The sequence below is a fragment of the Pseudomonas sp. genome, from assembly GCF_028293835.1.
In the GTDB taxonomy this organism is placed as follows: Bacteria; Pseudomonadota; Gammaproteobacteria; order Pseudomonadales; family Pseudomonadaceae; genus Aquipseudomonas.
Window position 1 is genome coordinate 1 of sequence record NZ_JAQGNX010000016.1, and the last position, 56,390, is coordinate 56,390.

The following is a 56,390-nucleotide window of genomic DNA, read 5'->3' on the forward strand; positions in this document are numbered from 1 at the left end:
CGCTGGGAAGGTCAAACCGACGCTGTATAAAACCTTTGCCCTGGACCAGGCTAAAGAAGCGCAACAGTTTCTGGAAAATGAGCACGTCGAAGGCAAGATAGTGCTGACAGTCGGTGCCGAATAATCAGTTGCAACGCTTATTGCATTTAAATTTTGCCGGGAGTTTTCCATGAAGCCGTATGTAATCTGCCACATGATGTCGTCTATTGACGGCCATGCCCTGACCGATGGCTGGGATCGGTCGTTCAAAAAGAACGCCGGCGACCTGTATGAAAAGCTCGCCAAGCAATTCGAATTCGACGCCTGGGTCTGCGGGCGGGTAACCATGCAGGAAATTGCCCACGGCGAGGGTTACCCCAAGGGACTGGCCACCTCGCCAATTCCTCGTACCCATTATTTCGCCGTGCGCGACGCCGCCCAATACGCCATCTCCATCGACCCGCACGGCAAGGTGGAGTGGAAGAACAATCAGGCACTGGATTCGCACATCGTTGAAGTGGTCACAGAAGGTGTGACCGACGACTATTTGGCCTACCTGCAATCCATTAAGGTGTCTTACGTTTTTGGCGGCAACAGCGAAATCGACCTGGCGCGAGTGACTGAGATTCTTGCCAGTGAGTTGGGCATCAAGCGCTTGGTCATCGAAGGCGGACCACATGTCAGCGGTTCGTTCGTCAATGCCGGGTTGGTGGATGAAGTCAGCGTGCTGATCTTGCCGCTGGTCGATGGAAGAGGAGAGCACCCCGCATCATTCGAAGTAACCCCCGAGGCATGGGCGCAGCCAACCTACCTGATACTGGTGTCCGCAGACGTTCAAGAAGGCGGCGGAGTGTGGTTGCGCTACAAAAAGCCAGCGTGAAGCTGCTGATTCCGTACGAGCCAACGTGTTGGCGAGGCGATCTGTCTGTGACCGCTTCGCCAACAGGTTGGCTCCTACAGGTCGCTTACGCGATGTGGTAACCGTCGAACGCTTTTCGCTGCTGGATGGCGGTGATTATGTTTTTCCGAGTGGCTGGCAGCTCGTTGCCTTCATTATCGACAAAGTTCTCCGATTGCAGTTCAGCGAGATCGCCATCGCCGACAAATTCAAAACCCAGGAACTCAAACACTTCGCGGTCGACGTTAGGCTTAATGCGCGGCGAACGCAGTGGCAGCGTGAAGCTCACGCCTTCTTTGCTGAGGGTGAACGTTTCGATTTCTTTCCTGGCTTTTACAGCCTTGCTTTTGCTGGTGGTCGGGTTGCTGACCGCTTGGTGCGTCTGGTTTAGCACCTTCAACGCCAGGCTATAGACCAATTCCTGAAACCCAGGGTCGTCTTTGAAACTGGACAAAATTCGGCTGATGGAAAACCGAGTACTCAGGTCGGCCAGTGCCGCGCTGTCAGCAGCTTCTTCGTCTTTAAGCTGCTTGAGTTCACCCATCAGCTCATAGGCTTTATCGTCGTCAAGGCTGTCTTGTGCCTGGCGAATTGCCGCCCGCAGCTGGCGGATCTGATCGCTTTCTTTAGCGGTGTGAAAAGCATCCAGAACCATCTCGCTGACGGTTTTAGCCTGAGATACATGCTGAGAAAGGTTGATGGCGTTTTCGTACTCTTGTTTAGAGGACAAGGAGATCGCGGCTTCTTCGGTATGAGAGTCAGACATTAATTTCACTATTTCATTGACTTGATGTGAGGCGCGAAAAGCATCATGCGTTTCGGGGGGGCCTAATTTAGTGGACGGATGAGGTGTTGTCACGGGCCATCGACCCTCAGGCTCGACTTCATGCTCCAGATGGCAATTGCGGAACGGAAAATTGATGGGCGCTATGGAGTTTTGACGATTAAAAGCGTAGAAAATACAAGTGTCTAGTCAGTTCAGGAAGTCTTCAAAATGGTTATCACGGTTGTAGAACGCGACGAAGAACATAAATCCCATGACGCCAGGGACGCCATGCTGAGGATGTGGGATGTGTACCAGGGTGATGTCCTTGTGGGCGTTTATCACAGCGAGCATGAAGCATTAAAGTACAAGGAACTGCTGGAAAGTGGCCGGCTTGACAGTCTAAAACCTGCGCCAAGAGCGTAAGTACTGATACCTATATCAACCCGGCCGAATGCCGGGTTTTCAGTGTGCGCCGATCGTCTGTTGAGGTCGAACCAGCATGTCGCAAGCCTCTCAAAAGCTCAGAGCCCACATTCTATGGCTCAGTGAGAGGCGCTTATGGACAATAAACCAACCTATCAAGACAGTGCAAAATCCCAGATGGATCCAGACATGGATGATCTCGATCCGGATGCATCCGAGACCCATCCGGGCGCAAACGATATCGACCCCGACGCCGAAGACTTGGCGCCGGACAATTATCCGGAAAAAGATCCATCCGCAGACGAATGGGAAGCGGCCTCAGCGTCCGGCGAAACAGATGATCCGGGTTTCGATCCTGAGTCTCCTGATCTGTCTGACCCACAGGTCGATCCAATTGGCGCGGCTATTGTCCCAGGCGATATTCAAGACCCTGAGCGCAAAAAGAATGACGGTCATGCTTACGACCCGCTCGGAGATTTACGTTCGTGAAATTAAATCCCGCTAACGGCGGGATTTTTGTCGCTTACGTTCTGGCACTAAAGGCGTTTTTGCCCGTAGAAAGGCCCTGTGCTGTCGACAGTTCAGCGATAGTCGTGGTCAAGCGCCGTACTGCATTCTGATCTTCTGGCTGCAACGACCTGAAGTTGGCCAGTACAATTTGCTCTGTCAGGCTAAGGTTGTCGAACCGGATGGGGGCTTTTGTGCCCGTCAGTATAAACAGCACGTCCACGCCGATAACCGCAAGTGCCGCAAAGTAGCTGGCCTTCGGCACGCGATCTCCCGCTTCGTATTTCCCCTGTGCGTTAGTTGCCACCCCACCGCTTTTACCAAACGTTCTCTGAGACAGCCCCAGGCGTTCTCTTTCCTTCCTTAATCGGAAACCAATTCCATTCACTTGAATGTTCAATGCAGATCGCTCTATTCTTTCGGGTTGGCCGACAGCTACCTAATAAACCATACTGAACGAATTTGGATGGATTTGCCTATGTCTGGCATTCGAACGGCGGCACAAGCCAAGGCTTGGCTGGAGCAACAAGGGAAGACGGTGCAGGATTTCGCCCGGGATCACGGGGTCGATCCCTCCACGACCTATCAAATTCTTTCAGGGCACAAAAAAGGCCGGCGAGGAGAATCGCATAAGGTCGCGGTGCTGCTGGGAATGAAGGTTGGGGTGATTTCTTCGAGTGCAGCCATGCCTGCGATCACGAGCCCCTGTGATCAATAGTGAGGGCGCGGTCCAAACGGAATAGACAGTCGCCGGCAACTCGTTGTCCAGGCGTTGGATGTCTTATTCCGTGTTGCTCTGCGTTAATTTTTCGTGTTCGCCGACGTAACCTTGTCGGTTGCTCTGCGGCCCCCCGCTGCGGACTTCAAGGTCGCCGCGTGTTCACGCAACACCACTTCATCGTCTTGAAGCCCCACAATCACGCTGGCAATGGTTTCCAGCGCTCCCCCGTTTCCGGCCCGAATCAAATCGCCCGTAACATCCAGAAGTTGGCGCACCGCCTCGTGCAGGTTGTCAGCCGCATCGCAAAGGTCGTGCTCAACACTTCTAGGCCTGCTTCGTTTCCACATGAGGCACCACCTCGAATCAAGTAAAGTCAGTGATATGTGACTACTGGCAATTTGCCAAATTCCATCCAAATTTTAGATTGGTCCCGACGATTTTCAGGGGAGTTTTGTGCAATATTTTGCCATCAGAGCGAGTAGTTAAGCAGTTCCCGGGCAATGAGCAACTGCTGGATATTCGCTGGTGGTCTTCATGGGAGGAGGGCGCAAGGTATCCGCGCAAAGACGGGTTATGATGACGTCGCCAGCGCGGACCTGAAACTGCGGGCAAGTCTTTACCCACGGAGTCAGATTTTAGATGTCCACGATCACCTTGTTTCAAACTCCACCCCCGGAACTTATAAAAAGCCAGGTTCTGCAGATGGTCGTGGACTATCTGACCGACATCAGTATGGTCAACATTGCACCGAGCAATCCGCTCTACAACCTGTATCAGTACGGCATTGGCTTCGAAGTTCATCTTTATCTCGATGCGCTGGACGGTTCAAAAGACATTCCCGTGGAGTTAATCGTGGCGCTGGACGAGGTAGACGCCTCCACCGTCGTCGGCTTTGTGCTGTGTCTGCCGATAAAAGGTGATGCCGACGCCTGCGCAGTTCCCTATATGGCCGTGCGGGCGAGCAACCGACGTCAGGGGGTCGCCCGCGCCATGCTCCAGCAAATGCTCGACCGTTATCCCCATGCCGAGCTGGCATGCACGGTGGCCAAAGTCCCTTATTTTGAATCTTTAGGCTTTCAGGTGCTGGGCGCCCGCGGTCCGCAGGTGGTCATGAATACCCTTGACCACGGCGCGGACGGTTTGCTTGCAGTAGTGGATGTTGCGCCCATCTATAACTCGTTAGAGGTGCGGCAAATCCATATGTACTTGCTGCAGCAGCACGGCAAAAGGGCAATGGCAGACGCCGAGAAAAAACGCGACCGCCAACTCGACCAAATGACGCGCCACGCCAAGGCGTTTGTCCAGGAGCGGTTAGGCGAGGGTGCGGAGCAAAACATCGGAGGCGGGTTGCGGTTGGTTTAGGCGCAGCTTCTGCTAGTCTGCCAGGCCGAACCGTTAACAGCGCAAGGCCCAATCAATGATCACTCTTCGTGTCATGACGCTCGACGATTATGACGGAGTCATCGACCTCATGAAGCGTACGCCGGGCGTTACTTTTCGTGATGCTGATTCTCGCGAATCAACCTCGAGATACCTGCAACGCAACCCCGGGATGAGCTTCGTTGCCGAAGCAGCAGGCGTTCTCTGCGGGTGTGTCATGTGTGGCCACGACGGGCGCAGAGGGTATTTGCAGCACTTGGTCGTTCTCCCCCGGTATCGGCGTCAAGGCATAGCCAATGCGCTGGTCGAGCGCTGCCTTTCAAGTCTTGAACAACTCGGAATACTCAAATGTCACCTCGATGTGATCAAGACCAATGCCTCCGCTGCGGAATATTGGCACAGCCAAGGCTGGCAGTTAAGGACGGATATCGATCGGTATTCGTTTACCCGATCGGATAATGAAAACGTGTGAGCGAGAGTGGAAATGGCTATCCCTTGCGCAGATAAGCGTCTGCCAACTCAAGCATCCGGCCTCGACCGAAGCTCGGATCATGACCGCCATGCACCACCTCAACCGGCAGGTTTTTCAGACGCTGCATCGTACGTCGATAGTCCGTCACGTCAGCGCCGCCTATCTTGTCCAGAAGCGGACCGTCGTAAATGGCATCGCCGGAAAACAAGGTGCCCGTACTCTTTTCCCAAAGTCCGATACTGCCGGGAGAATGGCCGGGCAGGTGCAACACCTCGAACGCCGTATCGCCTAAGTCAACCACATCGCCCTCATCAATCAGGCGCGTTGCATGCGTCCCGATCGGACGAAAGGCGAGGGGGTCAAAACCTTCATGGGGGTAGGCGTCGATCATGATGTCCGGCACGTCGTAACCCTGGGCTTCAATGTCGGCGCGGGACGTGCCAGGCCAATGACAACTGCACAGCACGGGATAGGTCGCCGGCCTGGGCAGGTTATTCGCTTCCAGCGGGTGCACCAGTCGTTGTTCAAACTCATGCAGGCTGCCGACATGATCCGTATGACTATGGGTCGCCACCACGACCAGCGGTTTATCCAACAGCGCGGCCATGGCCGATTTCAAGCTGCCGATGCCCATGCCTGCATCGACTAGCAGATCGCTGTCGCGCCCGCGCACATGCCACATGTTGCATTGATCAAGCCGTGCGACATGGGGTTCCCATAGCAAGGTAATCCGCTCGTCGATACGTTTTGTCTCAAACCAGCGATCAGCAATTCGCATCATAAAAACTCCAGCGAGGTCATTGGGTTGGGCGGCTAACCGTACGTTGTATGCCAGAAAAACGACGGAGGTGGTTAGGGCTACCGGCAACGTTCGGACAATTAAAAGTCTATAACTATCGTGACCCAAGGCTTTGCCTATTAGATATCTACCGTGAGGGGTCCTAGTCTTGATGGAGCGCTGGCGCAAGTCAGTCCGTTTTAGCCTGATTAGAAAGATAAGAATGAGCTACTCACCGCTACCGGGCGCTCCAACGGGCCAGGTAGCCGGATGAAAACGACCAGAGGTACATCAAAACATGTCAACCGACTCGAAATGCCCGTTCAATCATGCCGCTGGTGGTGGCACAACCAACCGCGACTGGTGGCCGAACCAACTGAACCTCAAGATTCTGCACCAACATTCGTCCTTGTCCGATCCGATGGGCGAGGGTTTCGATTACGCCAAAGAATTCAAGACCCTTGACCTGGAGGCCGTAAAACAGGATTTGCGCGCGCTAATGACCGATTCCCAGGACTGGTGGCCTGCCGACTTTGGTCATTACGGTCCGCTGTTCATTCGCATGGCCTGGCACAGTTCCGGCACGTACCGTACTGCTGATGGCCGTGGGGGTGCTGGCGCCGGCCAGCAGCGATTTGCTCCCCTCAACAGTTGGCCAGATAACGTCAGCCTCGACAAAGCGCGGCGGCTCATTTGGCCCATCAAACAGAAATATGGCCGCAAGCTTTCCTGGGCTGACCTGATCATCCTCACGGGCAACGTTGCGCTGGAAACCATGGGCTTTAAAACCTTTGGTTATTCTGGCGGGCGCGCCGATGTCTGGGAGCCGGAGGAAGATGTCTACTGGGGTTCCGAAACCACTTGGCTGGGCGGCGACAACCGCTATGGCAAGAACAATAAAGAAATGCAAGAGCCCGGCGAAGGCGTGCTGGTTGCTGAACCGGAAATGCATGACCTTGAAGAGAGTCGTACCGAAAACGGCGGGCGTAATCTGGAGAAGCCCCTTGCCGCCGTGCAGATGGGTCTGATCTATGTGAACCCGGAAGGTCCCGAGGGCAACCCGGACCCTGTTGCGTCGGCGAAGGATATCCGCGAGACGTTCGGACGCATGGCGATGAATGATGAAGAAACCGTGGCCTTGATCGCTGGCGGCCACGCCTTCGGTAAAACCCACGGCGCCGGGCCAGCGACCAATGTGGGCGCGGAGCCCGAAGCTGCTGACATCGAAGCTCAGGGCTTCGGCTGGAAGAACAGCTTTGGCACCGGCAAAGGCGGTGACACCATCACCAGTGGCCTGGAAGTGACCTGGACCTCGACACCGACCCGGTGGAGTAATCAATACCTGGAGAACCTGTTCGGCTTCGAATGGGAACTGACCAAGAGTCCCGCCGGCGCGAATCAGTGGACACCCAAAGACGGCGCTGGTGCGAACACCGTGCCGGACGCCCATGATCCGTTCAAGCGTCGTGCACCCTCCATGCTGACCTCCGACCTCGCCCTGCGATTCGACCCGATCTATGAAAAAATCTCACGGCGCTTTCTTGAAAACCCGGAGCAACTGGACGACGCATTTGCCCGCGCCTGGTTCAAACTGACGCACCGCGACATGGGTCCACTGGCGCGCTACCTTGGTCCGGAAATGCCCGCCGAAGAGCTGCTTTGGCAAGACCCGATTCCGGCAGTCGATCATGCCCTGGTGAACGAAAGCGACATCGAAGCACTCAAGAGCAAAATACTCGTCTCGGGATTGTCTGTTTCGCAGTTGGTGTCAACAGCCTGGGCGGCCGCTTCCACTTTCCGCGGGTCCGATAAACGTGGCGGTGCCAACGGTGCGCGGCTGCGCCTGGTCCCGCAGAAGTTTTGGCAAGCCAATCAGCCTGAGCAATTGGCGACCGTGCTGGATACCCTTGAAGGTATTCAGGGTGAGTTCAACAGAGGGCAGTCAGGCGGTAAGAAAATCTCCTTGGCCGACTTGATTGTTTTGGCTGGTGGCGCAGGCGTCGAACAAGCGGCGAAAAATGCGGGCCACGCTGTGACGGTTCCTTTCAGCCCGGGGCGCATGGACGCCTCACAAGAGCAGACGGACGTGGCGTCTTCCGCCTTTCTTGAACCCGTAGCAGATGGCTTTCGCAACTACCTGAAGGGCAATTACACCGCTTCGGCGGAGGCGTTGCTGGTCGATAAGGCGCAACTGCTGACACTGACTGCGCCGGAGATGACGGTATTGGTAGGTGGCCTGCGCGTCTTGAACACCAACGTCGGGCAGACTCAACAGGGTGTGTTTACCAAACGGCCGGAAGCGCTAAGTAATGATTTCTTCAAAAACCTGCTCGATATGGGCGTGGCTTGGAACGCGGTCGCAGGGGGTACGGACAGCTTTGAAGGACGCGACCGCAAGACCGGCGAAGTCAAATGGACCGGTACCCGCGTCGACCTGATCTTCGGCTCCCACGCGCAGCTTCGGGCCTTGGCGGAAGTCTATGGCAGCGCAGACGCAGAGGAGAAATTCGTTGAAGACTTCGTGGCGGCCTGGACTAAGGTAATGAACCTCGATCGCTTCGATCTTTAGCGAGGATTGCGGCGCAGTAACGGTGCGATTGTTGCTGTGTTATGTCTGAAAAGGTAAACAAAAATATCCAACGCCTCCCTTCGTGGGGGCGTTGTGCTGTGTGCGTCCCGCAGCTTTTATAGGTCGCTGATCTGAATGCCCCGACGCGGTATGTCTGACCCACCGCGCCGCCCGCTTCCCGAAAAAGTTCGGCCCCACCGATGTCGGTGATGCAAAACTGCGTGGCAATCACGCCCGTTTAGGTAATTTCCAGTTCGGCCGAATGAAGTGGCACGTATAGCCGTTGGGGAGTCGCTCCAGATAGTCCTGGTGTTCCGGTTCAGCCTCCCAGAATTCCCGCGCAGGTTCAATTTCAGTCACGACTTTGCCCGGCCAAAGGTCAGATGCATCAACATCGGCCACGGTGTCCTGAGCGACTTTGTGCTGCTCATCACTGAGGTAGTAAAGTGCTGACCGGTAGCTCAAACCCAAGTCGTTACCCTGGCGATTCTTGGTGGTCGGATCGTGGATCTGGAAGAAAAATTCGAGGATTTGCCGGTAGCTGATTTGGCTTGGATCGAACACGATCTCGATCGCCTCGGCATGGGTGCCGTGGTTGCGGTACGTCGCGTTTGGCACATCTCCACCCGTATAACCCACCCGTGTGGACAGCACGCCGGGGTAGCGTCGCAGCAAATCCTGCATGCCCCAGAAGCAACCGCCGGCGAGGATGGCGGTTTCGGTTTGCGTTGTCATATCAAAGTCCTTCCTGTCAGTGTTCCACCCTTTGCAGTAGATCACTCGCAGATTAATTGGCATGTCCGGCTATCGGTTTAGCGATGGCCTGACGACGATCGGCATCCAGTTTGCTATAAGCGGACGTTGAGCGGAGGTAATTATAAGGTCGTTCAGCGGTAATCATTACGCCGGCACTGCGCCTCGTCAAACCGCACCGTCCGGTAGAGAATCAGACTGCTCTTGCAGGAATTCAAAAACGATAAAGGTTTACGTCCCCCAACCCTCGACCACTGCCCTTCGAATTCCTTCGAGCAACATCGCAAATGCCGGGTTGTCATTGTTCTCGTGCCAGATCAGATGCAGCTCGCTCTGCACGCCTTCGCCCAGATCGATATCGCGAAACACCACGTTCCGGAATACCACACTGCTGGCGCACCGCGGGACCAGGGCCAGGCCCATGCCGGCGTTGACCAGGGCCAGGATGGTCAATGATGACCCGAGCCATTGCACGTATTCCGGCGCCACCCGAGCCGAGCGGAGCATGCCGGTCAGCAGTTCGTTGAACGGCGGGTACGCGGCGTGGGAATACATGAGGAACGGCTGCGCGTCGAGGTCTCTGACAGACACGGTGGCGGCGCTGGCCAGCCGGTGGTGACGATGAACGGCCAGTACGAATGGCTCGCGCACCAGGCACTCGTTGGCGTAGCCCGGCTCGACTAACGGCGCACGGACGATGCCCAGGTCAATGCGTCGAGCGCGAAGGGCTTCGTGTTGCTGGTAGGTGTTCATCTCCGACAGATCAATTTTCACATGGGGTTGTCTGAGCCGTGCCTCGGCGATGACCTTGGGCAGGAATTCATACACCGCACTGCCAACAAAGCTGATGTTGACCGAGCCAATGTCGCCTTCGGCAAAGCGTCGGGCGGTGACCGCTGCCTGTTGGGCGCGTTCGAGGAGGTTTTGCGCTTCGACGAAAAACGCCCGGCCAGCTGCGGTCAGCGCGACGCTGCGCGTGGTGCGTGTAAAAAGCTCCACACCCAGATGGTGCTCCAACAATTGGATCTGTCGGCTGAGGGGCGGTTGAGTCATATTCAGCCGCTCGGCAGCACGGCGAAAATTGAGTTCTGTCGCCACTGTGGTGAAGCAGCGCAGTTGGGTAAGTTCAAACATTGATCTAATCCAGGTATCAATCGAATACCAAGTTAGATTAGACGGGATCAATAGGCGCGTCCATGATCGGTTCGTCCCTAAAAAAACAAAGATCGGGAGTCGCGTTTTGAATACCTTACACAGTGCATCAGATCCATCCGTACTTGCCCGCGCTGCGGCCAAGGTAAAGCGCCACGTATTGCCACTGTTCGTCATCATGTTCATCGTCAATTACATCGACCGGGTAAACATTGGCTTCGTACGCAGCCACATGGAAACCGATCTGGGTATTGGCGCTGCTGCTTACGGCTTGGGTGCAGGGCTGTTTTTCGTGGGTTACGCGATATTCGAAGTGCCCTCCAACATGCTGTTGCAACGCTACGGTGCCCGCGCTTGGCTGACGCGGATCATGTTCACCTGGGGGCTGGCAGCAATGGCCATGGCTTTTGTCCGCGGTGAAACAAGTTTCTACGTGCTGCGTTTTATTCTGGGTGCGGCCGAAGCGGGCTTCTTCCCGGGCATCATTTATTACTTTACCCAATGGCTGCCCTCGTCAGAGCGCGGCAAGGCCATGGCGATTTTTCTCAGCGGTTCAGCGATTGCTTCGGTGATTTCAGGTCCTGTGTCGGGCGCGCTGCTTAACGTCAGTGGCCTCAGCCTGCATGGCTGGCAATGGATGTTTCTGATTGAAGGCTTTGCTTCCATTGTCCTGTGCGGGTTTGTCTGGTTCTGGCTGCAATCCCATCCGCGTCAAGCAAAGTGGTTGAGTGAAGAAGAAAAGGACGCACTGGTAGGCGCCATTGAGCAGGAACAGCAGGCTCGCGAATCCTCGCAGACGGTCAAGCCGTCAATGTTCAAGCTGCTGGCGGACAGGCAAATCGCGCTGTTCTGCTTCATCTACTTTGCCATCGCGTTGACTATCTATGGCGCCACGTTCTGGCTGCCGAGCATGATCAAGAAGATGGGTAACCTCGGCGACTTCCAGGTCGGTTTGTTCAACTCGATTCCCTGGATCATCTCCATCATCGCGATGTATGGGTTCGCCGCCATGGCCAGCAAGTGGAAGCATCAGCAAGCCTGGGTGGCCGTGACGCTGGTAATCGCTGCGATTGGCATGTTCATGTCCACCGTCGGCGGGCCGATCTTCGCTTTTGTCGCCATCTGTTTTGCGGCGATTGGTTTCAAGGCGGCCTCGGCCTTGTTCTGGCCAATTCCCCAAGGTTATCTGGACGTACGTATCGCTGCGGCGGTGATTGCCTTGATCAACTCCATCGGTAATCTCGGCGGCTTCGTTGCCCCGACTGCGTTCGGTTTTCTGGAGCAGGAAACCGGTTCCATCGAAGGCGGAATGTACGGCCTGGCGATCACTTCGCTGGTGGCGGCGGTGGTGATCTTTTTCGCCCGCACGGCACCTCGTGGCGACACGCCAGGCAACCTGACCAGCAAACCCGCCCAAGCCCCGGCGAATGCCCCCGAGACAACACCGTCCGTAAACCATAAAACCTTGAATTCTGACCCATCGGGAGCAGCCGCTTGAAAATCGTACGAGTCACCGTCACCCCAATCGCCTTCCGTGATCCGCCGTTGCTTAATGCGAGTGGCATCCACGAACCCTTCGCGCTGCGCTCGATCATCGAAATTGAAAGCGACAACGGCTACATCGGTTTGGGCGAAAGCTACGGCGATGCTCCGGCACTGCTTATCCAGCAGCAGCTGCAACCTCTGCTGATTGGCCTGGACCCTTTCAATCTCAATCACCTGCGATCCATCGTCCAGGCCACAGTCGCGGCGAACAAGCCGGCCAGTATTCCTGGCGCGGAGCTGGCCCCCGGCTCCCACGCCAGCAAAGCGGTGAGTAACGCCTACTCGGCATTCGAAGTGGCATTCCTGGACCTGCAAGCGCATTCGCTGAATGTGCCATTGGTGGATTTGCTCGGTGGTGCTATCCGTGACGAAGTTCCGTTCAGCGCCTATCTGTTCTTCAAGTATGCCCAGCATGTTGATTCACCCTATAAACCGGACAGTTGGGGTGAAGCCCTGAGCGAAGCGCAAATCGTTGCTCAGGCTCGGCGCATGATCGAGGCTTACGGCTTTAAGAGCATCAAGCTCAAGGCCGGTACGCTGCCTCCCGAACATGAGGTGTCGTGTATCAAAGCGCTGAAGAAAGCGTTTCCCGGTTATCCGCTGCGTATTGATCCGAACGGCAACTGGTCGCTGGAAACGTCGATTCGCATGGCTGAACTGCTGGGCGATGACCTGCAGTATTACGAAGACCCGACGCCTGGCCTGGAGGGTATGTCTGAACTGCACAAGCGCACCGGCCTGCCGCTGGCGACCAATATGGTGGTCACTGACTTCGATGAGTTTCGTCGAAGCGTGGCGTTGAATAGCGTACAGATCGTGCTTGCCGATCACCATTATTGGGGGGGGCTGCGGGACACGCAGGTGCTGTCCAAAATGTGCGACACCTTTGGTCTTGGGGTATCCATGCACTCCAACTCGCACCTGGGCATCAGCCTGATGGCGATGGCTCATCTGGCTGCCTCGGTGCCCAACCTCGACTACGCCTGTGACACCCATTACCCGTGGCAGGAGCCGGACGAAGAGGTAATCAAAGGCGGCAAGATTCCCATCGTCGACGGTTGCGTGAAGATCACCCGCGCACCGGGGTTAGGCCTTGAACTGGATCAGGATCAATTGGCCAAACTGCACGACCAATTCTTGAGCTGTGGCATACGCCAACGCGATGATGTGAAACAGATGCAGCGTTACAAGCCGGAGTGGAAAGCGGTTAAGCCTCGGTTCTGATATGACGGGGGAGGGCTTGCTTTTGTGTGCGGGGTGGGGATAACTCAGCGTTGCACCCCACTTCCAGGAGCGAGAAGAAATGTTTGATTTCACCACCCTTGCAACCTACGTTGCCATTGTACTTGGGCTGTTTTTGATCCCCGGCCCCGCCGTGCTAGTGGTGGTGACGCGAACCCTTCAGAGCGGCCGCAAGATCGGAGTCGTAACCGGCCTTGGTATCGCGGCAGGGGATTTGATCCACACGTTCAGTGCGGCGCTGGGTTTATCGGCTCTCTTGATGACCTCGTCCCTGGCATTCAGCGTGGTAAAGCTTGCGGGTGCCTGTTATCTCATCTACCTGGGTGCGCAGGCCTTTTTTGCGAAACCCAATGCAGACCGCCAACTGACTCACGCCAGCGTCTCACCTGCCCGTGCGTTCTTGTTGGCCATCGCGACTGAGGTGCTTAATCCGAAAACGGCTATGTTCTTCCTGGCGTTTCTACCGCAATTCGTTCATCCGGAATCAGGTTCTTCCCTCGTACAGTTCGCCGTATTGGGCCTTGTTTTTTCCGCGCTCAGCATTGCTTACACCACCTTGCTCGCGTGCATGATTCATCCTTTGACCCGTGCCTTGAAATGGCTGTCGGGGCTGCGCCGCTGGGAAGGGAAAATAATCGGCGTGGTGTTTGTGTCGCTCGGGTTGAAGGTGGCTATGCAGCAGCGGTAGAGGGACCTGAAAAACCCACAACCTACTGAAATAGTTAACTATGCAGGAGCGTGTTTGCTGCGCCACAGCGCGACACTGAGGACCGGGCGCACTCTCCAAGATAAGCAGTGCGCCACGCCTCAATGCTCTTCGGGGCCGTCGTGCAGCAGATGAAAGATATTCCTCTTCATGCTGATGAATGCGGGGTCCATGACCATGTCCAGGTTTCGCGGGCGCTCTATGGGAACGTCCAGCACTTCCTTGATACGCCCTGGACGTGCCCCCATGACGAAGATGCGATCACCCAGCAAGATAGCCTCATCGATGTCGTGGGTGACGAACAGGACGGTCTTCTTGCTGTGCTCCCAGACCTTGAGCAGCAGTTGCTGCATCTGCAGGCGGGTCTGACTGTCAAGTGCCCCGAACGGCTCATCCATCAGCAATATCTGGGGGTCGTTGGCCAGTGCCCGGGCAATGGCGACCCGCTGCATCATACCGCCTGACAGTTGTTTGGAATAACTGTCGGCAAAACGTACCAGACCGACCTCGTTAAGATAGAACTCAACTATTTCCTTGCGCTCCCGGGAGGGCATGCCTCGACGCTTGAGTCCAAACTCAATGTTCTGCCTTACCGTCAGCCATGGAAATAGCGTGTAGCCCTGGAACACCATACCCCGGTCGGCTCCCGGCCCGTCCACCTGTTTGCCGCCGACATAAATTTCCCCCGACGTGGGTTCGGCAAGGCCTGCGGTCAGGTACAGCAAGCTGGATTTGCCACAGCCCGACGGCCCGACCAGCACGGCGAATTGCTGGTCGGGAACCTCGAACGACACCTGCTCCAGCGCCGTGAAGGTGCTGCCCCCAGGGGTTTGGTAACGCAAGCTGACGTTGGCGACTTTCAGTTGCGGGGGAGCGTTTGGCGCCACGCTGACGGGTGCTATGAGCCTTTGGGAGGTTGCGGTTACTGAGCCCATGCGGCCACCTTTAAGCGAAGAAATCTAAACAGTTGATCGGTGATCAGGCCCAACAGGCCAATGACCGCGATTGCCAGGAAAATTACATCCACCTGAAAGCCACGCATGGCCTTGAGGCTGAGATAACCCAGGCCGCTTGAAGCGGCCACCAGTTCGGCGACCACCAGGTACGTCCAGGCCCAACCCATGGTGACCCGCAAGGTATCCAGCACGCCGGGTAACGACGCCGGCGCAATGACGTGGATCACCGCATCCCGACGGCTGGAACCCAAGGTGTACGACGCGTTGATAAGGTCTTTGGAAATCCCTTTCGACACGTCGGCGATCATCACCAACTGCTGGAAAAACACCCCGAAAATGATGATCGATACCCGTTGCTCCAGGCCGATGCCGATCCACAGAATGAACAGGGGCACGAACGAGGTGACGGGCAGATAACGGATGAAATTGACCAGCGGCTCGAGAAACGCTTGCACCACGCGAAAGCTGCCCATCAACATGCCCAACGGAACCGCGACTACAGAAGAAATCACGAACCCGACCATCACCACTTCCAGACTGGCCCAGACATGCACACCCAAGGTGCCGTCATGGCTGAGACGCAGTGCGGCGTCAAGCACTTGGCCGGGCGTAGGCAGGAACATCGCAGGCACCACGGCGCCATAGGACAGCCCGGCCCACAGCCCGATCAGGAGAATCCAGGCCAAGGCGCTGGCGCTCCAGATTACCTGCATCGGCAAGCTGGTTTTCGGGGTGAAGCAACGGTTCAGCCATGAGTTGCGCTTGGACATACCTTGCTCCTATTTCGGGCTGATGAAACGGTTGTCGATCAGATCGACATAGCTGACGTTATACGGCTTGCCTTGCAGTTCCGAGGCCGCTTCATTCGCCAGTTTGATCACCTTGGCGGCGTCACCGATGCTGCCGTTGCTACCCAGCAGTTTCTCGCTCATCGCCTGATCGTAGAAGCGTACGCCCTTGGCTGCGGCGGCCAGTTCGGCTGGATCTGCCAGGTAGCCGCCGACACCTTTGGCCATGATGGCGTAGGCTTCGTTTGGGTGATCCTTAGTGTACTGAACGGCCTTGTACAGACCGGCTACCAGTGCCTTGACGTCATCCGGTTGTTTTTCAATGACATCGCAGCTGAGTGCCACGACGTCGACGATCACGCCGGGCGTGGTGCTGCTGTCGACCAGCACTTTGCCTTGTTTCTTGTTACGTACAGCCGACAAATGGGGCTCCCAGGTGACTGCTGCTGGAACGCGCCCGGCGATGAACGCAGTGGCTGCGTCGTCAGCGGTCATGTTCTGAATGGTCAAATCGCTCATTTTCATGCCGGCGTTCTTCAGCAGGTAGCTGAGCCAGAACTGCGAAACCGAGCCCTCGTTGACGGCCACCGACTTGCCTTTGAGGTCTTGCAGGCTGTTGATGTCCTTGTTCACCAGGACCCCATCGCCGCCATAGCTTTCATCCAGGGCTGCAACAGCCTTGAAGCAGAACTGCGGACGATATTTGAGGATCTCATCCAGGGTTGAGGCTGAACCCGTCAACTTGCCCGAGGCTTGGGCCGCCATGTACATGGAGGCTTCTTCGATGGTGGGAAGTTCGACCGTCAGGCCGCTGTCTTTGAAGTAGCCAAGGTCCTTGGCCAGGTACAACGTGCCGTAACCGACCCACGTGGTATGGCCGATGGAGAGGGTGCCCGCCTGAGCGCCGCTCGCCATGCCGGCAGCGATTGCAGTCAGGGCCAAGGGGCGCATGCAACGCGATACGAAAGACTTGATCATTTAACACTCCCGGAATGATGGTTTTTATTTCGACTATTTCGGGGCAGTGGGGCGTAGCGCCAAAAACTGACTACATGCGGTCTCTGACGGACCTTTTGCCTCTGTGCGGCGGCCTTGATCTTGGCTGATGTCGGGGGGCAGGAAAATGAGTAAATTTGTCGTCGCTAACGAGGAAAAAAATGGGCTGCGATCAGGCCCGGGCACAGAAAAACGCCGCCGCTCCAGCAAGGGCGACAGCGTTTCGGCAGCTACAGAAAATCCGTGAATCACCCGGAACCCGGTGGGACCGAATGTATTCGGCAAGCCGGCGGCGCGGTTTATCCGGAAGACGTGTTATTACCCTTGGCCAATGGATTCACTCCCACAGAGGGTGCGGGTTTCAAAGGGGAAGGTGCGGTTGCCATGCAGTATTAAATCAGCGGCCTTTTCTCCGATCATGATGCAGGGCGCGTTGGTGTTGCCGCTGATCAGCGTCGGCATAATGGACGCGTCAACCACGCGCAGATTTTCCATGCCGTACACCTTCAGGTTCAGGTCGACCACGCTCATGGCGTCGACGCCCATCTTGCAGGTGCCCACCGGATGAAACACCGTCGCAGCGTATTCACGCAGGTACGTCATCCACTGCTCATCGGTCTGTACGGCTTTGCCTGGCAGCATTTCTTCTCCACGAATGGCGTCGAACTGCGTGTCGGCGAGAATTCGGCGGGTCAGTTTCAGACCTTCGATCAGTACGGCGGCGTCTGCCGGGTTCGACATGAAGTTGAAGTCGATAAGCAACTGGCCGCCGCGTTCAAGGCGAAGTTCGCCGATGCTTTTCGGACGTAATACACAGGTGTGTACCGCATAGCCATGACCCCATTCGAACAGGCGCCCGCGGTGGCTGCGATAGCCGGGTACGAAGTGCATTTGCACATCGGGAAGGGTGCCCGCCAGTGGTGTTCGGGCAAAACCCCCTGCTTCGACATAGTTAGTGGTTAGCCAGCCCTTTTTGTTAAACACATAGCGCAGCGGCGACATCAGGATGCTGGGCAACGAACCCAGGGAAAACCCTAGGGTGAGCGGGCTTTTGGAACGAACCGTGATCAACCCGTCGAGGTGATCCTGGAGGTTTTTGCCCACCCCTGGAAGGTCGTGCTGAACCTTCGCGCCGGCCTTCTCCAGTTCTTTTGCCGGGCCTATACCAGAGGCTAATAGCAGTTGCGGACTACCGAACGTACCGGCGCAAAGAATCACTTCGCGCTGTGCAATCAACGACTGTTGCTTGCCTTCTGCATGAACGATTACACCCTTGGCGACACGCTGTTCCAGTATCAGCGATTTCACCGAGCAGTCGGTGACCACGGTGAGGTTGGGACGGTCGAGTACCGGTGCCACAAAGGCGCGGTAGCTGGACAGGCGTTTGGCGTGCTTTTGAGTGAGGTTGTAGAGGCCACACCCTTCAAGGTAATCACCGTTAAAATCGTCGTTGCGCTTGAGCCCGACACGTTCTGCCGCTTTGATGAACAGGTTGCAGACCGGGTTGGGGTCGCGGGCAACGTCGACGTACAACTCGCCCCCGCTGCCGTGCAGACGAGGGTCTTGGCCGATGCGGTTGTTCTCGGATTTCTTGAAGTACGGCAACACGCTGTTCCAGTCCCAGCCAACGCAACCGGCCTGGGCCCAGCGATCGTAGTCGCTGGCGTGTCCGCGAATGTAGATCATGCTATTCATCGAACTGGAACCGCCAAGCGCCTTGCCCCGTGGGGTGTGCAGCGTGCGGCCGTTAAGATTTCGCTGGGGCGCGGACAAGAAATTCCAGCTGTATTTTTTGCTTTTGTACAGCGTGATGGTACCGGCCGGTGTCTGGATCCGCAGGCTGTTGTCATGGCTGCCGGCTTCGATCAGGCAGACGCTGACGGTCGGGTCTGCGCTCAGGCGGTTGGCCAGAACGCAGCCGGAAGAGCCCGCGCCGACGATCACATAATCAAAGTCGGTTTTCATGCGTTTCTCCCGGCTGGGCTCAGGGATTGACGGTGGGCACGATGACGGCTGGCGAAGTAGTAAATCGGCGAAATGACCACCAACCCAACGATCCAGGAAATGTCCGCGCCGCCCATGGCGTGTGCGATAAATCCGGTGTAAAGCTCGGTCGCCATGAACGGGATCTGCACCAGAATACCCAGCACGTAGCATCCCACCGCAGTCCAGTTGAAGTAGCCGTAGATGCCACCGTCACGGCGGAAGAACGAATCGACGTCGTAATTGCCATGGGCGATCAGGTAGTAGTCCACCAGGTTGATTGCGGTCCACGGCACCAGCACATACAACAGCAGCAGAATGAAGTTGGTGTAGTTGGCCATGAAATCATCCTGACCCAGCAGGGCCAAGGCCAGGGAAATCGAAAACAGCACAAGCGCGGTTATCGCGCGGGACAGCGCCCCGGCCGACCATGTCGGGATGAGCGTCTGGCCGACGGTGATGGCAGAGAGTGTGCCGCAGTAGAGGTTCATGGCGTTGGTGGCGGCGATGCCAATGGAGAACACAGCCATGACCAGTGTCGCGATGCTGCCGGTCATTTCGATTAACCCGGCAATGATGTCGCCTTCAACGCTCAACCCGACGACAACGCCCAGAGCCATCGGCAATATCGAACCCAGGCAGCACCCCCAGTAGCTGGACCAGAACGCAGATCGGCCTCCGGTATCGGCCGGCATGTAGCGTGAGTAGTCCGAGACATAGGGCGCGTACGCCAGTTGCCACAAGGCCGCGATGGACAGTGTGCCGAGGAAGCCCTGCACATTGAATTGGTTGCGTTGCAGGAAGTCGGCTGGCAGGCCATGCACACCGATAATCCAGATGAAACACAGCAGCAGGATCGCCCCGGACAGGTAGGACATCACGCGGGTATAGGCATGAATCAGACGATAGCCGAACACCGTCGCGACGACGCTTATCAGCCCCACTAAAACGATGCCCTGATTGGTGCTGAACAGCGGAAACCGACTGTGCAGTGATTGACCGCCCAGCACCAAATTAGAGGCGAAGAACCCCAGGTACATGATCACCACCAGTGCCACTACCAGCAACGAGCCGTAAGAGCCGAACTGGCCGCGCGTCTGGACCATCTGCGGCACGCCCAACTGCGGACCCTGCGCTGAATGCAGGGCCATGAACACCCCGCCAATCAGGTTGCCAGCGATCAACGCGACCATGGCCGCCATGAAAGGCAGCTTGAACACGGTTACCGCCAAGGCTCCGGTGACCACGGTCAACAGCATAATGTTGGAGCCGAACCAGATAGTGAACAAGTCGCGGGCGCGACCGTGGCGTTGATCCAGCGCAATGGGTTGAATGGTGCTTAGTTCAAGGGTTGCCGATTTTGAGTCGTTATTATTCATGGGGTTCGTCCATTGGGGTATTGCCCGGGCAGATGATCCGGGCATAAATGGCTTTCATCGCGTCGGGTGCTCCTTTGTCATGCAAAGGACTTTCCGGTTAACGCAGTTGAAACCAGGTGGTTTTCAGCTGGGTGTACTTGTCGAATGAGTGCAGCGACAGATCCCGTCCAAAGCCCGATTGCTTGCCGCCGCCGAAAGGCACGCTGACGTCCAGGGCGTCCACGGTGTTCACCGAAACGGTCCCCGCATTCAAACGGCCTGCGACGCGGTGCGCGCGGTTGAGGTCATCGGTCCAGACCGACGCCGCCAGTCCGTAGATATGGTCGTTGGCCAGTTGCACGGCCTGGTCCTCATCGTCGAAAGCGCTGACCGCCAGTACCGGGCCGAAGACTTCCTCGCGGGACAGGCGCATGTCCGGTCTTACGCCGGTGAACAGGGTGGGTTGAATGAAATTGTTCGAACCATTGATCATCCGGCGTTCACCGCCGGCCACTAGACGTGCACCACTGGCGCCGGCTTCGGTGATGTAATTCATCACGCGCTCGGCTTGTCTGGCGTCAACGATGGCGCCCATCCTGCTCGCCGGATCGAGTGGGTCACCGGGCTGCCATTGGCGAGTTTTTTCGATCAGACGCTCGACGAACTCGTCGTGAATGGACCGCTGCACCAACAAGCGTGAATTTGCCGAGCACACCTCGCCCTGATTGAAAAAGATCCCGAAAGCGGCTTTCTCGGCCGCCAGGTCCAGGTCCTGACAATCATCGAACACCAGGTTCGGGCTTTTACCGCCGCATTCCAACCAGACTTGTTTGAGGTTGGAGTTCGCCGAGTACTGCATGAAGTACTTGCCGACTTGGGTCGAGCCCGTGAACACCAGCGCGTCGACGTCCGGGTGCAGGCCCAGGGCACGGCCTGCCTGTTCGCCCAGCCCGGTCACAACGTTGAACACGCCCTCCGGAACCCCGGCTTGCAACGCCAGTTCAGCCAGGCGCAGTGCAGAGAAAGGTGACTGCTCGGCAGGTTTCAGGATCACGCTGTTACCCGCCGCCAGTGCGGGGGCGAGTTTCCAGGCGGCCATGTCCAACGGGAAATTCCAAGGGACCACGGCGGCGATGACGCCCAGCGGAGCCCGAGTGATTGTGGCCAGTACATCGCGTCCGGTCGGCGCGACCTGGTCGTACAGCTTGTCGAGGCTTTCGGCGTACCAGGCAAACACCTGCGCGGCACCGGGGACGTCTATGGTGTAGGCGTCCATGACCGGTTTGCCCATGCTCAGCGAGTCGAGCAACGCCAGCTCTTCGCGATGGGCAAGAATCAGTTGGGACAAGCTCAGAAGGATGCCCTTGCGCTCCCGAGGCGCCATGCGCGCCCACGGCCCGGTCTCGAAAGCCTTGCGAGCGACGCCGACGGCCAGGTCAATGTCGACCTCGGAGCAGGCAGTGACACGGGCGAGCAGGGTGTTGGTGGCCGGATTGATCACCGCGAACGTCTTGCCGTCCTGTGAGTAGTGGGACCTTCCACCGATGTGTGCTGCGTCGATAAACTGTTGTTTTCTTGCCAGGCTTTGCCAGGTGTTCAGGTCAGTCACTGCATTCTCCAAGTAGCCGGTAAAGGCTACGTCCACGATCAGTTGTGCCGATAGTGGGCCAAGTGTCCAAGGCAGGAAATTAGTAAAAATGTGTTCGCTATCGATAAAAAAACTCGCCAGTGCTGCGCGGTTTTGGTGCGTGATGGACCCTGAGCGAGGGCAGGTTTTTTAGCATCAAGCGCCAAGAAATTGCTTGTTTCCCGCCCAGCGGGAACGTCGCAGAATCCATACGCGCCTTGGTTGCCAGTCGGCCCGATTCTTGAAGGGTCGTACAGAACTTCTCAATGGCGTCACGGGCCAGTGATCCTGGCGAATGGCCGCCGTTTATGGGCGATCAACTACGCTGTGGATCGACCACAGGCGTCGTTGCCACGCCCCGTTTTGATGCAAGATCCACCCCCTGCGAGGTATCGATGGCAGCTTACAACCTGCGACAACTCAAATATTTTGTCACCACCGTCGAGTGCGGCAGCGTGGCTGAAGCGTCCCGCAAGCTCTATATCGCACAGCCCTCGGTATCGACCGCCATCAAGCAGCTGGAAGAGAGCTTCGCTGTGCAGCTGTTCATTCGCCATCACGCTCAAGGGGTCTCACTGACGCCCAGTGGCGCGCGTTTCTACCGCAAGGCGCAGGAGCTATTGCGGGTTGCCCATGAGTTCGAGCAAAACGCGCTGGCCGACAACGATGTAGTCTCCGGGCAAATCGACATCGGCTGTTTTGAAACCGTTGCGCCGCTGTATTTGCCACGCCTGATTGCGGGATTTCGTGATCGCTGGCCAGGGGTAGAAATACGTATTCGTGACGGAGAGCAGCAGGAGCTGGTTCAGGCGTTGACCTCGGGGAGCATCGATCTGGCGATACTCTATGAACATGATCTGGACAGTACCATCGACACCGCGCCGCTGATGACACCGCAGCAGCCCTATGCGTTATTGCCCGAGGGGCACCGGTTTGCTCACCAGGCGAAAGTGTCGCTCAACGATTTGGTGCTGGAACCTATGGTGCTGCTGGACGTGCAGCCCAGCCGCACCTACTTTGTGAGCATCTTCGAAGAACGTGGGCTGACCCCGCATATTCTGTTCAGCTCACCTTCCATTGAGATGGTTCGCGGTATGGTCGGGCGCGGATTCGGCTTTTCGATCCTGGTGACTCGACCGCATTCCGAGTACACCTACGACGGGCAGAAAGTGGTATGCGTGCCTTTGGCCGAGCAGGTCACCGGTTCAGGGTTGGCAGCGGCGTGGCTGCGCAGGTCGCAATTGACCAAGCCCGCTCAATTGTTCGTCGATCATTGCCGCGAAGTATTGGCGCCCAAACAGGACGCCTGAGATTAGCTGTGCAGGGACTGCGCTATGCGTTCGAGCATGGCGTCGCAGGCGTTCAATTGCTCGATGCTGATGAATTCATCGGGCTTGTGGCCCTGGTCCATGCTGCCCGGGCCGCATACCACTGTCGCGATCCCAATGGCATCGAACAAGCCACCTTCAGTGCCAAACGCAACCGTGGTGAACTCCCCTGAGCCACAGAACTGCGCAATCAACTGCGCCGCCTGGCTTTGGGCATCAGTGGCCAGCCCCGGATAGGCCGACAGCTCGGAAAACCGAATGGCGCTGCCGGCGTCCACAGCGAGCATCCGCGGCAGGACTTGCTCTTGGGCATAACGCTCAAGCTGTTCAGCCACTTCCCGCGGATTTTGCGCGGGGAGGGCGCGCACTTCGAAATCGAAGCGACAATCAGCGGGGACGATGTTGAGCGCTTTTCCTCCGCTGATTGTTCCGGTCTGCACCGTGGAGAAAGGCGGGTCGAAACGCGGGTCGTGCAGCTCGGGGGCGCGCAGGCGCGAGCCGATCCGGCCCAGTTCGCCAATCAACTCGGCAGCGTATTCAATTGCATTGACGCCCTGGGGCGCATACGCCGAGTGACACGCTGCGCCGTGAACATCGCAACGCATGGCCAATTTACCTTTGTGGCCCAACACCGGCTTGAGCTCCGTAGGTTCGCCAATGATGCACAACACAGGTGTGTGAGGTCGCTGTTCGAGTTCGGCAAGCAGCGAGCGTACGCCCAGGCAACCGACTTCTTCGTCATAAGACAGGGCGATGTGTACCGGCATGCGCAGGGGGGCTGCCAGCAGTTTTGGCACCGCGGCCAGCACGCAGGCAATGTAACCCTTCATGTCGGTGGTGCCGCGTCCGTAAAGCTTGCCCTGTTTTTCTGTCAACTCGAACGGCGCAACGGTCCAGGCTTGTCCATCCACGGGGACCACGTCGGTGTGGCCGGAAAGCACAATGCCGGGGCGATCATCCGGGCCCAGGGTGGCGAAAAGGTTGGCCTTGCTGTGGTCGTCATTGAAGATCAGTTCGCAAGGTACGTCCAATCGGGTCAGGTACTCGCGCACGAACTCGATCAGGTGCAGGTTCGATTCGCGGCTCGTGGTGTCGAACCCGACCAACGTGGCTAACAGGTCTTGGCTGCTGCTCATTTACTCATCACCTGGCACTCCGTAACTTGGGGCCTTGGTCGGATCCAGGGCGCGGACGATGTAATCTTGCATCTGCGGACGGTAAGCCGTCCACAGTTGTGCCAGTTTCCCGATTGGGTCTTCGTCCGCCCAGTCAACGCGCAGATCGACGATGGGCCAGGTCAACTCGCCCACCACCACCAACGCGGCAGAATGCACGGGGCCCGCTTCGCCGCCGGCGGCCAGTGCTGCTTGCATGGCGGCCAATAGGCGCTCGGCCAATTGCCCGCCGCTGGTCTCGAAGGTATGAACCAGGGTCTCAATGACCGACCTGTCCGCCAGCATGTTGCCGGCGCCCACGCACTGTTCTCCGGCCAGTGCGTTATGCGTGCCGAGGGTCTCACGGCCACTGAAATGCGCGGTTCGCCCCAGATGATCGATGGCCGTCAGTTGGCGAAACTGGCTGTAACCGTTGCGGGTCAGCGCGCTGTCTAACGCCTGAGAAGGAGACAGACCGCTCTCCATCAGGTCAAGTACCTGAGGACCCAGGGCGGGGAGGGTGATGTTCTGCGTGGCGACTGCCCCTACGCCCGGACGTAACCATGGACAACGGGCACCCACGGCGATGCTCGAGGAACTGATGGCAATGCCCAGTTGGCCTGTCTCGGCGCAACGGCCGACGATTGAAAACGTCATGGTGTGTTCGCCCTTTTAGGAAATGACAGCTTCCGGGATGACTGCAATCACGTCGATCTCCATTAGCCACTCCGGTTGCCCCAGCCCGGAAATCACCAGCCCGGTGGAGATGGGAAAGACGCCTTTGAGCCATTTCCCCACTTCCTGGTAGACCGGCTCCCGGTAGCGGGGGTCGATCAGGTAGGTGGTGGTCTTGACGATATGGCTCAGGTCGCTGCCAGCTTCCTCGAGCAGTTGCTTGACGTTTTTCATCGCCTGTTCGGCTTGGGCACGAGGGTCGCCGAGGCCGACGAGGTTGCCTTCAAAATCGGTGCCGATCTGGCCGCGAACATAGACGGTGTTGCCTGCGCGCACGGCCTGGCAGAGGTCGTTATCCAGAGACTGGTTCGGATAGGTCTCTTTGGTGTTGAACATGCGAATGCGTGTGTGGGTAGGTTGGGTCATCCACGTTTCCTCTTGCGACAGTGTTGGTTGGACAGGGCTTCATTCTGTCCATGGGCTGCCGCCGGCGAAACGAGGTTTTTTGTAGTGCTTGATTAAGTAAATGATGGTTAGTGAGGTGTGCACACCATCAAAGCCTCCCATATTCCCGCGCCGTCCGATCAACCGCGATGCGGGTCTTGTCCACCAGTTCATCGAGTTCTGCGCGTGTTGCCACCAGGGCCGGGGCCATGATCATGCGCCCAAGGGTCGAGCGAATGATGATGCCTTCCTCGAAGCCGATGGTGCGGCAGCGCCAGGCGATATCGTTCTCGTTGACGAAGCGTTTGCGGGTGGCCTTGTCCTCGGCAAACTGCAGGGCAGCGACCAGGCCTACGCCTTGAATCTCACCCACCAACGGATGGCCGCTGAATACCTCTCGCAAGCAGTTTTGCAAGTAGGGACCCGTGTCGTCTCTTACCTGTGTCACTACCCCCTCATCACGCAGCGCCTTAAGGTTGGCAATCGCCACGGCAGCGGCAACCGGGTGTCCGGAATAGGTGAGGCCGTGGGCAAACACGCCGCCTTTTTCCACCAACGCTTCTGCCATGCGCCGGGAAAGAATCAATCCACCCATGGGGATGTAGCCGGAGGTGAGGCCCTTGGCAATGGACAGGGTGTCGGGTTCGAATCCGAAGGTCTGGTGGGCAAACCATTCACCGGTCCTGCCGAAACCGCCGATCACTTCGTCGGCGCATAACAGCACGTCGTGTTGGCGGCAGATACGTTGGATCTCGGGCCAATAGGTGGTGGGTGGAATGATCATTCCACCCGCGCCCTGGAATGGCTCGGCAACGAAGGCGGCGACTTTGTCCGCGCCCAGTTCGAGGATTTTCTCCTCCAGTTGACGGGCTGCCCGCAGGCCGAACGCTTCGGGGCTCAAGTCGCCTTCATGGGCGTACCAGTAAGGTTCGTCAATGTGCGCTACATCGGGAATCGTGCCGCCCATTTCATGCATGAACTTCATACCGCCGAGTGCCGTCGCGGCCAACGTGGAGCCGTGATAACCGTTCCAGCGACCGATCATGACTTTCTTTTCCGGTTTGCCCATCACCTGCCAGAACCTGCGAACCGTGCGGATCAATACCTCATTGGCTTCGGAACCCGAGTTGGTATAAATCGCGTGGCTGTAATGCTTGGGCAGCAGGCTGAACAGCAACTCAGACAGCTCGATCACGGCCGGGTGGGTGGTGTGAAAAAACATGTTGTAGTAGGGCAGCTGCTCCATCTGCGCAAAGGCTGCGGCGGCCAAATCCTTGCGTCCATAACCGAGGTTGGTGCACCACAGGCCCGACATGCCATCCAGGTAATGTTTGCCGTCGTTATCCCACAACGACAGGCGTTCGCCGCGAACCATGACGCGTGGCCCTTCCTCGTTCAGCGATTTCTGATCAACGAAGGCATGGATATGGTGGGCTGCGTCGGAGGTTTGGTAGTCACGGGTTGTGCGGATTTGATTGGGTTCTACGGACATGACGTGTCTCCTGAGGTCGACTGGGTGTGCGTAATATTTGTCACCTAAAAATATTTTTGTAAACAAAATATTTGTTGTAGGAAAATTTTGTTGTTAAAAAGCACCAATAGACTCAGCCACATCAATCAGCACGGCAGGCACGTAATGACCGGACTCAGAGAACGACAGAAAGGGCAGCGCAGGCAGCTGATTGCGGACGCAGCGCTGGAGCTTTTCAAGGCCCATGGGTTTGTCGCCACCACGCTGGAACAGATCGCCAACCAAGCCGGGGTGTCGGCGCCGACGGTCGTGAATTACTTCGGTGGCAAGCAGGAAATACTGCTGGCGCTGCTCAAAGAGCCCGACGAACAAGCCATGCGTGAGGCCCGCTCGCGACTGGACGAAAACTCCGACCCGGTGGATGCCTTATGTGAACTCGAAGGACTGATGACCACTTACCAATTGCGTGCCATGCCGGCATCTCTTTGGCGTGAACTTGCCCCGTTTCTGTTCACCGGCGAGCTTTCCGAGACGTTTCATCCCTGGAACCTGGCAGTGGTTGAAGAAACCAAAGCGCTGCTACTGCATTTCCAGGAGCAGGGCGTGCTCAGGGAGTCGATCGACTTGGAGGTGGCGGCAACCGTGTTCAATCAGTACGCCAATATGGCGTTTATTCGTCTGGCGACCGAAGCCACGCCCGATAGAGAGGCACATGCCAGGCACATGCGTAGCGTCCTCAGCCTGATGTGCCATGGAATGCTGAAGGGCTGAACCCTTGCCAACGTTTTGTACAGAACCTAGCTTTTTCCTGCCCTGCGACGACAAAAATCATAATTTCGCTATCCGCTGTATCTGAACAGAATGCGTGAACACCCGCCTTCGAGAAGGACGCAGAGATGACAGTTGAAAGAATAGAAATAGACACGCTTGTTGTTGGCGCCGGTCAGGCTGGCGTAGCGATGAGCGAGCATCTGAGCAAACTCGGGGTGCCGCACCTTGTGCTTGAGCGCAGTCGTATCGCCGAACGCTGGCGCACAGAGCGGTGGGACTCGCTGGTTGCCAACGGTCCCGCCTGGCACGATCGTTTTCCGGGCCTGGAATTCGATGACGTCAGCCCCGATGGATTCGCCCCGAAAGAACGGGTGGCGGATTATTTCGAAGCCTACGCGAAGAAATTCAACGCCCCCGTCCGCACCGGTATTGAAGTGAAAAGCGTAGTGCGCAATGTCGGCCGGCCAGGCTTCACGGTTGAAACCTCTGAAGGCGTGATTGAGGCCAACCGCGTGGTGGCGGCAACCGGGCCATTCCAGCGGCCGGTTATCCCGTCGATCGCACCGAAAGATGAGCGGTTCACACAAATCCACTCTGCCCAATACCGTAACCCGGCGCAGCTACCCGAGGGCGCCGTTTTGGTGGTGGGTGCCGGATCGTCGGGGGTGCAAATTGCGGATGAGTTGCAGCGTGCCGGCAAGCAGGTTTACCTATCGGTTGGACCGCATGATCGTCCACCGCGCGCTTATCGCAACCGGGATTTCTGCTGGTGGCTGGGTGTCCTTGGGGAATGGGATGCGGCGGCCGCAAAGGCGGGCAGAGAACACGTCACCATCGCCGTCAGCGGAGCCCATGGCGGACGTACCGTTGATTTTCGGGGGCTTGCCCACCGGGGAATGACGCTGGTGGGTCTGACCCAGTCGTTCGATGGCACGGTGGTGACCTTTCAACCGGACCTGGCAGGCAACCTCGCTCGCGGCGATGAAAATTACCTGTCGCTACTGAACGCCGCTGACGCCTATATCGAGCGCAACGGGCTTGACCTTCCGCAAGAACCTGAAGCGCGCATTACCTTCCCCGATCCGCAGTGTGTGACCCAGCCTATTCTTGAGCTTGATCTGGCCGAAGCGGGCGTTACCTCAATCATCTGGGCAACCGGTTTTTCAGTCGATTATAGCTGGCTGAAGGTCGACGCTTTCGACACGAACGGCAAGCCGCAGCACCAGCGAGGCGTTTCCAGCGAGTCGGGAGTCTATTTCCTGGGCCTGCCTTGGCAGTCGCGTCGTGGCTCTTCGTTCATCTGGGGCGTCTGGCACGATGCCAAGCATGTTGCTGACCACATCGCCACGCAGCGTAAATACCTCGCCTATCGTGATGCCTCGCAACTGCAAAAAGGCCTGTCTGAACCGGTCATTGGCTAATGGGCCAGCGCACAGGGTTTTTTTTCGACGAACGTTGTTTCTGGCATGCGGCCGGTTTGCATAGCCTGGTATTGCCGGTGGGTGGCTGGTTACAGCCGCCCAGCGGTTCCGGCCATGCCGAATCGGCCGAAAGTAAGCGTCGCTTGAAGTGCCTGATGGATGTCTCCGGACTCAGCGATCATTTGCGTTTGTCCAGCGCTCCAATGGCCAGCGAAGTCGATTTGTTGCGGGTACACCCCGAACATTACTTGCAACGGTTCAAGGCCATGAGCGATGCCGGGCATGGCGAGTTGGGTGAAGAAGCCAGCGTGGGACCGGGGACGTTTGAGATCGCCAGACAATCGGCAGGTCTGGCCATCGCTGCCGTCGATGCGGTGCTAACGGGTCAAGTGAACAATGCTTATGCGCTGTCACGCCCTCCGGGGCATCACTGCCTGGCGGACAAGGCCATGGGCTTTTGCTACCTGGCGAATATCGCCATCGCAGTGGAAACCGCCATCGCCCGGCATGGGATAGAGCGCGTCGCGGTGCTGGACTGGGACGTGCACCACGGCAACGGCACGCAATCGATTTTCTATGGGCGCAAGGACGTGATGACCCTGTCGATTCATCAAGAGGGTTGCTTTCCGGTTGGCTATGGCGGCAGTGAGGACATTGGCGAAGGTGCAGGGCGGGGGTTCAATCTCAACCTGCCTCTGTACCCAGGTGGCGGCGATGACGCTTATCGTTATGCCATGGACACGGTGATTGTTCCGGCGCTAGAGCGCTTTCGCCCGGACCTGATCGTGGTCGCCTGTGGTTTCGATGCCAACGGTGTCGATCCCCTGGCCCGCATGCTGTTGCACAGCGAGTCTTTTCGCACAATGACCGCTATCGTCCGCCAGGCCGCCGAAGTTTTGTGTGGTGGTCGGCTGGTGCTGGTGCATGAAGGCGGATACGCCGAAAGCTATGTGCCGTTTTGTGGGCATGCGGTGATCGAGGAACTGGCCGGGGTGCGCACGGAAGTGATCGACCCCTTCCTGTCGATGCTTGAAGGGCAGCAGCCAACAGCAGGGTTTCGCAGATTCCAGCGTGAGGCGATTGACCGGATGGCGCTGAGGTTGCTGAGTTAGCGATAGGAGATGCGCAACGCTTAACTGCTTGGATTTATCTGGTTTTAGATTGTAGGAGCGCGCTTGCCCGCGATCGACTGCGAAGCAGTCGTAGCATTGGCGGCGCCGTTCTTTCAGTTGGAAATGAGGTAGGCATTGGGACCGCTTCGCGATCCATCGCGGGCAAGCGCGCTCCTATCCGGGTCCAGGGAACAGCACAATAACTGAGGCGTGTTTGATTCATTTAGCCGCGCTGCAAGGGCGGGGTGCGTGGCGGGATCAGGCGCCTGGGTTCCGTTGACTCGAATGCCGCAGCAAAGCGGAGCAGGGCGGAGTCATCGTAGGCGCGCCCGGCGAATGTCAATCCGGCGGGCATGCCGATGTCCGGCATGATCCCCATGGGCACGGTGACCGTGGGAACACCCAAGTGCCGAATGGCAAGATTGCCGTTGGCGACCCAGACACCGTTGCTCCATGCGATGTCCGCAGACGCCGGATCTACATCAGCGTTTGCCGGGCCTACGTCGGCGACCGTCGGGAATATCACCGCGTCGAGCCCCAGCCGATCCATCCAGTCCTCAAGGTCAATTCGACGGGTTTTTTCAAGCCCGCGTAATCCGTCAGGTAGCGTGGCGATCCGGTCCCAGGGTGTAATACCTCGCTGGGCCATTTTCACGTACTCGTCCATGCCAGCGGCTAGGTCATCTTCGCGGTTGGGTAGCGTTCCAGGGTCGTGGGGAAAAATCAGCGGTCCGTCCACGTCCACCAGACGATTCAATGCCGGATCGCCGTTGGCCCGAAGGAAATCATCGAACGCCCATGCGGTCAGGTCCCACAACTCATGGTGCAAGAACTCTTTGGAAACCAGGCCCCGGGTAAACACCGTTGGCGCACCAGGACGATCACCTTCGCAATTGGAGACCAGCGGGAAATCCACTTCGACAACGTTGGCTCCTGCGGCTTCGAGCGCCTTGCGGGCCTGCTCCCAGAGCCCAATCATGGAAGGCCGGGTGATGATTCGCTGCCCCGTCGGACCGCCGATGCCAGGTGCATCACTGGTGCCCGCCTCGGGGTCCGCGTTGATGTACATACGGGGAACGCCGAAGCGTTTGCCGGCGAGCGCCTCGCTAGTGGCGGCCAGCGTTGGATATGAGGCGGGACGGACAGCGGCGACACTTGGAACAGGCACCCAAGGTTGCATCCGCCACAGGTCGCCTCGGGTGTCCGGATCATCCGCCACGATCACGTCCAGCACCTCAAGGAGGTCGGCCATGGTCCTGGCATACGGCACGACAACGTCCATTGTCGGTGTTAGCGGCCAGTTCCCGCGCACCGAAATCAGCCCTCGCGACGGGGTGTAAGCGCACAGGCCGTTGTTCGATGCAGGGCCTCTTCCGCTCGACCAGGTTTCTTCAGCGAGGCCAAATGCCGCGAAACTGGCTGCCGTGGCAGTGCCTGCGCCATTGGATGAGCCCGATGCAAAGGGAGCAGTGAGGTAGTCACCGTTGTAGGGACTTTCCGCGCGGCCATACACCCCGCGCTGCATGCCGCCATTCGCCATGGGCGGCATATTGGTCTTGCCCAGACAGATCGCTCCGCCGGCGCGAAGCCGTTCGATGGTGAACGCATCGCGATACGCAGTGAGGTTCTTGAAGGCGGGACTGCCAGACGCAGCAGTGAGGCCCTTCACCAGGTAACTGTCCTTGGCCGTGTAAGGAATGCCATCCAGCGGGCCGAGCGTCTCGCCCATGGACCGGCGGGTATCGGAAGCGTGCGCCTCCTTAAGCACGTCGGGGTTGCGAACCACTACCGCATTGAGGGCGGTGGGGGTGCCGGGCCGATCGTAGGCATCGATTCGGGCGAGGTAGGCCTGGACAAGCTCAACGGCGGTTGTCTGGCCAGATTCGAGCGCAGCACGCAACTGGGCGATGGAAACCTCGGTGACCTCAAACATGTATCTCGAATCGGCTCTCATATCAGTCCCGGTTGAATGGCTTTATGTCGTTGAGAAGGGAGTGTAACAAGTTGGTGGTCGTTCAGTTCTCTGTAGGCGCCAACGTGTTGGCGATAGATCAAGCGGCGCGGTGTATCTGAAACACCGCGGTGCTGCTTATATCGCCAAGGAGTTGGCTCCTACGGGTGTTGGGGGATTTATAGATTACCTGATCATGCAAAATAACCCGGCTGGTCAATATCAACGATCAGCCCTCGGTGCGTCGGCTGCCAACCCAGCAGCGCTTTGGTGCGCTCGCTTGAGGTCGGACTGTTCATGCCAGCGAACAGCGTGAACCAACCGAAATGCTCCGCAGCCTCCTCGGGCGTCTTGCTGATCACTGGAAGGTTCAGACGGCGACCGATTACTTCGGCGATGGCCTTGAACGGCACACCTTCTTCGCCGATGGCGTGGTAGCGGACACCGCTGGCGGCATGTTCGAGGGCGAGCCGATAAAGGCGTGCGGCGTCGAGCCGATGCACTGCGGGCCAGCGATTGAGCCCGTCACCCGTGTAGCATGCGGCACCACTCTTGCGGGCGAGGCCGATCAGGATCGGCACGAAGCCGTGATCACCTTCACCGTGTACTGAAGGCGCAAGGCGTACCACCGAGGCGCATACCCCGCGCGCGACCAGAGCGGCGGCCGCGGCTTCCGATGCGCGGGGGTACGTGGAAGAAACGGCATGGGCAGCATCTTCCTCGGTGGCCAAACGCCCCGGCGCCAGCAACGCAACTCCCGAAGTGACCAGCACAGGACGATCGGAACCCACCAGTGCATCGCCTAGCGCGTCGATGGCACGCCGGTCCAGCTCGCAGTTTTCCGCGAATCTCGAGAAGTCGTGATTGAAGGCGGTATGAATCACGCCATCACAAGCCGCTGCGCCGCTGCGTAAGCTGTCCAAATCTTCCAGCGAGCCATGATGAACCTGTGCGCCCATTGCGCTAAGGGCTTCGGCGCCAGACTTGGATCGAGTCAACCCCAGCACCTGGTGGCCTTCATTGAGCAATTCCTGCACCACCGCAGAGCCGACAAAGCCAGTTGCTCCAGTGACAAAGACACGCATAGCGACATCCTTTCTAGTTGTTGGTAACCATTAGTTGATGACCGATGCCAGATTTTAGAGGTGCCATTGGGAACGAACTATGCGCTATCGTTCGTTTTATCTTTGTGATCGTTCGGAATTTGCCATGGACCCGCTCTCAGACGTGCTCTCGCTGCTCAAACTTCACAGCTACATGTCCGGAGGATTTGACTGTGGGGGAGAGTGGTCGTTGGGCTTTGGCCAACATGCTGGCATTAAGGTGTATGCGGCAGTCTCCGGCGAGTGTTGGCTGTCAGTAAAAGGCGTTTCCGATCCAGTGCGCGTAGTGGCAGGGGATTGTTTTTTGCTGCCCAGAGGCTTGCCTTTCTGCCTGGCAAGCGACTTGGCGCTGAAGCCCCTTGATGCTATGACGATATTTCCAGCGAAGCGCAAAGGCGGTATTAGCACCTACCAAGGGGGCGGCAATTTTTTTAGTGTGGGTGGTCATTTCGCGCTTACCGGCGAGTACGCCAGCACTCTTTCAGGAATGCTGCCGCCCATCGTGCACATCCGCAATGAACCTGACAAAGCGGCGCTGCGCTGGTCCGTGGAGCGCATGCGGCAAGAACTGCGCGAGCCTCAGCCGGGCGGCTTTCTGATCGCACAACAACTGGCGACCATGCTGCTGGTTCAAGCCCTGCGCTTGCATTTGGAAGACGGTTTGAACAGTGGCGTCGGCTGGCTGTTCGCCTTGGCGGACAAACAAATGGCGGCGGCACTCAACGCCATGCACAACGACCTGGCCGCGCCCTGGACCCTGCAATCGCTGGCGCAGCGCGCCGGTATGTCGCGCACCAGCTTCACGCTGAAATTCAAGGAAAGGTCGGGGTGTCGGCCATTGAGTACCTGACCCGTTGGCGAATGACCGTGGCGGGGGACAGGTTGGTCAATTCTCAAGGGTCTGTGTCGGCCATCGCGCTCGCCCTTGGGTATGAATCCGAAAGTGCCTTCAGTACGGCCTTCAAAAGGGTGAAAGGTTGTTCCCCGCGTCAGTACGGGCGGGAGGGCAAAGTGGTTGGTCATGCGGATCATTGATGTGTAGGTGCAGACGTGTTGGCGAATTAGGCGGCGCGGTGTATCAGGCAGATCGCGTCAAGCTTTCCGCCAATACGTCAGCGCCTACGAAACCTCCATTGCAGTACCCATCAAAAATCGGCGGGAAGCGTCTCTTTCAGCCATTGTTCCGACAGCTTGTTCAACGTCCCGTCAGCCTTGGCGGAGGCGATGATGGCGTTGATTTTTTCCTTGAGTGCGGTTTCATCCTTGGCAATACCCACGTAGCAACCCGAGTCTTTGAGTTTGAACTTGAGCAGCGGTGGTCGATGGGGATTCTTCTCGGCAATCACAGCCATGGTGGAGTTGCCGCTGGCAATCAGTTCGACCTGATTGGCAAGGAAGGCGGCGATGGTGGTGTTGTTGTCTTCGAAGCGTTTGATCTTGGTGCCCGGCGGCGCAACCCTGGAGGTTTCGATATCTTCCAGGGCGCCACGAGTCAGGCCCACCGACTTGCCGTCCAGGTCTGCGGGTTTGCTGACTTCGACTTCTTTTGGCCCATAGATGCCCATGTAGAAAGGCGCGTACTTGCTGCTGAAGCCGATGACCTCTTCCCGCTCAGGGGTTTTGCCAAGGCTGGAAATGACCAGATCGACCTTGCCCGTGGTCAGGAATGGAATACGGTTGGGCGAGCCTACCGGGGTCAGGGCGAGCTTGACGCCGAGCTTGTCAGCAATGAGTTGAGCCATGTCGATATCCAGACCACGGGGCTTCATGTCGGGACCTACCGATCCAAAGGGCGGGAAGTCTTGCGGCACGGCCACTCGCAACACGCCCCTGTCGGTAATATCGGACAGCCCGTCAGCGTTGGCGAAAGGCATGGCCGCACAGGCAACACCGGCAAATACAACACTCAACAGACAACGACAAAATAGGGTCATGGCTTCTCTCTTCACAAAGATAATTAGCTTTCGAGGGCAACTAAGCCGGGGTCAACACCGCACATGCGCGCCAGTACTTGAACCACCATCGCATGGTCCTCGCGCTGCGGCAGCCCGGAAACGGTGACGGCGCCGATGCACCCCATGCCTTTGACTGATAAGGGGAAGCTGCCGCCATGGTCGGCGTAATCGCGCGGGGGCAAACCCATCAAGCCTTCTAAGGAATCGCCCTTGAGGGCAAAAGACCGGCCTACGCCGTACGAGCTGAGCTCCATCAGTTCGACGACATTTCGCTTGCGCCGTGCCCAGTCAGTATTGATGGCAGAGGTACCCGGCATGGCATAGAAAAACACGGTTTCCCTGGCCAGCCTGACTTCTATGGTGACTGACACCCCTTTGTCTTCGCAGGCTCTTTTCAAGCTGATTCCCAGCTCCCAGGCCATGGCTTTGTCGAAGCGGGTAAATATCAGGGTTTGTTCTTGAAAAGCGATGCGTTGCAGGTCTTTTTGTATGTCCATATTCTCTTATCCATACCCGTCGGTCGTTAGATTAGATACCGACCTTTATCGTGTATTCCACTCGAGTCGTCGAGTGTATTCGTGCCCTCCGTCGAGATTTCCACAGGTTGTTGTGTTATTCGCCCTGTTGAAGCCGTCGCGACTCGGCTCATCCTTGGCCAACACGCTGGCTACAGGGCGGCAGCCTTTATAAAATCCACAAATGCCCGCAGCGGGGAAGGCAGGTAGCTTCGTCCCGGGTAGTAGAGAAACGGCCCGGTAAAGATCTGCCACCACGGCTCCAGTACCGGTTCGAGTGCACCGCTGTCCAGATAAGGTCGCAGCCAATCTTCGAACAAGTAGACGATGCCCAGGCCATCTATCGCGGCCTGTACCGCCAAGTCCACGGCGCCTCCAACCCTGACGATCAACGGACCCGTGGGGTCGACGCGGACGGTTTCGTCGCCACGCTCGTATTCCCAAAGCGGCATGGCGCCACTGGGGAACTTACCTCGCAGGCAGGCGTGTTCGAGCAGGTCTCTTGGGTGTTCGGGTCGGCCCCTGGCCTCCAGGTAGGCGGGAGATGCAGCCGTAGCGAAGCGTTGAAAACGTGGGCCGATGGGCACTGCGATCATGTCTTGCTCGAGGCGCTCGTCGTAGCGAATACCTGCATCACAACCCGCAGCCAGCATGTCGACGAAGCTCTCTTCAGCGACCACCTCCAGGCGGATGTCGGGGTAGGTCTGCAGGAAGGGCGTAATGATCGACGGCAGCACCAGCCGTGCGGCACTGACAGGCACGTTCAGTTTGAGGGTGCCCGAAGGCCGGTCGCGAAAGTCGTTAACCACGTCCAGTGCAGACTCAACTTCGCCCAGCGCGGGCACGATGCGCTCCATCAATCGCGCGCCGGCCTCGGTCGGCGCCACGCTGCGGGTGGTGCGATTCAGCAGGCGCACGCCGAGCCTGGCTTCAATACGCCGGATGGCATCGCTAAGGCTTGAGGCTGATCTGCCGCTCGCTCGGCCTCCTTCGCGAAAACCGCCAGCGTTTACCACGGCCACAAAGGCCAATAAGTCTTGAATATCAGTTGCCATTGTTCGGCCTCCCGTACAGCCTGTGCCGATTGCACCTGATTATCAGTGGAGTGGTCAATGTTTATAGTGGGCCTACATACATCAGTCAGGGGCACACGAGATGAGCAACGCCAGCAAAGCCGGTTCTTTCCTACTAGGTGACCGTACCGTTAACCGTATGGGTTACGGCGCCATGCAGTTGGCGGGCCCCCAGGTATTTGGTCCGCCAAAGGATCCCAAAGCCGCGCTCGCCGTGTTGCGCGAAGCGTTGGCTGCGGGGGTAAACCACATTGATACCTCTGACTTTTACGGACCGCACGTCACCAATCAACTGATCCGTGAAGCCTTGCATCCGTACGCTGAAGACTTGGTGATCATAAGCAAAGTCGGGGCCGTGCGTGGGGTTGACGGCTCATGGAACCCGGCGCAAAGCCCGGCCGAGCTGACCCAGGCCGTGCACGACAACCTGCGCAACCTGGGATTGGACGTCATGGAGGTGGTGAACTTTCGAGCCTGGGGAAACGGACACTCTCCTACCGAAGCATCCATTGAGGAACAGTTCACCGCGTTGGCTGAACTGCAGCGCAAGGGCCTCATTCGCCATCTGGGGGTAAGCAACGTCACGGCGTTGCAGGTCAAGCAGGCGCAGGGCATTGCCGATGTCGTCTGCGTACAAAATCACTACAACCTGTCGCATCGGGGTGACGAGCAACTCATCGCGGAGTTGGCCCAGCAGGGCATCGCTTATGTGCCGTTTTTCCCCTTGGGCGGTTTCACGCCGCTGCAATCGGAAACCCTCTCGAACGTAGCAGCGCGGCTGAATGCTTCACCCTTGTTAGTGGCGCTGGCATGGCTGCTGCAACGTGCACCTAACATTCTGCTGATTCCAGGTACGTCTTCGGTGGCGCACCTGCGGGAAAATCTGACAGCCAGTGAGTTAGTGATTGGCACCGATATGTTGGCTGAGTTGGAGGGGGTAGTTTAGGTGGGGGTAACCTTAGACGGCCCTGAGCGGATCAAATCGCCTGCGTTTGAAGCCGGCGGTGCCCCCTCGTTCAGTGCACGCAGCGCTTCGTTGAAGAAGTCCGGTCGTCCGAAGTTTCCGGATTTCAATGCTAACGAGATCGGGACGCCGTCGACTGTTTGGGTTGCCGGTACTCCAGGCGCGATTTGTTGGCCAATACGTAGCGCTTTAACTTCCAGTGCTTGAACAACCGCACCGGAAGTTTCCCCGCCGGCGACTACGAATTTATTCACACCGAGCATCCGTAATTGCCGTGCGATGGAGGCCAGGGTTTGCTCAATCAAGTGTCCAGCTTTTGCGGTGCCCAGTTGGCGTTGAACTGCATCGACTTCTTCAGGAGGAGACGTGGCATAAATCAGCACTGGCTGGGTTTGTGCCAGGAAAAATTCAATGGCTTGTTCGACAACTGGCTCGCCGCGGTCCACGGCCAGTGGGTCAATTCGGAAGCTGGGACGTGTCGCACGCCACAGCGTGACCTGCCCGTTGGTTGCTCGCGAGGTACTCCCCGCGAGAACAACAGATCCTCCCATATGGTGCGGCAGGTGCGTCGTGTGTTTGAGGCTCGAGAGCAGCCCTGCGCGGCGGAAGTTTGCGGGCAAGCCGAGAGCAATTCCCGAGCCCCCTGTGACCAACTTCAGATGTGCACAGGCTTCGCCAATGGCATGTAGGTGAGCGTCTTCAAGTGCATCAACCACCACCATACGCGCACCGTCAGATTTCAATTGAGCGATGGCCAGGGCAACTGCCGTTGGTCCTCTTGCTACCGTCTCGTAACCGATCTGGCCCAGTGTGGAATCGGTCTGCTTTTCAAGCAGCCTCAGGACATTGGCGTCCTTCATGGGGGTCAGCGGGTGCTTTTCCATGCCTGACTCATTTAACAATGAGTCCCCAACAAATAACGTGCCGCGATAGACCGTTCGACCATTCTCAGGAACGGCCGGGCACATGATTGTCAGCTCTTCTCCGAGGGCATCCAGTAAGGCGTCGGTCACCGGTCCAATATTTCCATCAGCAGTCGAGTCGAACGTGGAGCAGTACTTGAAAAAGAATTGCTTGCAACCCTGCTCGCGTAACCAGGCCAGGGCAGCCAAGGATTGGTCGACAGCTTCCTGAACGGGCAGCGTGCGAGATTTCAACGCGACAACTAAAGCCTCGGCATCAATGAACATATCGGCGTTGGGAACACCTATGGTTTGAATGGTGCGCATCCCGGCCCGTACCAGCATATTCGCGAGATCAGTCGCTCCCGTGAAATCATCAGCAATACAACCCAGCAATGGTTTTGAATTCATCATGACGTTGGCTCTGTTAGGCGTTTTGCGCCGAGGCGCTACTGAGGGCAAGTGATGCGGATATTTGGACGTTCAATGGTTGAAGCGATCTCGCCATTTCAAGCCGGCCACAGTGCTGGAGGCGGGGGCGTATTCACATCCGACCCAGCCTTGATATCCCAACTGCTCGATGCGATGTATCACGTACTCCCAGGCTATCTCGCCAGTTCCGGGTTCATTGCGTAAAGGGGCGTCGGCGATCTGGATGTGGGCGATCTTTGGCATCAGTGTTTCCAATCGACGGGTCACGTCACCTTGCTGCACCTGACAATGGTAAATATCAAACTGGATGCCCACTCGCTCCCTGCCAACGATATCGATAACGTTGGCGGCTTGTTCTTGGGTGCGTAGGAAAAAGCCCGGAATATCCCGTTGATTGATCGATTCAAGCGTGAGCATCACCTGAGCTTTTTCAGCCAGTTCTGCAGCCCAGGAAATGTTCTCCAGGTAAACCGCAGAAGCCGACTCATGAGCAACATCAGCAGGCTGGATGCCAGCCAATACGTGCACCAGGGGGCACTCAAGTTCTACTGCGAAGTCGAGGGCTTTTTTCAGCCCGTCGCGGAACGCGGTTTCTCGCCCGGGTATGCACGCCATTCCAGAGGCTTCGCCCTGAGTTGCCGGGCCGACCGGAGTATTGATGAGGATTTGTTTTAACCCGTTCTGCTTGAGAAGCTGGCGCAGTTTGGCGGCGGAGTATTCGTACGGGGAGGGGTATTCAACGGCAGTGAAGCCAGCGTTTGCTGCGGCATTGAATCGGTCGAGAAAAGGGTGTTCGGTGAACAACCACTTCAGATTGGCACATAGACGCAACATGGCTCAATTCCTTATTTTTGTCTGATTAGAGCGGTTCGAGCGGGTCACTACTCTGAGGTTGATAAGCCGTAAGACCGATACGCATCCTTGGCTTTGTTTGATACCAGAGCAGCCAGTAAAGTCGCTGCATCTGGATTACCAGCGGCATGGATAAAAACAGCGGCAGAGAAGTTTGTAATATGTTGAACCGGCTCAGGGAGAGGACCAATCACGTCAACCCCAGGCACCGTTCTCAGCTCACTCAGTTGCTGAACCGCAATATCTGCCGAGCCATTCAACAGCGCTTCGGCGATCAGGCCCTTGGTAATAATGGTTGCCTTGGCGTTTACTTGATCCGCAATGCCCAGTTGATCGAGCAACAGGCTGAAATAAATGCCGCTCGCGCCTGTGCGTGAGTAGGCAACCGAACGCGCATTCAAGAGTGTCTGCTTAAGGTCGGCAACGCTGGATATATCGGGTCTCGATGCGCCTGAGAGGACGGCCAGGCCAACCCCGGTACTCACGAGTTCGACTCGACCGTTCGAGCTGAGGATACCTGTAGCGATCAGTTCGTCGATGTTAGAGGAAATTGCCACAAGGACATCTGCACGCTCTCCTGCCGCAATCCGCTCCATCAACACAAAGGTAGGATCGAAACTGGTGATGAGTTCAGCACCTGTTTCGAAGACGTAGGCCGGCAGAATAGTTTCATTGATAGCACCTTGGATGACCAAAGCGCTGAACAGCGAAAGGGGTTGACGGTCGATAGCTGCATTCGTTGACATGATCAGTCCTCGTTACGTATCTGTAACGTATATTTGCACGCGTAATGGCGTCGGTCAAGCGTGCAAACGTGTCATCCGCGACTGTTGGTCGATGATCAGAAAAAGCGAGGATGGCGGCAAGGGCAATCAAGAAGGGGGGGAGCAGGGGGGCTAACAAACAACGCTTGAAGAGGATGAGGGGCTAGATCCCCTCAGTTTCGGTTTTGGTGCGGCGGGCTTCTAAATCGACTCTAGTATCGGGTGCAACGTCACTGCGAACGGCTTCACTGTTTTACTTTCAAGAATTTTTGCAAAGCGATCTTGAGTCGCATGGGCATGCTGAGGCAGCAACTCCACGAGGGTTTTCCGGTCTTTCTTGCGTACCGCCTCGATGATGCGATCGTGTTCTTGCAGATTGAGTTCGAATTGCTCTTCCTGTTCGCCGGGTTCTGCAACTTCAAGTTTATAAAGATGTACCAGCAGCCGTCGAACATGGCGATGAGTTGACTGGGCGAACTCATAGAAAAAGCTGTTACCGACGGCTTGATACATCCGCATATGGAACTGTTCGTTCAAGGCGGTGATGCTCAGGTACTGGCGACTTCTTACCTGATGTCGGTACCGCTCCTGAATCTCGGCCAGGTCATCAGCGAGGTTCTCTTCGAATCGGCAGAGCTGACCCAGGATATTCTCGGCGAGTTGGTGAGCGATCAGAATCTCGCCGATCTCCTCAAAGTCGAGCTTGCGTACAAAAATCCCGCCACGGTTGGGCAAAATATTAACGAAGCCTTCTGCGGCAAGCCGATTGATGGCTTCCCGCGCCGGGGTTCTGCCCAACATGAAGCTGTTTAGAAGCAGTGGTTCATCAATCCTGCTCCCCGGAGGAATGGTCAGATCGATGATGCGGGAACGAATGGCATTAAGTGCCGCGTCGGTTTGCGACATACTTTGTTCCGTACCGCCCGCTGCTTCTTCTGTGTCAGCGCTTTTGGCAGTCAATCGCGGACTCGCAGGCTTAGCGGCCTTCGTCGAGGGAGCGCGCTTCCCGCGCGGGGCATTCGTTTCAGTCAATGACATACATTCCTCTGTTTCTGTGGTGCTTCCGACCAGACTGTTGCACGGGAAGCGCGAGAGATTACCTATTCTAATGCAGCCCTGTTTCCGAGTGTTTCGTTCTTCTGGTGTCGTGCTTTGCCGAACAGCGCCAATACGACGATAGCCGCAGTTATTTCCAATCCTGCAACGAAGTAAAGCCCGGATGCAACACTGCCTGTCAGGACTTTAAGGCTACCAATGGCATAAGGCGCGACAAATCCTGCCAGGTTTGCCAGGCAGTTAATCAATGCGATCCCTCCTGCCGCAGCGGTCCCGCTAAGAAACGCCGAGGGAAAAGACCAGAAAATTGGCATGGCGCCCAGCACACCAATGGCTGCCATCGTCAGTGTAATCATGGCAATTACGCCGCTATCAACGAACACACCGGTCAAAATCAGGCCCAAGGCAGCCAGCAACGCGGCTAACGCGCAGTGCAGTCGCCGCTCTCCGGTTTTGTCCGAATGGCTTGAATTGAGAATCATCGCAAGTGTACCCGCCAGGGAAGGTATCACCGAGAGCAGTCCAATATTGAGGGCGTCGTGTACTCCCATTTCATAGATGATCGATGGCACCCAAAAAACTAACGTTGCGTTACCGGCAACCAGGCAAAAAAAGATTCCTGCGCAAATCCACAACCGTTTAGAGCTTAACGCCAGCCTGAATGAGGCATGCTTAGGCTCTGTATCGCCGCCATCCATCGCCAGTTCATCGTGGATCAGGGATTTTTCACGGGCAGACAACCACTTAACCGAATCCGGTTTTTCAGGAAGGAAAAACAGGAGAAAAATGCCCGCGATAATGGACGGAATGCCCTCAATCAGAAATAACCACTGCCAGTTGTCGAGGGACCCGACTCCGACCATTTGTTTCATGATCGCGCCCGCGATGGGACCTCCGATGACACTAGCCAAAGGAATGGAGATCATGAACAAGCCAGTCGCTTTGGCCCTTCTGGATGCGGGGAACCAATAGGTCAGGTACAGGATCACGCCGGGGTAGAAGCCTGCCTCGCACACGCCGAGCAGAAACCTGACGATGTAGAACGAGAGCGGTGTGCTGACATACATCATGCAGATGGACGTGATACCCCAGAGGATGGTGATTCGGGCCAAGGTCTTTCGTGCGCCAATTTTCACCATCAGCAGATTGCTAGGCACTTCGAAAAGGAAGTAGCCAATAAAGAAGATACCTGCCCCGAGTCCATAGACGGCCTCGCTAAAGTTGAGGTCGCTCGACATGGACAGCTTGGCGAACCCGATATTCGTGCGGTCTATGCAGGCCAGAATAAACACGAATGCGAGCAGCGGAATCAAACGTAAGGTGACACGTCGGAAAACATGTTCGACTTCTCCAGTCTTTACGAATGTCTCAGGTCGCAGGTGCGACTGACCTAATACAGTTGTGTGTGCCATCTCACCAATCTCCAAGTGAAAACAGTTCTGCCAGGGTTCGTGACCGATGCCGGTACCGCTCAGTCGTCGAACCGCGGTAGGGGGCCTAGTACATTCATATTACAAATATACGTAATGTATATTTTTGTTTTGCAGAGCATATCTTGTGCCAGATTGCGGCTGTAGCGCGACAAAGCGCCTTGGCGCGCGAGCTAGCGGCGGTTTGGCCATCGGGCCCCGTTATGAATCCTCAGGAGGTGCGTTACCAAAGCGCACACAAATGAAGCATTACTGCGTCTATAGAGAGAGTTTCGAAAGGTAACAACGGCGAGCCGGGCCTGAAAAAAGGCGCTCCACGTACCCTCCTGCGTAACGCTGCCGTTTACACCGTGCTCTGCAAAAGCGGATTTTTTTTCTGATGCTGGCTATTCGAAAATCAATTTGACGTTCTGCAAATGCACTGATATACCTTACGTATATCAACGAGCAGGAGAGACCGTAATGTCCACAGTTATAGAGTCAATCGAGGTATTGGTCGGACAAAATGTCCGTCGTGATATCAGTCGGCTCGCAGCTTTTGCCCAAGGCAATCTAGAGAAAGCCGCAAAATCCATTGCCGACCACCCTTCGCCACGCATCGGCATCGTCTGTGGATTTTTTGTCAGGCATGCCGAGCCGCCTTCCCCTGAAACCGATGGTCTGAATGGCATGGGGCAACTGGCGGCAGGGTTTGTAGAGGCAGGCATCCCAGTCACGGTAATTACCGATGCACCTTGCGCGAAAGCTGCTTGGGCAGTCACCGATGTGTTGCCGGGCAAAGTGGCTTTGGAGATTGTTTCGGTCGATCCGGGTTCTGTTCGCCGGTTGCGCGATCACCTTGAAACTTCAGATCAATCGCTGACCCACATTATTTCCATCGAACGTTGTTCGTTTGGTTCGGATGGCAAGCCGCACCGCGAACACGGTTGGGATATCTCCAACGACACAGCGCCCTTGGACTATTTATTCAAGGATTCGGGTTGGACCGCACCGTGGACAACCATCGGCATTGGTGACGGTGGCAACGAAATTGGTATGGGGGTGTTGCCTCAGTCGCTGGTGGAGTCCGATATTCCCAACGGGAAGTTAATCGCTGCTACTACCCCCGCCGATTTCCTGATTGTTTCGGGCGTCTCGAACTGGGGGGCTTATGGTCTTCTAGGCGCGGTGGCGCACCTTCGTCCTGATCTCGCGCCGGCGTTGCTTAAACATTTCAACGGCACGATGGAACACTCCATCCTGGACGCCGCAGTGAACATCGGACAAGCCATTGATGACAGCCGCGTTGACCGTCTGGGGCAGTTGCAAATGACCATCGATCGCCTTCCGTTAGAAAACCACGTAGCGATTATTGATGAAATCGTTTCCCTGATTTCCGTCAAGGATTAACTCACGACTCCATCCTGCGGCTGTGCGATCACGCAGCCGCTTTCGCTACAGGAGCTTTTTGATGAAAAACCAAATAAGGATAGTGCTGATCCATGCGACGTCCGTCGCAATGGAGCCGATCCATCGCGCCTTCTTCGAGGAGTGGAAGGAGGCCGAACTGATTAACCTTCTGGATGATGGTTTGACCGTCGAAAGGGCGCAACAGCCAGAGCTTTCGCAAGCGCTCAGTAATCGTTTTGTCGAGTTGGTGCACTACGCACACCGGGGCGGAGCCGATGGGATTCTCGCAACCTGTTCAGCCTTCGGCCCCGCGATTGAGCGTGCAGCCCGACAAATTTCGGTGCCTGTACTTAAACCTAACGAAGCCATGTTTGAGGATGCACTCGCCTGTGGCACCAAGATCGGCATGCTTGCCACGTTTGCTCCTTCGGTCGTCACGATGGAAGAGGAGTTCGTTCAAGAAGCTGCGCGTGTCGGTTCATCTGCCCGTCTGAAAACGATTGTCGTCGCCGGTGCTATCGACCAGCTGAGAATAGGTAATGTCGCCGAGCACAACCGTTTGATCGCCGAACGGGCTGCCGAACTTGCCGATTGCGACGCGATCATGCTTGCCCATTTTTCAACCGCGCGCGCTTTTGAACAGGTTCGTCAGCAAGTTCAATGCCCCGTATTGAGCGCACCTTCATCTGCAGTGAAGCGGTTACGCGAACGGGTGTTGGGCGGTCTGTAAAAACAACTTTTCGATTCAGACGCTATTGATTCAGACGTCGCAAGTTTACTGCTGTCCAGGAGACAAGATGGAAAACCAACAAAAAGTTACACCTCAACCAAGTCGCTTCGTTACTACGCTGACGGTCCATAACGGCTTGGGTTTTTTGAGTGGGCAGTTACCACGCAAAGATGGCGAAATCCAATACAGAGGAAAAGTAGGTGCCGAGGTCGATCTAGAGTCGGCTTGCTGTGCGGCTCGCCTTTGCGCGCAGGCATGTGTGGACGCATTGGAGAGGGAGCTGGGCGGGAAGGATCGGATTGTTCGCATCTTGAAAATAACCGGTTTCGTTGCTTCAGCCCCCGGGTTTAACGGCCAACCTCAAGTCATTGATGCCGCCTCACAACTCTTTATCGAGTTGCTGGGCCAAAAGGTTGGCGCCCATGCCCGAAGCGCGGTCGGTGTAGCGGAGCTTCCGCACAATGCCAGCGTTGAAATCGAACTTATAGCCGCCGTTCTCCCCTAGCCGGGAGGTTGCGCAACACACCTGTCAGCAGAGCAATGGGAGAACATTAATGAGCTATAGCGGCCAAGTATTAAACGATGTACCGGAATTTTCAGGCAGCGAGTTCAAGCACCGGATGGTAGAGGCGGCTGATGTTCGCTTTCACATCGTCGAAGCGGGCCAAGGCCCTACGGTAGTGCTTGTCGCGGGCTTCCCGCAAAGCTGTTACGCGTGGCGCCGCGTCATGCCGTTGTTGGCGAAGCACTTCAAAGTCATTGCCGTGGATTTGCCAGGGCAAGGGGATTCTGAAAAGCCCGCCAATGGCTACGACACCTTGACCACAAGTAAACGGCTTCAGGCGTTACTCGATACATTGGGTGAAGAGCGTTATGTCTACGTGGGTCATGACGTTGGCTCCTGGGTGGGGTATGCCCATGCCCATCAGTTTCAGCATAAATTACGTGGGGTTGCGTTGCTTGATGGCAATATTCCCGGCGTGACGTTGCAATCCACCTTGACCTTAGGGGCGGATAATTGGCGTAACTGGCACTTTCTCTTCAACCCGATCCCGGATCTCCCCGAGGCATTGCTGCAAGGGCGGGAGCGTATTTTGATCGAGTGGTTCTTCAGCCGAAAAACGGCTAATTCAACGGCCACTTTCAGCAAGGCCGATATCGACGAATACGAGCGCGTTTATCAAGGGTTGGGGGGTATGCGCGGCATGCTGGGTTATTACCGTGCCGTGCTGGAAGACATCGAGCAAAACAAGGCGTTGATGGGTCAGAAATTGAGCCTGCCCATCCTGGCGCTCGGGGGCGATGTCGGTAGCGCACCGGATCTCTTCGACCGTATGAAACCACTGGGTAACGATGTACGTGGCGGGGTAATAGCCAACAGTGGTCATTATATTCCTGAAGAGCAGCCTGAAGCGTTGGCCAAGGAGCTGATTGGTTTCATTAACAGTCTTCAACCCTAATCCTGCAAATAGGCGTGGCGGTCTAGGTCGAGACTGATATAACGCTCGGTTTGCCTGCCAGTAGCCGGTAACGACACAGGCGTCTTCACAGCCGGCTGCTTGGGCAGGTACGAGGACATCGAGGTCAACGTGAATACTGAATGTGCCCTACGAAAAGAAATTTGTACGATCGGCCAAAGTCTTTACGAGCGCGGTTACACGGTCGGCAGTGCGGGCAACATAAGCGTCCGGTTGGAGGATGGCTGGTTGATCACCCCGACAGATGCCTGTCTCGGCCGGTTGAACCCCGACGATATTTCCAAAGTAAACAGTGAAGGTAGTTGGGTGTCGGGCTCTAAGCCTTCCAAGACATTGGAGCTGCACCGCAAGATTTACGACAACAACCCAAATGCGAACAGTGTCATCCATACCCATTCCACCCATTTGGTGGCATTGACGCTTACCGGCGTCTGGAGTGAGGACACGATTCTTCCCCCTCTGACTCCCTATCAAGTGATGAAAGTTGGGCGCATTCCATTGATTCGCTATCGCCGGCCCGGGTCACCTGATGTCGCCACCGAAGTTGCGTTATTTGCCAAATCCGTACGCGGGGTAATGCTAGAGCGGCTCGGTCCGGTTATTTGGGAAAGCTCGGTCTCACGGGCCAGCCTGGCGCTGGAAGAATTAGAAGAAACCGCGAAACTTTGGCTTCTGAGTTCTTCCAAACCGCCACCGCTCTCCAGTGCAAACCTGGAAGAATTGACGGCTATTTTTGGCGCTGTCTGGTAGCAGTCATTAATTCCCAAATGAGTGCAGCCATGCACTCGAAAAGAGCGTTTTAGTAACACTCAATCCAGTCGAACGACTGCGTCACGGGCCTAGGAGCTACAAGGGCCCACAGCCACAAGGCTTGCAAAAATTATTAGGTTGTTGGCATGGGAACTGCTTTGTCTAAACGTAAGTATACATAACGTATATTTAAAGCTGCTCCCTGTGTTTCTACGTCACTGACAGGTCAACGTCGCAACAAATGCTGCGACAGGACCTGCTTCACTCAATCTGAGATCGACAACATGAAAACGCTCACTTCACTACTTTTTACCTGTGTATCTCGCTGGCAAGCGGCGCCTAAGGCGCATCTGACAGGTCTTTTGCTAACGGGAATCCTGAGTGCATCGGCAGCCGTTCAGGCCGACGAAACGGTAACGCTAAAGGTGGCTGCCGATCCGAGTTCAATTCCATTTGCCTACATGGACCAGAAGTCTCACCGGATGGAAGGTTTTGACATGGACCTGATCCGTGCGCTGGGCGGTATAGCGGGTTATAAGGTTCAAATCCTGCCGTTGGATTTCGCTGGCATTATTCCCGCATTGCAGAGCGGAAACATCGACGCAGCAGCGTCCAGTGTCACCATCACCGACGCTCGAAAAAAGGTGATTGATTTCTCGTCTCCTTACTATGACTCAGGGCTTCAGATTCTGGTCAGGGACAGTGACAAAAGTATCAATACGATTGATGACCTGAAAGGGAAAACCGTGGCCGCACTCACCGGGACGACAGGCTATAACTTTACGCTACAGGCCTTGGGCAGTACGGTGAAATTGGTTCCTTATTCCACCAGTGCAACCGCTTTTCTCGCATTGGTTTCCGGCAGTGTCGATGCAGTGATCAGCGATCAACCCGTGGTTGCCAATTACGCACAGAACGCGGGTAAAGGGCGAGCCAAAGTAGTCGGCCCGCTTTACCACGGCGAGCAGTTTGGGATCGCTTTCGCCAAGGGCAGCAAGTGGGTTGAACCCACCAACAAAGCCCTGGAGCAGCTTAAAGCTGATGGCACCTACGCAACGCTTTACACAAAATGGTTCGGTAACGCTCGACAGAATACACCCGCCCAATAATAAGATTTGCCAATGCAGTTCTGCCTTGGCAGCACTGCCTTGAAGTAAAGTAGAGGTCACCATGAACTTTCAGTTTGACTGGCACGCCGCGCTCGATTGTATTCCCTCACTATTGAGCGGACTTCCACTGACGTTATTAATCTCGGTGGTGGGTGTATTGATTGGGATGTTTCTGGGCGTAGCATTTGGCATGCTGCGTTTGGCCCCCCAATGGTATTTACGAATGGTGGCGGTTGTATACATCGAGGTCTTTCGTGGCACACCGGTGCTGGTACAGGTCTTATTCATATTCTATGGCCTGCCATCGATCATCGGTTTCCCCCTCGACCCACTGACCGCTGCAATTGCAGCAATCGCGGTTAACTCTGGCGCTTACATCTCAGAGGTCGTGCGTGGCGGCGTCAGCTCCATCGACAAAGGTCAACAAGAGGCGGGGCTGTCTTTAGGGTTGGGTCCAGTGCAGACGTTCGCTCAGATTATCTGGCCGCAAGCGCTTAAACGCATGGCCCCGGCGCTGGGAAACCAGGCGATCACCAGTATCAAGGACACCTCACTATTTTCCGTAATAGGCATCGGCGAACTGGTTCGACAAGGGCAAATCTACATCGCTGCAACCTTCAATGCCCTTGAGGTGTACTTGGTGATCGGTCTGTTTTATTTGGCCCTGACGCTCAGTCTGTCGGTTTTGATTCATCTCTATGAAAGAAGTCAGCTAATGGGACGGTCACGCTAATGGTCAGTTCTGAAAGCATCGTCAAAATCACCAACCTGCAGAAGCATTATGGTGATATCCATGTGTTGAAAGGCATCGACCTGGAAGTCAAACAAGGCGAAGTTCTGGTTGTCCTGGGCGGAAGTGGCTCGGGGAAATCCACGCTCATTCGTTGTATCAATGGCCTTGAAACTTACACAGACGGTTCGATTATCGTCGATCAACACTTGCTTCCTCCAAAGCGCCCGTCATTGCGACTGCTCAAAGAGGTCCGCAAAGAAGCGGGTATGGTGTTCCAGCAATTTAACCTGTTCCCCCATAAAACAATACTTGAAAATATTACACTGGCTCCGCGGATGGTCCGTGGAAAATCACGTGACGAGTGTAACAAGCAGGCGATGGAACTGCTGGCGCGTGTGCGTATCGCTGAACATGCGCACAAATACCCAGGGCAACTCTCCGGTGGTCAGCAGCAGCGAGTGGCCATCGCGCGGGCTTTGGCGATGGAACCCAAGCTGATGCTTTTTGACGAACCCACTTCATCGCTTGATCCGGAAATGGTGAGTGAGGTGCTGGACGTCATGCGTGAGTTAGCCCGTTCCGGCATGACCATGATTATCGTGACCCATGAGATGGGATTTGCCCGCGAAGTAGCAGACCGTGCCATTTTCATTCATCAAGGCCGGATACTGGAGCAGGGGGTTCCGAAAGAACTATTTGAAAATCCGGTTAATGAACCCGCACGAGCATTCTTTTCCAGCGTGCTAAAGCAAAACTGAGTCGTGTGGGAGAAGTAAGGCCATTCGCGTGCCGAATGACCGAGTTAAGTATTGAATACAGCACATCAGGCCGTCAGGACATTCCAAGTTTAATGGAAGGCTCGTGGTCGCCTGACGGTTTTCATTGACTCTAAAAATAACAGCTTCTTTTTTGCAGTTTTAACTTCACTACCTGGTTGGCTGAGGAATTATATTTTATGCAACGCAGAACTAAAATCGTGGCCACACTCGGGCCAGCGACAGAGTCATTCGATGCTATCGAAGGGTTGATCAAGGCGGGCGTTGATGTGGTGCGCTTGAATTTCTCCCATGGCAGTGCTGCCGAACACAGGGCCCGCGCAAGGCTTGTTCGCGAACTCGCGGCCAGGCACGGACGGTTTGTAGCAGTGCTTGCAGATTTACAGGGGCCCAAGATCCGAATCGCACGCTTTGTTGCGGGGAAAGTGATCCTTGAAAAAGGCCAAACGTTCATTCTTAACGCATCACTTGATAAAAACCATGGCGACGAACATCAAGTAGGTATTGATTACGAAGCCCTGATTATCGACAGTCGTCGAGACGACATTCTGCTGCTTGATGATGGAAGAATAGAACTCAAGGTGTTGGAAGTTGAATCGACTCGACTGATATGCCAGGTGCTGGTGGGAGGACCACTTTCCAATAATAAGGGTATTAATCGCAAGGGCGGCGGCCTGTCGGCATCTGCCCTGACCGAAAAGGATTATATCGATATACAGACTGCGGCAGACATGGAGGTTGACTATCTGGCGGTGTCGTTTCCACGTGACGCCGCCGATATGCACTTGGCCAGACGTTTGCTGCAAGAAGCGGGCGGATCAGCCGGTTTGATTGCGAAAATTGAGAGAGCGGAAACTGTCGCCGACGTCAAAGTGCTTGATGCGATCATCGAGGCTTCGGATGCTGTAATGGTCGCACGGGGTGACTTGGGCGTTGAGATAGGTGATGCGGAACTGGTCGCCGTGCAGAAGCTGATCATTGATCGTGCACGTGCCCTGAACCGGGTCGTTATTACCGCAACTCAAATGATGGAGTCGATGATCACTCAGTCGATGCCGACTCGGGCTGAAGTGTTCGATGTCGCCAATGCCGTGCTGGACGGTACTGATGCGGTGATGTTGTCAGCGGAAACCGCTGCAGGCTGCTATCCGATTGAAACGGTCGAGGCGATGCACCGCATTATTATTGGGGCGGAAAAACATCCTCAGTCCCATCAGTCCAAGCATCGCGTGGATCAGGTGTTTCATAAGATCGACGAGTCGGTTGCCATGTCTGCCATGTATGCGGCTAATCATCTTCACGGCGTCAAGGCGATTATCTGCATGACTGAAAGTGGTGATACGCCTCGACTCATGTCCCGCATTCGCTCGCACCTTCCCATCTTTGCGTTTTCCCGAAACGTGGCCACGCAAAATCGAGTCACGCTGTTTCGAGGCGTCACCACCATCCCGTTCGACAGTGACGATTACAGGCCGGAGCACGTGAATGAACACGCAGTCGCTGAACTAGTTAGGCGAGGCGTCGTTCACCCTGGGGATAACGTGCTGATCACTAAGGGTGATCACGCCAACGCACAAGGTGGTACTAACTCCTTGCGTGTGGTGTGTGTCGGCGAAACTATCTGTTGAAACAACAGTTGCCGGCAATTCAAACCGACGATGTTCAGGTTATTGAAGTAGGAACTGACAATGCTTAACACAGATAGCTTAATTCAGCAGGTCATGGCCCGAGAGGTATTGGATTCTCGTGGTAATCCGACTGTTGAGGCGGTGGTAACCCTAAGCAATGGGGTCAGCGGCACTGCCAGTGTTCCTTCCGGCGCCTCCACGGGGTCGCGCGAAGCACTTGAACTACGAGATGGCGGCTCGCGTTATTTGGGCAAAGGGGTGCTGCGCGCCGTAGATAATGTGAACGATCCAATTCGAAACCGGATTGTTGGGCTGAACGCGCTGAACCAGCGTGAAGTTGATGACGCTATGATTATTCTGGACGGTAGCGAGAGCAAAAGCACGCTGGGTGCCAACGCTATTCTTGCGGTGTCGTTGGCGACCGCCAAAGCAGCCGCAAGGGTGCAAACCATCCCGCTGTACGAGCATTTGGCTGGGCTTTATGGTTCGCCGGGGCAATTCAGCATGCCAGTTCCCATGATGAATATCATCAACGGTGGTGAGCATGCCGATAACAATATCGATATACAGGAATTCATGATCCAGCCCGTGGGAGCCTCATCTTTCCGTGAAGCGTTACGCATGGGGGCTGAGGTTTTTCACCACCTCAAGCAGGTCCTCTCACGGCGTGGATTGAGTACGGCAGTGGGTGACGAAGGTGGGTTTGCGCCGTCGCTGAAAAACAACGAAGAGGCATTGATTGTTATCAAGGAGGCGGTTGAGCTTTCGGGTTACGAGTTGGGCAAGGACATCACGCTTGCGTTGGACTGTGCCGCTTCCGAGTTCTATCGCGAAGGTCGCTATGTGTTAAGCGGCGAACAACAATCTTTCGATTCATCCGGGTTTGCCGACTATCTGGCGATGCTCTGTGAAAAGTACCCAATCATTTCCATTGAAGACGGTATGCACGAAAGCGATTGGGCGGGATGGGCGGGCCTGACGCAAAAGTTGGGTCGAATTCAACTGGTCGGCGACGACTTGTTCGTGACCAATACCAAAATACTCCGCGAAGGTATTGAAAAGGGAATCGGTAATTCAATTCTTATCAAGTTCAATCAGATAGGTACGTTGAGCGAAACTCTCGATGCCATTCGCATGGCTCAGGATGCAGGTTACACCGCTGTGATTTCACACCGTTCTGGCGAGACCGAAGACACCACTATTGCTGATCTGGCGGTTGCCACTCGCGCCGGGCAAATCAAGACCGGTTCGCTCAGCCGCTCCGATAGGGTCGCTAAATACAATCGGTTGTTGCGAATCGAAGAGGCTCTTCAAGGACAAGCCAGGTACGACGCAACATGGCTTTTGAAGGGGAAGGTCTGACTCATGGCGAAGCGCTTGACACACAACACCTTGATAATCGGCAACTGGAAAATGAATGGCGACACCGCGCGGAACGAGGTCCTGCTGAGTGAGTTGCTTCCGGCTCTTTCTAATCTCAAAGGGGTAGACGTTGTCGTCTGCCCACCTTTGCCATATCTGAGCCAGGTTGTACATTTGCTGGCTCCGTCGAACGTTGTATTAGGTGCGCAGAATCTCAACCATCAGACCGCAGGTGCCCATACCGGCGAAACCAGTGCCGGTATGTTGGTGGATCTTGGTTGTCATTACGTTCTGGTCGGACACTCCGAACGCCGTGCTTTTCATGGCGAGCATGACGAATGGGTCGCTGCAAAGTTTGCCGCAGCATTGGGCGCGGGGATGGTTCCAGTGCTGTGCGTCGGCGAGACATTTGCACAGCGTCAGGTACATGAAACCGAGTCGGTGGTCACGTCCCAACTCAATGCCGTTTTGCAACGGGTAGGAATCGATCAATTGTGCCGAGGGGTCATTGCTTATGAGCCTGTCTGGGCAATCGGTACCGGTGAAACAGCTAGCCCGGAGCAGGCGCAAGCAGTGCATCAACATATCCGCCAATGGCTGACCCTGCAGAATGCGAAGCAGGCTGCCGATTGCCGGATTTTATATGGGGGCAGTGTCAACGCCAGGAACGCGGAAAAACTGTTCAGTCAACCTGATATCGATGGTGGCCTGATCGGTGGGGCCTCCCTTGACGCGACGTCGTTCATTGCCGTCTGCGTTGCGGCGCAACGCTAGATCAACACCGGGCGTCAGGCCCTGACATTATTGGCACGAACTCATTGGCAAGGGGTGCTGGCTATCGTCCGGCAACCCGCCAAGTCATGCTCAAAAGGTACTCGTTATGAGCTTCAATGATCGTTTGAACACGCTGTTCCCCGCTCTCGAAGAAATCCCTGCGCATTATCATCCAGGTCCTGCAATAGAACAGCGTGAGTATCTCGTCAACGGGGAGTTTCATCTGTGGCAAGGTCCTTTGGCCGCGGTCCGTAGTCCCGTTTGCCTGAAGCAAAGTGGCGGTTACGAGCGGGTCATTTTGGGAAGCACACCGCTGATGGATGCCAAGGCATCAATGACGGCGTTGGATGCAGCAGTAGGGGCTTATGATCGTGGTCAGGGCGCCTGGCCGATGATGCGTGTGGCTGAGCGTATTGGCCACGTCGAGGCTTTTCTCAGCCTCATGCGTAAACAACGTGACGCAGTGGTAAAACTATTGATGTGGGAGATTGGCAAAAATCTACAAGACTCACAGAAAGAGTTTGATCGTACCTGTGACTATATTGTCGACACCGTTAATGCTCTAAAAGAACTGGACAGACGTTCCAGCCGTTTTGAACTGGAGCAAGACACCTTGGGGCAAATTCGCCGCGTTCCCCTTGGCGTGACGCTTTGCATGGGGCCTTACAACTATCCGCTCAACGAGACCTTCACTACGTTAATCCCGGCGCTGATAATGGGAAACACCGTTGTGTTCAAGCCCGCCAAGTTCGGAGTGTTGCTTATTCGGCCGCTGCTTGAAGCGTTTCGTGACAGCTTCCCGGCTGGCGTCATCAATATCATCTACGGTAGCGGCCGAGACACGGTCAGCGCATTAATGGCCAGTGGCAAGATTGATGTCTTCGCCTTCATCGGTACCAACAAGGCCGCCAGTGATCTCAAAAAACTCCACCCTAAGCCTCATCGCCTTCGTGCCGTGCTAGGTTTGGATGCGAAGAATCCCGGTATCATCCTGCCAGATGTCGATCTGGATAACGCTGTTTCCGAGGCCGTTACCGGTTCGCTTTCCTTCAATGGGCAACGCTGTACCGCATTGAAAATTCTGTTTGTACACGAGGCCGTCGTCGCTGCTTTTCTGGAAAAATTTCAGCAGAAACTTAGCCTGCTAAAACCGGGCATGCCATGGGAACCTGGCGTAGCGTTGACCCCTTTGCCTGAGCCCGGCAAGACAGACTTCCTCACAGGTCTGGTAGCAGACGCCATTAGTAAGGGCGCCAAGGTAGTCAATGCCGGTGGGGGTGAAGTCTGCGAAACGTTTTTCTCTCCAGCGGTGCTATACCCGGTTACCGCTGACATGCGGGTTTACCACGAGGAGCAGTTTGGGCCTGTAGTACCGGTGGTGGTTTACCGGGAACTGGAAACCGTCATCAACTACGTCCTCGACTCCGATTTCGGTCAGCAGCTGAGTATCTTCGGGAGTGACCCTGCGCAGGTTGGGCGTTTGGTCGATGCGTTCGCCAATCAGGTGGGACGTATCAACATCAATGCACAATGCCAGCGCGGTCCCGATAGTTTCCCTTTCAATGGCCGTAAAAACTCCGCCGAAGGTACGTTATCGGTCGATGACGCCTTGCGGGTGTTCTCCATTCGAACGCTGGTTGCCACCAAATTCCAGGAAAGCAACAAAGAACTGGTCAGTAACATCATCCGTAATCGTCAGTCGAGTTTCTTGACCACCGACTACATCTTTTAAGCAGGCATTGACTGCCCGTTGTTTGATGGTTCGATGTTGCAAAGGCTGAATTTGAAGTGTTATGCGAAAAGTTCGCTATCAATCGACGCGGCCTGAACCAAATCAAACAGCGAATAAATCGAATCGACGATGTAGAGGGTCATGGCACTGAGAAGCACAACGTTAATGGCGTGGAAGATCATGGTCGTAGGTTCCGGGTAGGTTTGGATGGCGCCATTGTTGCCGGAGCGACTACAAACCAGAAGGCATCTACGTTTATGGTGTTCATCGATGGGAATGATGGGGGATGCGTGATCTTCGAGCGTCACGATGCCATCTTCCCCCGCGCATAGCGCGCGGGCGGGAGACCGACGTGGCGAGTAAAGGCGACGCTGAACGCACTGGCAGAGCTGTAACCGACGCGCTCTGCAATTTCGGCGATGCCGCCTTCTTTGCGTCGCAGCAAGTTCTTTGCTAACGCCATGCGCCAGGCGAGCAGGTATGCCATTGGCGCCAGGCCTATGGCGCGGTTAAAACGCTCGAAAAATGCCGAGCGGGAGAGGGCGGCCTCTTTCGCCAGTTGCGCAACCGTCCAGGGCTGGGTCGGGCTTTCGTGCATTCGGCGTATCGCGAGCGCGAGGCGTTCGTCGGCAAGCCCGCGCAACAGGCCGGGAGATGCTGCTGTTCCGGCTGTGGAGCGCAGGGCCTCGATGAAAAGAACCTCCAGCAGGCGTGCCAGTATCACTTCCCGTGCCGGCCGTCGCTCACGTGATTCATCAACCACGAGCTGCAGAAGAGTGGCCAGCCTGCGCTCGCCACGAACATGCACCACTTGCGGCAGGAGCGAAATCAGCAACGCCGCGTCTGGTGAACCGAACACGCAATGGCCCACCAGTAATCGAACGTCTGGCGGCCCGCTTTGAACGCCGAGCCTGTACTCGCCCCGCAGTTGTTCAACAGGTACTGTATTCAAGTCAT

At 56.3% G+C, this 56,390-nt stretch carries 58 protein-coding genes (1 of these 58 running past the window's edge); 30 read left to right on the forward strand and 28 right to left on the reverse strand.

The annotated features are described in order from the left end of the window. Together JWR17_RS26295 and JWR17_RS02005 are read left to right on the forward strand one after the other, a co-directional pair. A partial coding sequence (locus JWR17_RS26295) for a zinc-binding dehydrogenase (RefSeq protein WP_366944128.1) occupies positions 1–124 on the forward strand: 124 nt, incomplete at its 5' end. Between the two features lie 45 nt (positions 125–169). After that, positions 170–859, forward strand: coding sequence for a dihydrofolate reductase family protein (locus tag JWR17_RS02005; protein WP_299827796.1), 690 nt, complete (start codon positions 170–172; stop codon positions 857–859). 85 nt (positions 860–944) lie between these two features. On the opposite strand, the gene JWR17_RS02010 is transcribed toward JWR17_RS02005, so the two are convergent. Continuing rightward, positions 945–1,643 carry a hypothetical protein gene (locus JWR17_RS02010; RefSeq protein ID WP_299827798.1) on the reverse strand — a complete coding sequence of 233 codons (699 nt, stop codon included), beginning with the start codon at positions 1,641–1,643 and terminating at the stop codon, positions 945–947. Positions 1,644–1,871: 228 nt separating this feature from the next. Between JWR17_RS02010 and JWR17_RS02015 the strand changes: the two genes are divergently transcribed. Then, complete coding sequence (locus JWR17_RS02015) at positions 1,872–2,066, forward strand: hypothetical protein (RefSeq protein ID WP_299827800.1); 195 nt, start codon at positions 1,872–1,874, stop codon at positions 2,064–2,066. Between the two features lie 261 nt (positions 2,067–2,327). Then, a complete protein-coding gene (locus JWR17_RS02020; protein WP_299827905.1) occupies positions 2,328–2,555 on the forward strand; it encodes a DUF6021 family protein in 228 nt (75 codons plus the stop codon). Between the two features lie 34 nt (positions 2,556–2,589). On the opposite strand, the gene JWR17_RS02025 is transcribed toward JWR17_RS02020, so the two are convergent. After that, positions 2,590–2,961: a helix-turn-helix transcriptional regulator gene (locus JWR17_RS02025; protein ID WP_299827907.1), complete on the reverse strand. Its 372-nt coding sequence runs from the start codon at positions 2,959–2,961 to the stop codon at positions 2,590–2,592. A gap of 90 nt (positions 2,962–3,051) precedes the next feature. On the opposite strand from JWR17_RS02025, the gene JWR17_RS02030 reads away from it, so the two are divergent. Beyond that, positions 3,052–3,291 carry a DNA-binding protein gene (locus JWR17_RS02030; protein WP_299827802.1) on the forward strand — a complete coding sequence of 80 codons (240 nt, stop codon included), beginning with the start codon at positions 3,052–3,054 and terminating at the stop codon, positions 3,289–3,291. Positions 3,292–3,374: 83 nt separating this feature from the next. Here JWR17_RS02030 and JWR17_RS02035 read toward each other — a convergent pair whose 3' ends face one another. Then, a complete protein-coding gene (locus tag JWR17_RS02035) occupies positions 3,375–3,641 on the reverse strand; it encodes a hypothetical protein (RefSeq protein WP_299827803.1) in 267 nt (88 codons plus the stop codon). 292 nt (positions 3,642–3,933) lie between these two features. Between JWR17_RS02035 and JWR17_RS02040 the strand changes: the two genes are divergently transcribed. Together JWR17_RS02040 and JWR17_RS02045 are read left to right on the forward strand one after the other, a co-directional pair. Further along, on the forward strand, positions 3,934–4,656 hold the full coding sequence (locus tag JWR17_RS02040; RefSeq protein WP_299827805.1) for a GNAT family N-acetyltransferase: 723 nt from the start codon (positions 3,934–3,936) through the stop codon (positions 4,654–4,656). Positions 4,657–4,711: 55 nt separating this feature from the next. Then, a complete protein-coding gene (locus JWR17_RS02045) occupies positions 4,712–5,146 on the forward strand; it encodes a GNAT family N-acetyltransferase (protein ID WP_299827807.1) in 435 nt (144 codons plus the stop codon). A gap of 16 nt (positions 5,147–5,162) precedes the next feature. Here JWR17_RS02045 and JWR17_RS02050 read toward each other — a convergent pair whose 3' ends face one another. After that, positions 5,163–5,927, reverse strand: coding sequence for an MBL fold metallo-hydrolase (locus JWR17_RS02050; RefSeq protein WP_299827809.1), 765 nt, complete (start codon positions 5,925–5,927; stop codon positions 5,163–5,165). Positions 5,928–6,222: 295 nt separating this feature from the next. Here JWR17_RS02050 and katG point away from each other — a divergent pair, with 295 nt between their 5' ends. Then, positions 6,223–8,493, forward strand: coding sequence for a catalase/peroxidase HPI (gene katG / locus JWR17_RS02055; protein ID WP_299827811.1), 2,271 nt, complete (start codon positions 6,223–6,225; stop codon positions 8,491–8,493). 228 nt (positions 8,494–8,721) lie between these two features. On the opposite strand, the gene msrA is transcribed toward katG, so the two are convergent. Next, entirely contained in the window at positions 8,722–9,228 is a 507-nt protein-coding gene (gene msrA, locus JWR17_RS02060; RefSeq protein WP_299827813.1) for a peptide-methionine (S)-S-oxide reductase MsrA, read from the reverse strand. Between the two features lie 249 nt (positions 9,229–9,477). Continuing rightward, complete coding sequence (locus JWR17_RS02065; protein ID WP_299827815.1) at positions 9,478–10,380, reverse strand: LysR family transcriptional regulator; 903 nt, start codon at positions 10,378–10,380, stop codon at positions 9,478–9,480. 106 nt (positions 10,381–10,486) lie between these two features. Here JWR17_RS02065 and JWR17_RS02070 point away from each other — a divergent pair, with 106 nt between their 5' ends. The 3 genes from JWR17_RS02070 to JWR17_RS02080 all read left to right on the forward strand — a co-directional run bounded on the left by JWR17_RS02070 (position 10,487) and on the right by JWR17_RS02080 (position 13,873). Next, positions 10,487–11,896, forward strand: a complete 1,410-nt coding sequence (locus tag JWR17_RS02070) for an MFS transporter (protein ID WP_299827817.1) — start codon at positions 10,487–10,489, stop codon at positions 11,894–11,896. Further along, the gene (locus tag JWR17_RS02075) at positions 11,893–13,167 is read left to right on the forward strand and encodes a glucarate dehydratase family protein (RefSeq protein ID WP_299827818.1); all 1,275 of its coding nucleotides are present in this window, start codon (positions 11,893–11,895) and stop codon (positions 13,165–13,167) included. The genes JWR17_RS02070 and JWR17_RS02075 overlap by 4 nt, the downstream gene beginning before the upstream one ends. A 79-nt stretch (positions 13,168–13,246) precedes the next feature. Next, positions 13,247–13,873: a LysE family translocator gene (locus JWR17_RS02080; RefSeq protein ID WP_299827820.1), complete on the forward strand. Its 627-nt coding sequence runs from the start codon at positions 13,247–13,249 to the stop codon at positions 13,871–13,873. Between the two features lie 119 nt (positions 13,874–13,992). On the opposite strand, the gene JWR17_RS02085 is transcribed toward JWR17_RS02080, so the two are convergent. The 6 genes from JWR17_RS02085 to JWR17_RS02110 all read right to left on the reverse strand — a co-directional run bounded on the left by JWR17_RS02085 (position 13,993) and on the right by JWR17_RS02110 (position 21,581). Further along, positions 13,993–14,826 (reverse strand): ABC transporter ATP-binding protein, encoded by an 834-nt coding sequence (locus tag JWR17_RS02085; RefSeq protein WP_299827822.1) that lies wholly within the window; start codon positions 14,824–14,826, stop codon positions 13,993–13,995. After that, the gene (locus JWR17_RS02090) at positions 14,814–15,617 is read right to left on the reverse strand and encodes an ABC transporter permease (protein WP_299827824.1); all 804 of its coding nucleotides are present in this window, start codon (positions 15,615–15,617) and stop codon (positions 14,814–14,816) included. Before JWR17_RS02090 ends, JWR17_RS02085 begins: the two co-directional genes overlap by 13 nt. A gap of 9 nt (positions 15,618–15,626) precedes the next feature. Further along, positions 15,627–16,613, reverse strand: coding sequence for an ABC transporter substrate-binding protein (locus JWR17_RS02095; RefSeq protein WP_299827826.1), 987 nt, complete (start codon positions 16,611–16,613; stop codon positions 15,627–15,629). 336 nt (positions 16,614–16,949) lie between these two features. Then, positions 16,950–18,596: a GMC family oxidoreductase N-terminal domain-containing protein gene (locus JWR17_RS02100; RefSeq protein ID WP_299827828.1), complete on the reverse strand. Its 1,647-nt coding sequence runs from the start codon at positions 18,594–18,596 to the stop codon at positions 16,950–16,952. After that, entirely contained in the window at positions 18,593–19,993 is a 1,401-nt protein-coding gene (locus JWR17_RS02105; RefSeq protein ID WP_299827830.1) for a cytosine permease, read from the reverse strand. The genes JWR17_RS02100 and JWR17_RS02105 overlap by 4 nt, the downstream gene beginning before the upstream one ends. A 97-nt stretch (positions 19,994–20,090) precedes the next feature. Next, entirely contained in the window at positions 20,091–21,581 is a 1,491-nt protein-coding gene (locus JWR17_RS02110) for an aldehyde dehydrogenase (RefSeq protein WP_299827832.1), read from the reverse strand. 413 nt (positions 21,582–21,994) lie between these two features. Here JWR17_RS02110 and JWR17_RS02115 point away from each other — a divergent pair, with 413 nt between their 5' ends. Beyond that, complete coding sequence (locus JWR17_RS02115; protein ID WP_299827834.1) at positions 21,995–22,909, forward strand: LysR family transcriptional regulator; 915 nt, start codon at positions 21,995–21,997, stop codon at positions 22,907–22,909. A gap of 2 nt (positions 22,910–22,911) precedes the next feature. On the opposite strand, the gene argE is transcribed toward JWR17_RS02115, so the two are convergent. From argE to JWR17_RS02135, 4 genes are all read right to left on the reverse strand, one after another. Further along, complete coding sequence (argE, locus tag JWR17_RS02120) at positions 22,912–24,063, reverse strand: acetylornithine deacetylase (protein WP_299827836.1); 1,152 nt, start codon at positions 24,061–24,063, stop codon at positions 22,912–22,914. After that, on the reverse strand, positions 24,064–24,738 hold the full coding sequence (locus tag JWR17_RS02125; RefSeq protein ID WP_299827838.1) for a DUF1028 domain-containing protein: 675 nt from the start codon (positions 24,736–24,738) through the stop codon (positions 24,064–24,066). Between the two features lie 15 nt (positions 24,739–24,753). After that, complete coding sequence (locus JWR17_RS02130) at positions 24,754–25,182, reverse strand: RidA family protein (protein ID WP_299827840.1); 429 nt, start codon at positions 25,180–25,182, stop codon at positions 24,754–24,756. 127 nt (positions 25,183–25,309) lie between these two features. Next, positions 25,310–26,692: an aspartate aminotransferase family protein gene (locus JWR17_RS02135; RefSeq protein ID WP_299827842.1), complete on the reverse strand. Its 1,383-nt coding sequence runs from the start codon at positions 26,690–26,692 to the stop codon at positions 25,310–25,312. Between the two features lie 144 nt (positions 26,693–26,836). On the opposite strand from JWR17_RS02135, the gene JWR17_RS02140 reads away from it, so the two are divergent. The 3 genes from JWR17_RS02140 to JWR17_RS02150 all read left to right on the forward strand — a co-directional run bounded on the left by JWR17_RS02140 (position 26,837) and on the right by JWR17_RS02150 (position 29,975). Then, positions 26,837–27,442, forward strand: a complete 606-nt coding sequence (locus JWR17_RS02140; protein WP_299827844.1) for a TetR/AcrR family transcriptional regulator — start codon at positions 26,837–26,839, stop codon at positions 27,440–27,442. A gap of 125 nt (positions 27,443–27,567) precedes the next feature. After that, positions 27,568–28,863, forward strand: coding sequence for an NAD(P)/FAD-dependent oxidoreductase (locus JWR17_RS02145; protein WP_299827845.1), 1,296 nt, complete (start codon positions 27,568–27,570; stop codon positions 28,861–28,863). Then, complete coding sequence (locus JWR17_RS02150) at positions 28,863–29,975, forward strand: class II histone deacetylase (protein ID WP_299827847.1); 1,113 nt, start codon at positions 28,863–28,865, stop codon at positions 29,973–29,975. The genes JWR17_RS02145 and JWR17_RS02150 overlap by 1 nt, the downstream gene beginning before the upstream one ends. 223 nt (positions 29,976–30,198) lie before the next feature. On the opposite strand, the gene JWR17_RS02155 is transcribed toward JWR17_RS02150, so the two are convergent. Then, positions 30,199–31,908, reverse strand: a complete 1,710-nt coding sequence (locus JWR17_RS02155; protein ID WP_299827849.1) for an amidase — start codon at positions 31,906–31,908, stop codon at positions 30,199–30,201. 212 nt (positions 31,909–32,120) lie between these two features. Further along, positions 32,121–33,011: an SDR family oxidoreductase gene (locus JWR17_RS02160; RefSeq protein WP_299827851.1), complete on the reverse strand. Its 891-nt coding sequence runs from the start codon at positions 33,009–33,011 to the stop codon at positions 32,121–32,123. 124 nt (positions 33,012–33,135) lie between these two features. Here JWR17_RS02160 and JWR17_RS02165 point away from each other — a divergent pair, with 124 nt between their 5' ends. Together JWR17_RS02165 and JWR17_RS26300 are read left to right on the forward strand one after the other, a co-directional pair. Further along, positions 33,136–33,879, forward strand: a complete 744-nt coding sequence (locus tag JWR17_RS02165) for a cupin domain-containing protein (protein WP_299827853.1) — start codon at positions 33,136–33,138, stop codon at positions 33,877–33,879. Further along, positions 33,858–34,064 (forward strand): helix-turn-helix transcriptional regulator, encoded by a 207-nt coding sequence (locus JWR17_RS26300; protein ID WP_366944127.1) that lies wholly within the window; start codon positions 33,858–33,860, stop codon positions 34,062–34,064. The genes JWR17_RS02165 and JWR17_RS26300 overlap by 22 nt, the downstream gene beginning before the upstream one ends. A gap of 110 nt (positions 34,065–34,174) precedes the next feature. On the opposite strand, the gene JWR17_RS02170 is transcribed toward JWR17_RS26300, so the two are convergent. The 3 genes from JWR17_RS02170 to JWR17_RS02180 all read right to left on the reverse strand — a co-directional run bounded on the left by JWR17_RS02170 (position 34,175) and on the right by JWR17_RS02180 (position 36,554). Continuing rightward, a complete protein-coding gene (locus tag JWR17_RS02170; RefSeq protein ID WP_299827854.1) occupies positions 34,175–34,963 on the reverse strand; it encodes a transporter substrate-binding domain-containing protein in 789 nt (262 codons plus the stop codon). Positions 34,964–34,986: 23 nt separating this feature from the next. Then, positions 34,987–35,481 (reverse strand): heme-degrading domain-containing protein, encoded by a 495-nt coding sequence (locus JWR17_RS02175; protein ID WP_299827856.1) that lies wholly within the window; start codon positions 35,479–35,481, stop codon positions 34,987–34,989. 170 nt (positions 35,482–35,651) lie between these two features. Next, on the reverse strand, positions 35,652–36,554 hold the full coding sequence (locus JWR17_RS02180) for a LysR family transcriptional regulator (protein ID WP_299827857.1): 903 nt from the start codon (positions 36,552–36,554) through the stop codon (positions 35,652–35,654). Between the two features lie 100 nt (positions 36,555–36,654). Here JWR17_RS02180 and JWR17_RS02185 point away from each other — a divergent pair, with 100 nt between their 5' ends. Next, a complete protein-coding gene (locus tag JWR17_RS02185) occupies positions 36,655–37,518 on the forward strand; it encodes an aldo/keto reductase family oxidoreductase (RefSeq protein ID WP_299827859.1) in 864 nt (287 codons plus the stop codon). On the opposite strand, the gene otnK is transcribed toward JWR17_RS02185, so the two are convergent. The 5 genes from otnK to JWR17_RS02210 all read right to left on the reverse strand — a co-directional run bounded on the left by otnK (position 37,515) and on the right by JWR17_RS02210 (position 42,954). Next, positions 37,515–38,849 (reverse strand): 3-oxo-tetronate kinase, encoded by a 1,335-nt coding sequence (otnK, locus tag JWR17_RS02190; protein WP_299827909.1) that lies wholly within the window; start codon positions 38,847–38,849, stop codon positions 37,515–37,517. The genes JWR17_RS02185 and otnK overlap by 4 nt on opposite strands. Before the next feature lie 72 nt (positions 38,850–38,921). Then, positions 38,922–39,704: a TIM barrel protein gene (locus tag JWR17_RS02195; protein WP_299827861.1), complete on the reverse strand. Its 783-nt coding sequence runs from the start codon at positions 39,702–39,704 to the stop codon at positions 38,922–38,924. 47 nt (positions 39,705–39,751) lie between these two features. Beyond that, positions 39,752–40,468, reverse strand: coding sequence for a substrate-binding domain-containing protein (locus JWR17_RS02200; protein WP_299827863.1), 717 nt, complete (start codon positions 40,466–40,468; stop codon positions 39,752–39,754). 219 nt (positions 40,469–40,687) lie between these two features. Continuing rightward, positions 40,688–41,524, reverse strand: coding sequence for a GntR family transcriptional regulator (locus JWR17_RS02205; RefSeq protein ID WP_299827865.1), 837 nt, complete (start codon positions 41,522–41,524; stop codon positions 40,688–40,690). Positions 41,525–41,586: 62 nt separating this feature from the next. Next, entirely contained in the window at positions 41,587–42,954 is a 1,368-nt protein-coding gene (locus tag JWR17_RS02210; protein WP_299827867.1) for an MFS transporter, read from the reverse strand. A 480-nt stretch (positions 42,955–43,434) separates the two neighbouring features. Here JWR17_RS02210 and JWR17_RS02215 point away from each other — a divergent pair, with 480 nt between their 5' ends. From JWR17_RS02215 to JWR17_RS02270, 12 genes are all read left to right on the forward strand, one after another. Continuing rightward, positions 43,435–44,361, forward strand: a complete 927-nt coding sequence (locus tag JWR17_RS02215) for a glutamate cyclase domain-containing protein (protein ID WP_299827869.1) — start codon at positions 43,435–43,437, stop codon at positions 44,359–44,361. 61 nt (positions 44,362–44,422) lie between these two features. Then, positions 44,423–45,091 (forward strand): aspartate/glutamate racemase family protein, encoded by a 669-nt coding sequence (locus tag JWR17_RS02220; protein WP_299827870.1) that lies wholly within the window; start codon positions 44,423–44,425, stop codon positions 45,089–45,091. A gap of 67 nt (positions 45,092–45,158) precedes the next feature. Then, the gene (locus JWR17_RS02225; RefSeq protein ID WP_299827872.1) at positions 45,159–45,596 is read left to right on the forward strand and encodes a RidA family protein; all 438 of its coding nucleotides are present in this window, start codon (positions 45,159–45,161) and stop codon (positions 45,594–45,596) included. 49 nt (positions 45,597–45,645) lie between these two features. Further along, complete coding sequence (locus JWR17_RS02230; RefSeq protein WP_299827873.1) at positions 45,646–46,551, forward strand: alpha/beta hydrolase; 906 nt, start codon at positions 45,646–45,648, stop codon at positions 46,549–46,551. Between the two features lie 129 nt (positions 46,552–46,680). Next, entirely contained in the window at positions 46,681–47,319 is a 639-nt protein-coding gene (locus JWR17_RS02235; RefSeq protein WP_299827874.1) for an aldolase, read from the forward strand. 284 nt (positions 47,320–47,603) lie between these two features. Next, positions 47,604–48,428: a transporter substrate-binding domain-containing protein gene (locus JWR17_RS02240; RefSeq protein WP_299827876.1), complete on the forward strand. Its 825-nt coding sequence runs from the start codon at positions 47,604–47,606 to the stop codon at positions 48,426–48,428. A gap of 61 nt (positions 48,429–48,489) precedes the next feature. Continuing rightward, positions 48,490–49,161: an amino acid ABC transporter permease gene (locus tag JWR17_RS02245; protein ID WP_299827878.1), complete on the forward strand. Its 672-nt coding sequence runs from the start codon at positions 48,490–48,492 to the stop codon at positions 49,159–49,161. Further along, a complete protein-coding gene (locus JWR17_RS02250) occupies positions 49,161–49,919 on the forward strand; it encodes an amino acid ABC transporter ATP-binding protein (protein ID WP_299827880.1) in 759 nt (252 codons plus the stop codon). Before JWR17_RS02245 ends, JWR17_RS02250 begins: the two co-directional genes overlap by 1 nt. 197 nt (positions 49,920–50,116) lie before the next feature. Then, positions 50,117–51,565 (forward strand): pyruvate kinase, encoded by a 1,449-nt coding sequence (gene pyk / locus JWR17_RS02255; protein ID WP_299827882.1) that lies wholly within the window; start codon positions 50,117–50,119, stop codon positions 51,563–51,565. A 60-nt stretch (positions 51,566–51,625) separates the two neighbouring features. Further along, the gene (gene eno / locus JWR17_RS02260) at positions 51,626–52,927 is read left to right on the forward strand and encodes a phosphopyruvate hydratase (protein WP_299827884.1); all 1,302 of its coding nucleotides are present in this window, start codon (positions 51,626–51,628) and stop codon (positions 52,925–52,927) included. Between the two features lie 3 nt (positions 52,928–52,930). Then, the gene (gene tpiA / locus JWR17_RS02265; protein ID WP_299827886.1) at positions 52,931–53,701 is read left to right on the forward strand and encodes a triose-phosphate isomerase; all 771 of its coding nucleotides are present in this window, start codon (positions 52,931–52,933) and stop codon (positions 53,699–53,701) included. Positions 53,702–53,807: 106 nt separating this feature from the next. Then, positions 53,808–55,433 (forward strand): NADP-dependent glyceraldehyde-3-phosphate dehydrogenase, encoded by a 1,626-nt coding sequence (locus JWR17_RS02270; protein ID WP_299827887.1) that lies wholly within the window; start codon positions 53,808–53,810, stop codon positions 55,431–55,433. Between the two features lie 59 nt (positions 55,434–55,492). Here the strand turns inward: JWR17_RS02270 and JWR17_RS02275 are convergent, their stop codons facing one another. Both JWR17_RS02275 and JWR17_RS02280 read right to left on the reverse strand, forming a co-directional pair. Continuing rightward, positions 55,493–55,741, reverse strand: coding sequence for a hypothetical protein (locus tag JWR17_RS02275; protein ID WP_299827889.1), 249 nt, complete (start codon positions 55,739–55,741; stop codon positions 55,493–55,495). Continuing rightward, positions 55,738–56,390 carry the 3' portion of an AraC family transcriptional regulator gene (locus tag JWR17_RS02280; protein WP_299827891.1) on the reverse strand. Its footprint extends 253 nt past the window's final position, so 653 of the gene's 906 nt are visible here — the last part of the coding sequence; its start codon lies beyond the right edge, outside the window — the gene reads right to left on this strand; its stop codon occupies positions 55,738–55,740. The genes JWR17_RS02275 and JWR17_RS02280 overlap by 4 nt, the downstream gene beginning before the upstream one ends.

Excerpts from the sequence above, each read along its gene's own strand:
- JWR17_RS02015 (WP_299827800.1), top strand. The coding sequence starts at position 1,872 with ATGGTTATCACGGTTGTAGAACGCGACGAAGAACATAAATCCCATGAC.
- JWR17_RS02180 (WP_299827857.1), bottom strand. The coding sequence starts at position 36,554 with ATGGCAACTGATATTCAAGACTTATTGGCCTTTGTGGCCGTGGTAAAC.
- otnK (WP_299827909.1), bottom strand. The coding sequence starts at position 38,849 with ATGAATTCAAAACCATTGCTGGGTTGTATTGCTGATGATTTCACGGGA.
- JWR17_RS02080 (WP_299827820.1), top strand. The coding sequence starts at position 13,247 with ATGTTTGATTTCACCACCCTTGCAACCTACGTTGCCATTGTACTTGGG.
- JWR17_RS02175 (WP_299827856.1), bottom strand. The coding sequence starts at position 35,481 with ATGGACATACAAAAAGACCTGCAACGCATCGCTTTTCAAGAACAAACC.
- JWR17_RS02125 (WP_299827838.1), bottom strand. The coding sequence starts at position 24,738 with ATGACGTTTTCAATCGTCGGCCGTTGCGCCGAGACAGGCCAACTGGGC.
- JWR17_RS02215 (WP_299827869.1), top strand. The coding sequence starts at position 43,435 with ATGTCCACAGTTATAGAGTCAATCGAGGTATTGGTCGGACAAAATGTC.
- JWR17_RS02270 (WP_299827887.1), top strand. The coding sequence starts at position 53,808 with ATGAGCTTCAATGATCGTTTGAACACGCTGTTCCCCGCTCTCGAAGAA.
- JWR17_RS02200 (WP_299827863.1), bottom strand. The coding sequence starts at position 40,468 with ATGTCAACGAATGCAGCTATCGACCGTCAACCCCTTTCGCTGTTCAGC.
- JWR17_RS02030 (WP_299827802.1), top strand. The coding sequence starts at position 3,052 with ATGTCTGGCATTCGAACGGCGGCACAAGCCAAGGCTTGGCTGGAGCAA.
- JWR17_RS02155 (WP_299827849.1), bottom strand. The coding sequence starts at position 31,908 with ATGTTTGAGGTCACCGAGGTTTCCATCGCCCAGTTGCGTGCTGCGCTC.
- JWR17_RS02100 (WP_299827828.1), bottom strand. The coding sequence starts at position 18,596 with ATGAAAACCGACTTTGATTATGTGATCGTCGGCGCGGGCTCTTCCGGC.
- pyk (WP_299827882.1), top strand. The coding sequence starts at position 50,117 with ATGCAACGCAGAACTAAAATCGTGGCCACACTCGGGCCAGCGACAGAG.
- tpiA (WP_299827886.1), top strand. The coding sequence starts at position 52,931 with ATGGCGAAGCGCTTGACACACAACACCTTGATAATCGGCAACTGGAAA.
- JWR17_RS02195 (WP_299827861.1), bottom strand. The coding sequence starts at position 39,704 with ATGTTGCGTCTATGTGCCAATCTGAAGTGGTTGTTCACCGAACACCCT.
- JWR17_RS02210 (WP_299827867.1), bottom strand. The coding sequence starts at position 42,954 with ATGGCACACACAACTGTATTAGGTCAGTCGCACCTGCGACCTGAGACA.
- JWR17_RS02225 (WP_299827872.1), top strand. The coding sequence starts at position 45,159 with ATGGAAAACCAACAAAAAGTTACACCTCAACCAAGTCGCTTCGTTACT.
- JWR17_RS02085 (WP_299827822.1), bottom strand. The coding sequence starts at position 14,826 with ATGGGCTCAGTAACCGCAACCTCCCAAAGGCTCATAGCACCCGTCAGC.
- JWR17_RS02150 (WP_299827847.1), top strand. The coding sequence starts at position 28,863 with ATGGGCCAGCGCACAGGGTTTTTTTTCGACGAACGTTGTTTCTGGCAT.
- JWR17_RS02230 (WP_299827873.1), top strand. The coding sequence starts at position 45,646 with ATGAGCTATAGCGGCCAAGTATTAAACGATGTACCGGAATTTTCAGGC.
- JWR17_RS02145 (WP_299827845.1), top strand. The coding sequence starts at position 27,568 with ATGACAGTTGAAAGAATAGAAATAGACACGCTTGTTGTTGGCGCCGGT.
- msrA (WP_299827813.1), bottom strand. The coding sequence starts at position 9,228 with ATGACAACGCAAACCGAAACCGCCATCCTCGCCGGCGGTTGCTTCTGG.
- katG (WP_299827811.1), top strand. The coding sequence starts at position 6,223 with ATGTCAACCGACTCGAAATGCCCGTTCAATCATGCCGCTGGTGGTGGC.
- JWR17_RS02165 (WP_299827853.1), top strand. The coding sequence starts at position 33,136 with ATGGACCCGCTCTCAGACGTGCTCTCGCTGCTCAAACTTCACAGCTAC.
- JWR17_RS02090 (WP_299827824.1), bottom strand. The coding sequence starts at position 15,617 with ATGTCCAAGCGCAACTCATGGCTGAACCGTTGCTTCACCCCGAAAACC.
- JWR17_RS02220 (WP_299827870.1), top strand. The coding sequence starts at position 44,423 with ATGAAAAACCAAATAAGGATAGTGCTGATCCATGCGACGTCCGTCGCA.
- JWR17_RS02105 (WP_299827830.1), bottom strand. The coding sequence starts at position 19,993 with ATGAATAATAACGACTCAAAATCGGCAACCCTTGAACTAAGCACCATT.
- JWR17_RS02040 (WP_299827805.1), top strand. The coding sequence starts at position 3,934 with ATGTCCACGATCACCTTGTTTCAAACTCCACCCCCGGAACTTATAAAA.
- eno (WP_299827884.1), top strand. The coding sequence starts at position 51,626 with ATGCTTAACACAGATAGCTTAATTCAGCAGGTCATGGCCCGAGAGGTA.
- JWR17_RS02010 (WP_299827798.1), bottom strand. The coding sequence starts at position 1,643 with ATGTCTGACTCTCATACCGAAGAAGCCGCGATCTCCTTGTCCTCTAAA.
- JWR17_RS02245 (WP_299827878.1), top strand. The coding sequence starts at position 48,490 with ATGAACTTTCAGTTTGACTGGCACGCCGCGCTCGATTGTATTCCCTCA.
- JWR17_RS02240 (WP_299827876.1), top strand. The coding sequence starts at position 47,604 with ATGAAAACGCTCACTTCACTACTTTTTACCTGTGTATCTCGCTGGCAA.
- JWR17_RS02115 (WP_299827834.1), top strand. The coding sequence starts at position 21,995 with ATGGCAGCTTACAACCTGCGACAACTCAAATATTTTGTCACCACCGTC.
- JWR17_RS02160 (WP_299827851.1), bottom strand. The coding sequence starts at position 33,011 with ATGCGTGTCTTTGTCACTGGAGCAACTGGCTTTGTCGGCTCTGCGGTG.
- JWR17_RS02045 (WP_299827807.1), top strand. The coding sequence starts at position 4,712 with ATGATCACTCTTCGTGTCATGACGCTCGACGATTATGACGGAGTCATC.
- JWR17_RS02095 (WP_299827826.1), bottom strand. The coding sequence starts at position 16,613 with ATGATCAAGTCTTTCGTATCGCGTTGCATGCGCCCCTTGGCCCTGACT.
- JWR17_RS02250 (WP_299827880.1), top strand. The coding sequence starts at position 49,161 with ATGGTCAGTTCTGAAAGCATCGTCAAAATCACCAACCTGCAGAAGCAT.
- JWR17_RS02065 (WP_299827815.1), bottom strand. The coding sequence starts at position 10,380 with ATGTTTGAACTTACCCAACTGCGCTGCTTCACCACAGTGGCGACAGAA.
- argE (WP_299827836.1), bottom strand. The coding sequence starts at position 24,063 with ATGAGCAGCAGCCAAGACCTGTTAGCCACGTTGGTCGGGTTCGACACC.
- JWR17_RS02170 (WP_299827854.1), bottom strand. The coding sequence starts at position 34,963 with ATGACCCTATTTTGTCGTTGTCTGTTGAGTGTTGTATTTGCCGGTGTT.
- JWR17_RS02130 (WP_299827840.1), bottom strand. The coding sequence starts at position 25,182 with ATGACCCAACCTACCCACACACGCATTCGCATGTTCAACACCAAAGAG.
- JWR17_RS02035 (WP_299827803.1), bottom strand. The coding sequence starts at position 3,641 with ATGTGGAAACGAAGCAGGCCTAGAAGTGTTGAGCACGACCTTTGCGAT.
- JWR17_RS02185 (WP_299827859.1), top strand. The coding sequence starts at position 36,655 with ATGAGCAACGCCAGCAAAGCCGGTTCTTTCCTACTAGGTGACCGTACC.
- JWR17_RS02135 (WP_299827842.1), bottom strand. The coding sequence starts at position 26,692 with ATGTCCGTAGAACCCAATCAAATCCGCACAACCCGTGACTACCAAACC.
- JWR17_RS02140 (WP_299827844.1), top strand. The coding sequence starts at position 26,837 with ATGACCGGACTCAGAGAACGACAGAAAGGGCAGCGCAGGCAGCTGATT.
- JWR17_RS02005 (WP_299827796.1), top strand. The coding sequence starts at position 170 with ATGAAGCCGTATGTAATCTGCCACATGATGTCGTCTATTGACGGCCAT.
- JWR17_RS02050 (WP_299827809.1), bottom strand. The coding sequence starts at position 5,927 with ATGATGCGAATTGCTGATCGCTGGTTTGAGACAAAACGTATCGACGAG.
- JWR17_RS02205 (WP_299827865.1), bottom strand. The coding sequence starts at position 41,524 with ATGTCATTGACTGAAACGAATGCCCCGCGCGGGAAGCGCGCTCCCTCG.